The organism is Enterobacter cloacae complex sp. P16RS2, from assembly GCF_014982155.1.
Lineage (GTDB): Bacteria > Pseudomonadota > Gammaproteobacteria > Enterobacterales > Enterobacteriaceae > Enterobacter > Enterobacter cloacae_M.
In genome coordinates, this window is sequence record NZ_JADCKW010000029.1 from 56,363 (window position 1) to 114,033 (window position 57,671).

Here is a 57,671-nt window from a genome sequence, read left to right on the forward strand (position 1 = left end):
CGCTCCACGTTCAGGCGCGCAAGCTCATCGGCGTTAGCCAGTTGTTCATGTAATAGTGGATTATTTTCCAGAACCGCCAGGTTTACGTCCGCAACCAGTTCAAGCAAGGTGCCGTACTGCGGAACTTCCTGCTGGTACATCGCCGACATAGCCTGCGAAAAGTGTTCCCGAATGTCATCAGCCGTGATGGTGTTCGCCATGATGTCATGCCTCCAGTGAATATTACCTGGAGTGTAGAGAAACCCGTTCCTTCCGGGGGGAAGAATTTCTGAATTGTGATCTTAAGACGACAGTGGTCAAACCGTGTGCTACTGGTCCCTGAAGAGCGCCGAACGGAACCGCCCTTTTAACCTGAACGCTTTTATCCAGGATTTTCCTTATAATTATTTAGAGTTCCGCTTTCTAGCTATAAAGGAGTATTTTTGGGGTCTCTCCTGAATGCCAATTAACCAATTCGAGTAAGCCATTATTTTTATCCTCACCTTTCAAATTTTTAGCTCGAAGTTAGGATTAATCTGAATGGTTGTTTACAAGTCCTTCCTGTCTATCCATATTTCCTTTTTAAGCGAAGCGTAAATTTACAAATATTTAAAAATAACGCAGCCGCAAATAGCAAAACGCATTTGACGGGTGCCGCGCAGCGACTAGAGTTATTACTCGAACGACGAGTGATACGGAATATTTTCGTATCGTACTGACATAACCAATATATGACTATGAGGTTTAATATGGCAGAGCATCGTGGTGGTTCCGGTAATTTCGCTGAAGACCGTGAAAAAGCATCAGAAGCAGGACGTAAAGGTGGCCAGCATAGCGGTGGGAACTTTAAAAACGATCCGCAACGCGCTTCTGAAGCGGGTAAGAAAGGAGGACAGAACAGTCACGGCGGAGGCCGTAAATCTGATAACTCCTGATCTTATTTAATACTCTTTTAATAAAACCAGAGAGCATGCTGCGGGCTGAAAAGCTCGCAGTACCCTTTCTTTATTTTACCGGAGCGTAATTATTATGAATATGAAAAGCGTCGAGGATGTCTTTATTCATCTTCTGTCGGATACCTACAGCGCAGAAAAGCAGCTTACCCGAGCGTTAAGCAAGCTTGCCCGCGCCGCCTCCAGCGAGAAGCTGAGCGCAGCTTTTACTGCACACCTGGAAGAGACGCAGGGTCAGATTGAACGTATTGACCAAATCGTTGAGCAGGAAGACGGTATTAAGATCAAACGCATGAAGTGCGTGGCGATGGAAGGCTTAATTGAAGAAGCCAACGAAGTCATCGAAAGTACGGAAAAAAATGAAGTACGTGATGCCGCACTTATTGCCGCCGCGCAAAAAGTCGAGCATTACGAGATTGCCAGCTACGGTACCCTTGCCACATTAGCAGAACAACTGGGTTATAAAAAAGCCGTTAAGCTTCTTGCCGAAACGCTGGAAGAAGAAAAAGAGACCGACCTTAAACTCACCGACCTGGCCGTAGGAAATATTAACCAAAAAGCGCAGAGATGACGCAATAATACAGGTTAAATAAAATGAGCATCAGTCCCAGGACAATTAAATGGTGCCATTTAGCGGCAGCCATAATATAGTTCATTCTCGCCATCCCCTCCGTAATATGGTGGAAGAATAGCGTGCTATGGGTCATTATCATCAGTATTTACGCCAATATTGTCGGCCATTTATCTGGCTACAGTGCCGCGCGTGCCGATCAGGCTGCTGAAAGTGAGACCAAATAAGCGAACCCCTAATGAGGATACAATGATGAATCACGTAGAACACTACCATGACTGGCTACGCGATGCCCATGCGATGGAAAAGCAAGCCGAATCTATGCTGGAATCCATGGCCAGCCGTATCGATAATTATCCTGATGTTCGCGCCAGAATTGAGCAGCACATTAATGAGACAAAACGGCAAATTACATTGCTGGAAGAAATCCTCGACCGTAATGATATTTCTCGTTCGGTTTTAAAAGATTCGATGAGCAAAATGGCGGCGCTCGGGCAGTCCATTGGCGGCATGTTCCCGTCGGATGAGATCGTAAAGGGCTCGATCAGCGGCTATGTTTTCGAACAGTTTGAAATAGCCTGTTATACCTCCCTGCTCGCGGCGGCTAAGAAAGCAGGCGACGTCGCCTCGGTACCGGCCATCGAGACGATTCTGGCTGAAGAACGCGAAATGGCCGACTGGCTGATCCGCCATATTCCTCAGACCACGGAACAGTTCCTGCTGCGTTCAGACGCATCGGGCGTCGAAGCAAAAAAATAATCAGGGAGAACAAACATGTTCCGACACGTCAAACAGCTGCAATACACGGTTCGCGTTGCCGAACCGAACCCTGGCCTTGCCAACCTTTTACTGGAACAGTTCGGTGGGCCACAGGGCGAACTGGCTGCCGCCTGCCGGTACTTTACGCAAGGATTGAGCGATGACGATCCGGGCCGTAAAGATATGCTGATGGATATCGCCACCGAGGAGCTAAGCCACCTCGAAATCATCGGTACCCTGGTCGGCATGCTTAATAAAGGTGCCAAAGGCGCGCTGGCGGAAGGGGTGGAAAACGAGGCCGAGCTGTATCGCTCCATGACCGAAAACGGCAATGACAGCCACATCACCTCCCTGCTGTACGGTGGCGGCACCCCGCTCACTAACTCGGCGGGCGTGCCCTGGACGGCGGCCTACGTCGATACCATCGGCGAGCCAACGGCGGACCTGCGCTCAAACGTGGCAGCAGAGGCCAGAGCGAAAATCATCTATGAACGGCTGATCAACGTAACCGACGATCCCGGCGTAAAGGATGCTCTGGCTTTCCTGATGACGCGCGAGGCGGCGCATCAGCTCTCCTTTGAGAAGGCGCTGCAGTCCATCCGTAATAATTTCCCACCGGGAAAATTGCCGCCAATCGAGGAATTCACCAACAAGTACTACAATATGTCTGAAGGTGGAGAGGTTCGCGGAAGCTGGAACAGCGATAAACATTTCGATTACGTTGAGTCCCCCCAGCCTGCGGTTGACGGCGGCGATGGCAGCGCAAGCGTCACGCTCACGACCGAACAGGCAACCCTGGTCAAGGCGATGTCTGCCCGCACGAAGTCCGATCCACATTCCGACCCGCTGACCGGTGCCGAGCTGGGTGCCGGTAAGACTAAACCGTAATCGGTTTTGCCGGGCAGCCATAAACTGCCCGGCAATTCTCGTGCCCCATCGTTTCAGAGGTACGGACCATGTTCGAACTCGACGCGTTCCATCTGGCCAGAATTCAGTTCGCTTTTACCGTCTCGTTTCATATCCTTTTTCCTGCTATTACCATCGGCCTCGCCAGCTATCTGGTGGTGCTGGAGGGCATGTGGCTGCGCACCAAAAACGACGTCTGGCGATCGTTGTACCATTTCTGGCTCAAGATATTTGCCGTTAACTTCGGGATGGGTGTCGTTTCCGGGCTGGTCATGGCGTACCAGTTTGGCACCAACTGGAGCGGGTTCTCACAGTTCGCGGGCAGTATTACTGGCCCCCTTCTGACCTATGAGGTGTTAACCGCCTTCTTCCTCGAGGCCGGTTTCCTTGGCGTCATGATGTTCGGCTGGAATAAGGTCGGCCCGGGTCTGCACTTCTTTTCCACCTGCATGGTGGCGCTCGGCACGCTGATGTCGACCTTCTGGATCCTCGCCTCCAACAGCTGGATGCATACGCCGCAGGGCTTCACTATTGAGAACGGACAGGTTATCCCCCAGGACTGGCTGGCGATTGTCTTTAACCCCTCCTTCCCTTACCGCCTGATTCATATGGCTATCGCCGCGTTTCTGAGTAGCGCGCTGTTTGTCGGCGCGTCGGGCGCATGGCACTTGCTGCGCGGTAACGATACTCCCGCCGTCCGCACCATGTTTTCCATGGCGATGTGGATGGCGCTGCTGGTCGCCCCTATCCAGGCGGTCGTGGGCGATATGCACGGCCTGAACACGCTTGAGCATCAGCCGGCCAAAATTGCCGCCATTGAGGGACACTGGGAAAATCCGCCGGGCGAGGCCACCCCGCTGCTGCTGTTTGGTCTGCCGGATATGGACGAAGAGCGCACCAAATACGGCCTGGAGATCCCCGCGCTCGGGAGCCTTATCCTGACTCACAGCCTGGATAAGCAGGTCCCGGCGCTGAAGGATTTCCCGAAAGAAGATCGGCCAAACTCAACCATCGTTTTCTGGTCGTTCCGCGTCATGGTCGGGATGGGGCTGCTGATGATTACCCTCGGGCTTATCAGCGTCTGGCTGCGCTATCGCCATCGGCTATACCACTCTCGCCCGTTCCACTGGTTTGCCCTCTGTATGGGGCCTGCCGGGCTGCTGGCGCTGCTCGCCGGCTGGGTCACCACCGAGGTGGGCCGCCAGCCGTGGGTGGTTTACGGCTATCTGCGCACCATCGACGCGGTATCGCTGCACAGCACCCTGCAGATGAGCATCAGCCTGCTGGCGTTCTTCGTCGTCTACTCGTCGGTGTTTGGGGTGGGCTATGTTTACCTCATCCGGCTGATTAAGAAAGGACCACAGCCTGTCGAGACGCTGACGTCAAACACCTCGGGCACCCCCGCCCGTCCGCTGTCTGCCGCGGAGTCTGTTCCTGAAGAGGAGAGAACCTGATGGGCGTCGATATCTCAGTTATCTGGTTTGCCATCATCGTCTTTGCCACGCTGATGTACATCATCATGGATGGCTTTGATCTGGGCATCGGCCTGCTGTTTAACTTCGTGGGCGATGCGAAGGAGCGCGATGTGATGGTCAACAGCGTGGCGCCGGTCTGGGACGGCAATGAGACCTGGCTGGTGCTCGGCGGCGCGGGGCTGTTCGGCGCGTTTCCGCTGGCCTATGCGGTGATTATTGATGCGCTCACCATCCCCCTCACCGCGATGCTGATCGGCCTCATCTTTCGCGGCGTCGCCTTTGAGTTCCGCTTCAAAGCCACGCCGTCGCACCGCAAATTCTGGGATTACTCCTTTGCCGGCGGCTCTCTGCTCGCGACCTTCAGCCAGGGCTTGGTGGTGGGCGCCGTGATTAACGGCTTCGACGTTGAGGGGCGGCGTTTCGTTGGCTCCGCCCTTGACTGGCTCACCCCCTTCAATCTCTTCTGCGGTATCGGTCTGGTTGTGGCCTACACGCTGCTGGGCACCACCTGGCTCATTATGAAAAGTGAAGGCGCGCTGCAGGCCCGCATGCGCGAGCTGACCCGCCACGTGCTGCTGGCGCTGATGGTCGTCATCGCTGTGGTGAGCATCTGGACACCGCTCGGCTGGCAGTACGTTGCCGACCGCTGGTTTACCCTGCCCAACTTCTTCTGGTTCCTTCCGGTGCCTCTGCTGGTCGGGCTTTTCAGCGTGCTGATCTGGCGCCTGACCCGCAACCCGGCCAGTCACGCGCGCCCCTTCCTGCTGACGCTGGGGCTTATTTTCCTCGGGTTTAGCGGGCTCGGCATCAGCCTCTGGCCGAACATTATTCCGCCGCGCATCACCCTGTGGGAAGCTGCGGCCCCGCCTGCCAGCCAGCTGTTTATGCTGGTAGGCACGTTGCTGATTATTCCGGTGATCCTGGTTTACACCGCCTGGAGCTACTACGTCTTCCGGGGCAAAGTGTCGGATACTGAAGGCTATCACTGAGGAACTCTATGACCGACTGGCATACACGAGCCATTATTTATCAGATTGATACCGCGCTATTTTATGATTTGAACGGCGATGGCTGCGGGGACATCGCCGGGATCGCGGCCAAGCTGCGCTATATTCGCCGCATGGGGGCGACGGTCATCTGGATCACCCCGTTTTACCTCACGCCCTTTCTCGATGAAGGCTACGACGTCAGCGACCACCTCCAGGTGGATCCCCGCTTCGGAAAGCTGGCCGATATCATCGCTTTTATCGAACAGGCCCGCGAGCTGGGCATGCAGGTCATTATCGAGCTGCTGATCCAGCACACGTCGGACGCGCATCCCTGGTTCCAGCAGGCCCGCCGTAACCCGGCGTCACCCTATCGTGATTACTACCTCTGGTCGGATAACGACGAAGACGATACGCCCTCCATGTTTCCCGGCGTGGAGAAGAGCATCTGGACCTGGGACGACGAGGCGGGACAATACTACCGGCACATGTTTTATCGCCACGAGCCGGATCTAAACCTCACCTCGCCCGCGGTGCTTAAAGAGATTGAAAACATCATCCTCTTCTGGCTCAAGCTTGGCGTGTCGGGATTTCGCCTCGATGCCGCATCCCACCTCACCACCCAGGCAGGGAACGGTGATGAAAAAAAGGGTCTGTGGATCCTCGAGCATATGCGGCGTCTTATCGAAGAGCGCAATCCGGACGCGATCCTGCTTGGCGAAGTTGACGTAGACGTTGAGGCCTATAAAGACTACTTCGGCAATAACGACCGCCTGAATCTGGTGCTCAATTTCTGGCTCAACAAGTATTTCTACGTCAGCCTGGCCCGCAAAAGCGCCCGCCCGCTGCGCAATGCGGTGAAGAAGATGATCGTCCCGCCTGACTCCTGCTGTTTTGCCAACTGGCTGCGCAACCACGACGAGCTGGATCTGGAGGGCATCAGCCAGAAAGACAAACAGTTTGTCCTCGACACGTTCGCCCCTGATGAGGAGATGAACGTCTATCAGCGCGGGATCCGCCGCCGCCTGGCCCCGATGCTCAACGGCGATCGGAAGCGGCTGGCGTTCTGCCACGCGGTGCTGTTTTCCCTGCCGGGTGTCCCGGTGATGCGCTACGGCGACGAGATCGGCATGGGGGACGACCTGGAGCTGGAGGAGCGCTACGCCGTCCGCACCCCCATGCAGTGGGCGGGGTCACAGGGGGGCGGTTTCTCTGCAGCCGACCCTGAAAAATTTATCGCGCCGATTATCAATCATGGCCCTTACCGCTATCAGAAAGTCAACGTCGCCGATTCGCTGCTTCACCACAACTCGCTTCTGCACCGGATCATCGATATTGCCAATACCCGCTTGGAGTTCCCCGAAATTGCCGTTGCGCCCTTTCGCCTTATCACAATAGATGATGACGCGGTGCTGGGGCTCTATTACGAGACCGACGAGCGCAGCATCCTGACCTTCGTCAACTTCAGCAACCAGCCGGTGCAGTTCACCGCCAAAGGGATCCGCAACGCCACCTGGACCGCCTGTCTCGAGGACAAGCGCTACGATGACGCGCTGATTTGCGGTAAAACCGTTCAGCTCAGTCTTGGCGGCTACGGCTATCGCTGGTTCTGGACGCACCGTAGCGCGCTGCGCTGATTACGGTTTCCGGCGGGTTATCAGACGCGTCAGCACTATTCCCGCCACCGCGAGGGCGCCCAGCGCAACCTTACCCGGCATGCCGGAGGTGAAGGACGGTGCGCGGGTTTTCGCCTCGTTAGTAAAGCGGCCATGGATTTTATGCAGATCGTTAACCGGCTGGTCGAGATAGTCCCGACGATCCGGCGCGTTGAGATCGTCGGTCATCTGGCCTTCCCACGCCTTTTTCACCATCAGCCGGTCGAGAAAACCGGGGAAGAAAAATTGCCCGACAATTGACTGGATGGTGCTGCTGCCGACCCACAGCTCGCGAACCGGTTTTTGCGCCACCCTGAAGATGGCGCTGGCGGCCACCTCAGGCTCAAAGACAGGCGGCACCGGGCGCATCGCCCAGGCAAACTTGTTCCTCGCCCATTCGAACTGCGGGGTATTGAGCCCGGGCATCTGCACCATCGAAAGCTGAACCCGGCTGTTCTCATGCATCAGCTCGGTACGCACCGCGTCGGTGAACCCGCGGATCGCCGCTTTTGCCCCGCAGTAGGCTGACTGCAGCGGAATGGAACGGTAGGCCAGCGCGGACCCCACCTGGATTATTACGCCCCTGTCGCGCGGAACCATAAGTTCGAGCGCGGCGCGAGTGCCGTTCACGTGGCCGAGGTACGTCACCTCAGTCACGCGGCGAAACTCGTCCGGCGTGAGGGTTCGGAACGGTGCCAGAACGGCCCCCATGGCGTTGTTCACCCAGACATCAATCGCGCCGAGGCGATACTCAATTTCGTTAGCGGCATCCACCACCGCCTGGCTGTCAGCGACGTCCGCCTGCACGGCGTGGGCATTAACGCCAAAGCGCCGTAATTCCTCCTGGGTAGAGTGCAGGCTGGCTTCATCGCGGGCAATGAGCCCCACGTCGTAACCCGCCTTTGCAAAGTGCAGCGCCGTGGCTTTTCCCACGCCCGCCGTCCCGCCGGTAATGACTATGACAGCCATAGAACCTCCAACTGAGTTTTATCCGTTAATCCCGTCCGACAACGTTGTCACAAGTTCAGCCAGCGAGTAATGCACCGCTTTTTCGACCACGTCCTGACAGTCACCGGAGAAAAGCACGGTGCGGGTCTTCGTCTCGCCGCGTATGTTCCACGCAAAGCAGACCGTCCCCGCCGCCGTGCCGTCGTCGCCCCCTTCCGGGCCCGCGTAGCCGCTGATGGCGATGCTGATATCCGCCTGGGCGATGTCGCGGATACTGGCGGCCATCTCGGTTACCGTCTGCTCGCTCACGGCCGTAAACCGCTCAAGCGTCTCAGGGCGCACGCCGAGGATCCGCGCTTTGGCTTCATCGCTGAACACGACCAGGCCGACATCATAAAATTCGGCGGTGTTTTCCTCTGCGCAAAGCGCCACCGAGAGCTTTCCGCCCGTGCAGGATTCCGCGGTGGTTAAGCGAAGCCCGAGATCGGTTAATTTGCTCGCCAGCTTTTTCGTCAGTTCACCCACGGTATTATTGCTGTCGTGAAAAAGATTGCTCATCTTGCCGCCTCTTATTTCTCGAAAGGAATGATTGAAATATGGCCATTGCGCTCAAGTATGGCATATTTAATGTCGCTTATTTCCGTAATACCATTATTTTGACGCGCGGACACCAGAATATCATCACAGGACACGTCAACTTTTTTCAGTTTATCGGCTAACGGCACGCCGTTCTCAACAAGAATAACAGGAGTGCCATCCAGAATATTCTCAACCGGCGAGAAATATTTCTTCATCAGCCCGAAAATAATATCCACTACCACCAGCGTGGTAATAGTAATCATCGCGCCGGCCACGGAAAAATCTTGTCCGAGAAGCGCCTGCTGCGTGGCTTCACTAATTATAAGGAGCAGAATGAGATCGAAGCTGGTCATCTGCAGCAGCGCGCGACGCCCGGCCACTTTAAATACCACCACCAGAAACAGATAAATAGCCAGCGCGCGAAAGACCATATCCATATCAGCCTCCTAGGGGTAAATAAATTGCCAGATGTTAATTTCCGGCTCGCTGTTGACGCGGAAGACGGTGTTCCATTTACCGGCTCTGGAAGGTGTCGTGAAGAGTAACACGGAGAAGCTGTCGGTTTTTTTCAGGTTGTTATAGACAAAAAAGAGGGTCTTTCCGCGGCTGAACATAGCATCCGGCTACGGCCAGACGCTGCCGGGCTCATACGCATCGCTGCTCTCGCTGGCCATGCTGAGGACATACTTCCCCTCCGTTTGCACCGGAAACGCGAGCGCCATCCGCGTCTCTGTCTCCCGTCGCCCAAAGCGTTCATAGTTTATAGTCAATGATTTAGCAGAATTCGTTTTGACAGTATCACTGACCATTCCGCTGGAAAAAAAACCGGCAATCGCCGCGACGATAATACCCAGCAGAACAATAAAACCCACCTGACGAAACGCGTATTCAAATGTCAGCAAACGGTAACTCTCATCTATCCCGGGTAACTTTTCATTTTCACGCTTCATGGCCATCGTCACCGTTTCGCTTATTATCCGATAATTTTGATTTCTAACGCGAATGTTTTTAGGACTTATCACATTTGCCACATAAAGGAATAGCAACAATACTTAATAAGTCAAGACACGCAAAATGAAGGATATCGGATGAAATTATCACTTATTTCCGCTTTATTGATATTTTTGGTTCCGGCCGCATGGGCAGATAATAACGGGGGTTTACAAAAAGGCGAAGCGCCACCGCCTCCCCACGCGCTTGATAGCGGATATCGCGGAACCGACGACGCGCGTATTATGACCATCAGGCAGGCAAAAGAATTGCATGATGGTGCGACAATTTCATTACGCGGTAATCTTATTGACGGGAGCGGCGATAAGTTTGTATTTCAGGATAAAACCGGAAAAATCGACGTTATTATTCCCCAGGCAGTCTTCGACGGCAGAACGGTAAAACCCGACCAGATGATCGGTATCAACGGTTCGCTTGATAAAAAATCATCTCCTGCCGTCGTCCGTGTCGATCGTTTGCAGAAATAATTCAGCGAAGCGTTAACGCTGCAGTTATCCATCAAATCTCACCCCTTGGCTTAAGGAGTCAGCTATGAGTGATACTAAACAACGTACGAACGCTTACCCGCAGCCCCCGTTCCCGGAACAGCCGCAAACGCCGCCGGGACTGGCATCCGAAATGCAGCCTGTACCCGACCACGGGGAAACAAGCTACAAAGGACATGGCCGCCTGGCCGGCAAAAAAGCGCTGATTACCGGTGGTGACTCCGGTATTGGTCGCGCGGTCGCTATCGCCTATGCTCGTGAAGGCGCTGACGTTGCCATTAACTACCTGCCTGAAGAGGAAAAAGACGCCGCTGAGGTCATCGACCTGATTGAAGCCGAAGGTCGCAAGGCTATCGCGCTGCCGGGAGACGTCCGGGACGAAACCTTCTGTCAGAATCTGGTCGAAGAAGCCGTGTCGAAACTGGGCGGGCTGGACATTCTGGTCAACAATGCCGGTCGTCAACAGTACCGTGAATCGCTTGAGGAACTGACCACGGAAGATTTTGACGCAACGTTTAAAACCAACGTTTACGCCCCTTTCTGGATCACCAAGGCGGCGCTGCGCCACCTGAAAGCGTCGTCCGTTATCATTAATACCTCGTCCGTTCAGGCGGTGAAGCCTAGTCCCGTGCTGCTGGACTACGCCCAGACGAAAGCCTGTCTGGCGGTGTTTACCAAATCCTTAGCCAAACAGCTGGGTCCGAAAGGCATCCGCGTCAACGCGGTTGCCCCTGGCCCTTACTGGACGGTACTGCAATCCAGCGGCGGACAGCCGATGGAAAAAGTGAAGGAGTTCGGTGGCGACACCCCGCTGGGACGTCCGGGCCAGCCCGTCGAGATAGCCCCGCTGTACGTCACGCTGGCCTCGGATGAATGTTCATTCACGTCCGGCCAGGTGTGGTGTTCCGATGGCGGTGACGGCGTGATCTAAACCGGTAAACGATCCCCCTCCGCAATGAGCAATAAATGAACAAGGATGTTCGCTTTTATTCCCCCGCCAAAAAACATGTTGTAACTCAAACAGATCAAATGTTAAAAATATTTTGCTATCAGGTTATCAAAATTAAACAACTTAACTTGTCACCCGCATCGCTCTGTTTTTAACATCGCCTATGGAAAAAAATGGTCTGTTCAGTCAGCGCATACGCTTGCGCCATTTGCATACATTTGTGGCCGTCGCTCAACAGGGAACGCTGGGGCGTGCGGCTGAAACTCTCAACCTGAGCCAGCCTGCGCTTTCAAAAACCCTCAACGAGCTGGAACAGCTGACCGGTGCCCGCCTTTTTGACCGCGGCCGGCTGGGGGCGCAGCTTACCATCGTGGGCGAACAGTTCCTCACGCACGCCGTGAAAGTGCTGGATGCGCTCAATACCGCAGGCCAGTCCCTGCACCGAAAAGAAGAGCAAACCAGTGAGGTGGTGCGCGTGGGTGCTTTGCCTACCGCGGCGCTGGGCATCCTTCCGCCCGTTATCGGCCAGTTCCACAAGCAGCAGCGACATACTACGATTCAGGTTGCCACCATGAATAACACCATGCTGCTCGCGGGGCTGAAATCGGGCGAACTGGATCTCGGAATCGGTCGCATGTCCGACCCTGAGCTGATGGGCGGCCTCAACTATGAACTGCTGTTCCTGGAATCCCTGAAGCTGGTGGTTCGTCCCGATCACCCCCTGCTGCAGGACACGGTCACGTTAAGCCGCGTTATGGAATGGCCGGTAGTGGTCTGCCCAAAAGGGACCGTTCCCCGCCAGACCGCCGAAACCTTGCTGCAAATGCAGGGGTGTACGCTACCCTCAGGATGTATCGAAACGCTGTCGGCCTCGCTTTCGCGCCAGCTTACGCTGGATTATGACTACGTCTGGTTCGTCCCCTCCGGCGCGGTGAAAGATGATTTACGTCAGGGAACGCTGATCGCCCTGCCGATTACCTCCCCTGGCCCCGGTGAACCTATCGGCATTTTGACCCGCGTAGACACCCCGCTTTCTACGGGCGCGCAGACGCTTCTGAGCGCCATCCGCAAATCGATGCCGGTTTAAAACCTTTCGCCCCTCCCCTAACCCTCTCCCCTCAGGGGCGAGGGGTCTGTCCTGTGCGTTAATCAAATAATGCGGAATAAATCATTAACAATTGCGCAAAACAATTTAACAGTTTTATCATAGCGGCGAATTCACCAAATGGTTCGCAAAGCATTTTGTAACTCCGAATTCACCCGTATTAATCATTCTTCCCTCCGCATTTATTACCCAACTGGTACATACCCAGCACGACGGGGGGATCTTAAGGAGACAGAAATGGCATTTGGCAGCGCGCCACGTGGGATACCGCGTATCCTGCAGTGGCTTCTTGCCGGACTGATGTTGCTCATCGGTCTGGCAGTCGGCGGGCTGGGCTTTAAGCTCGTCACCGTAGGCGGAAGTGGATACTTCCTGATTATGGGCGTGGTGATGGTGATTGCCGCGATCCTGATTTTCCTCAATCGCAGCAGCGGGATCGTGCTTTACGGCATCGCCTTTATTGCCTCGCTGTTCTGGGCGGTAAGCGATGCGGGCTGGGACTTCTGGCCGCTCTTCTCCCGCCTGTTTACCTTTGCCGTACTGGCCTTCCTCTGCGCCATCGTCTGGCCTTTCCTGCGCGCGGCAAACCACAGCGCCGCGAACAAGGCTCCCGCTTTTGGCGTCGCGGCCGTGCTCGCGGTGGCGATGCTGGTCAGCCTGGGCTGGATGTTTAAGCCGCAGACCCTCGTGGCAGCGAACGAGCCCGTTCCGGTGAAACCCGTCGCCCCCGGCGAGCAGCAAAAGAACTGGGAGCACTGGGGCAATACCACCCACGGCGACCGTTTCGCCGCGCTGGACCAGATTAACAAGCAAAATGTCCGCGATCTGAAAGTCGCCTGGGTTGCGCACACCGGCGATATTCCGCAGAGCAACGGCTCCGGCGCGGAAGATCAGAACACGCCATTGCAGATTGGCGACACGCTATACGTCTGTACCCCATACAGTAAAGTTCTGGCGCTGGACGTGGATTCCGGCAAAGAAAAATGGCGCTACGATTCCAAAGCCACGGCGCCTAACTGGCAGCGCTGCCGCGGTCTGGGCTATTTTGAAGACCATTCCAGCGTGACAACGTCACAGGCAGAAATACAGCCTGCGGCATGCCCTCGCCGCCTGTTCCTGCCGACCACCGACGCCCGCCTGATTGCCATCAACGCGGATACCGGCAAGGTCTGCGAAGACTTCGGCGACCATGGCACCGTGGATCTGAGCATCGGCATGGGCGAGATCAAGCCCGGATATTATCAGCAGACCTCCACGCCGCTGGTCGCCGGCAATGTTGTCGTCGTCGGCGGTCGCGTCGCGGATAACTACTCAACCGGCGAACCGCCGGGCGTGGTGCGCGCCTACGACGTGCACACCGGTAAGCTGGCGTGGGCGTGGGACCCGGGTAATCCGAACCTGACCGGCCTGCCGCCGGAAGGCCAGACCTACACCCGCGGCACGCCGAACGTCTGGTCAGCGATGTCCTACGACGCTAAGCTGAACCTGATCTACCTGCCAACCGGCAACGCCACCCCGGATTTCTGGGCGGGCGAACGTACCGCGCTGGATGATAAGTACAGTTCCTCCATCGTCGCCGTCGACGCGACCACCGGTCAGGTGCGCTGGCATTTCCAGACAACCCATCACGACCTGTGGGACTTTGACCTGCCTTCCCAGCCGCTGCTGTACGATCTGCCTGACGGTAAAGGTGGCACCACGCCTGTGCTGGTGCAGACCAGCAAGTAGGGCATGATCTTCATGCTTAACCGCGAAACCGGCAAGCCGGTGGCGAAGGTAGAAGAACGTCCCGTTCCGGCGGGTAACGTTGAAGGTGAACGCTACTCTCCGACCCAGCCGTATTCCGTTGGCATGCCGATGATTGGCAACCAGACGCTGACCGAATCCGACATGTGGGGCGCGACGCCTGTCGACCTGCTGCTGTGCCGCATTCAGTTTAAAGAGATGCGCCATCAGGGCGTCTTCACGCCGCCGGGTCTCGACCGTTCCCTGCAGTTCCCTGGCTCACTCGGCGGGATGAACTGGGGCAGCGTCTCCGTTGACCCGAACAACAGCCTGATGTTCGTCAACGATATGCGCCTGGGCCTGGCAAACTACATGGTGCCGCGCGCTAACGTGGCGAAAAACGCCAGCGGCATCGAGATGGGCATCGTACCGATGGACGGGACGCCGTTCGGCGCGATGCGCGAACGCTTCCTGTCGCCGCTGGGCATTCCGTGCCAGAAGCCGCCGTTTGGCACCATGTCGGCCGTTGACCTGAAAACCGGCAAGCTGGTGTGGCAGGTGCCTGTCGGCACGGTGGAAGATACCGGCCCGCTGGGCATTCGTATGCACATGCCAATCCCAATCGGTATGCCGACGCTGGGCGCTTCGCTCTCTACCCAGTCCGGTCTGCTGTTCTTCGCCGGCACGCAGGATTTCTACCTGCGCGCGTTTGATACCGCCACCGGGAAAGAGATCTGGAAAGACCGCCTGCCGGTCGGCAGCCAGTCCGGCCCGATGACCTACGTGTCGCCGAAAACCGGTAAGCAGTACATCATCATTAACGCCGGGGGCGCCCGCCAGTCTCCGGATCGCGGGGATTACGTTATCGCGTACGCGTTACCCGATAAGCAATAAGATGTGAAAAAGGGACCGAAAGGTCCCTTTTTTGTAGGTCAGATTTTGTAGGTCGGGTAAGCGAAGCGCCACCCGACACTGCCGAAACTCAGAACGTCTCCCAGTTATCCCCGGAAACCGTCGCCGCCGGGCGCAACGGTGCGTTCTTCGCCACTGGCGCAGACGTCACCGCGCGGCCCGACTTTGCACCGCTCAGACGAAACGCCCCGACCGCCTCGGTCAGACGCGCGCCCTGTTCTTCCAGAGACGCCGCCGCCGCGGAGGCTTCTTCCACCAGCGAGGCGTTCTGCTGGGTCACTTTATCCATCTCAGAAATCGCCTGGCTCACCTGAACAATACCGCGGCTCTGCTCGTCGGACGCGGCGGCAATCTCCAGCATGATGTCGGTCACGCGTTTAACCGCTTCGACGATTTCATTCATGGTGTTACCGGCAGCCACCACTTCACCGGAGCCCTGGTCGATCAGCGAGACCGATTCGTTAATCAGGCTTTCGATCTCTTTTGCAGCATTCGCACTGCGGCTTGCAAGGGTTCGGACTTCGCTAGCCACCACGGCAAACCCGCGCCCCTGCTCGCCCGCCCGCGCCGCTTCTACCGCCGCGTTAAGCGCCAGGATATTGGTCTGGAACGCAATGCTGTTGATGACGGCGGTGATCTCGGAGATTTTTTTCGAACTGGTGGAGATATTGCCCATGGTTTTGACCACGCCGGAGACCATCTGGCCGCCGCGGCTGGCTTTCCCGGAGGCATCTTCCGCCAGCTTGCTGGCATGATGGGCGTTATCGGCATTCTGTTTCACCGTCGCGGTGAGCTGTTCCATGCTTGCGGCGGTTTGCTCAATGGCCGCAGCCTGCTGTTCGGTACGCGAAGAGAGATCGGTGTTACCGGCAGAAATCTCGCTCGTGCCGCGGTAGATCTCCTCCGCCCCCTGACGTACGGTGCCCACGGTATTTTCCAGCGAGTGCTGCATGGTTTGCAGATCGCGCGTCAGGCGGCCAATTTCGCTGCGCCCGGCCACGTCGTCCGGCATCGTCAGGTCGCCTTTGGCGATATTCTCGATACGTTTCGCTGCACGCTGCAAAGGATTGATTACCGTACGGCGCAGCACGACAAAGGTCATCGCCGTCAGCACCAGCGCCAGCGCAAACGCGCCCACCATAAACATCAGGCCCAGCTGCGTGCGGCTGTGCGCCTGCGCCGTCAGCGCATTGGCACGCTCGGTACGGATCTTAATCGCCTTTAGCAGCACGGCGTTGTAAGCGTCATCCAGCGGACGCGCCGTTTCGTTTTCGTGGTTGATAATCGCTTCGAACATGCCGTTTTTGGCAAATTTCACCATCGGCTGCATGCCCGAGATATAGGCGTCGTAGCGTGCTTTCAGATCAGCGTCCAGCGCTTCGTCTGAAGAGGTGCGCACCGTACGGTTCATATAGGCGGTAAAGCTATCCTGGGACTGCTTAATGCGCTTTTCCGCCTCGCTGATGTTCTGCTTCATCGCATCCATCTCCGCGATACGGCTTGCCGCACCGGCGTGGATCAGATTGATACGTGCGGTTCGCAGATGGTTTGAGCTGTTCGACAGCCCCATACGCACCTGAATTTCGGATGTGACATCCTGCTGATCGTTATCGGCCTGCAGCAGGAAATACCCCGCCAGACCCGAGCTCAAGGCGAACAGAAGAATAATGCCACCGAGAATGGAGGAAAACAGCGGAACCAGCCTGATGTGATGCAAGAAGCTCAGCTTGTGCTGCGCCTGCATCGAAGTAGTGTTGTCCATGACCGTCGACTCTCTTGTAGGTAAGATGCGTAAAAACACGCCTGTTAAATAGTCATCGGCACGGCAGAGATTTAGATTACGGCTAAAAACGCCGCACTGGTCACACTTTAGAGAAGATTATTAAAGAAACGCCAGCGGTGAAAAACCGCTGGCAGAAGAGTTACTTGTCGCCGAAATGAATGACGGTACGGATGGATTTTCCTTCGTGCATCAGATCAAACGCGTCGTTGATCTGCTCCAGCGGCAAACGGTGGGTAATGAACGGATCGAGCTGAATCTTGCCGACCATAGCATCTTCAACCATACCCGGAAGCTGAGTACGGCCCTTCACGCCGCCAAACGCGGAACCGCGCCACACGCGACCGGTGACCAGCTGGAATGGACGGGTTTTAATCTCCTGGCCCGCGCCGGCCACGCCAATGATGATGCTCTCGCCCCAGCCTTTGTGGCAGCATTCGAGCGCGGAACGCATCACGTTCACGTTGCCGATACATTCGAAGCTGAAGTCAACGCCGCCATCGGTCATGTCAACAATGACATCCTGAATCGGTTTTTCGTGATCCTTCGGGTTAACGAAATCGGTCGCGCCCATTTCACCCGCGAGCTTGAATTTCTCCGGGTTGGTGTCGACCGCGATGATACGACCGCCTTTCGCCTGCACCGCGCCCTGAATCACCGCCAGACCAATGCCGCCGAGACCGAACACCGCAACGGTGTCGCCCTCTTTGACTTTTGCCGTGTTATGCACCGCGCCGATACCGGTGGTCACGCCGCAGCCCAGCAGGCAGACTTTATCCAGCGGCGCCTGCGGATTTACCTTCGCCAGCGAGATCTCCGCACAAACGGTGTATTCGCTGAAGGTGCTGGTGCCCATGTAGTGATAAACAGGCTCGCCGTTATAGGAGAAACGGGTGGTACCGTCCGGCATCAGCCCTTTCCCCTGGGTAGCGCGAACCGCCTGGCAGAGGTTGGTTTTACCGGATTTACAGAACTTACACTCGCCGCACTCCGCCGTGTACAGCGGGATAACGTGATCGCCAGGCTTCAGGCTGGTCACGCCCTCGCCCACTTCCACCACAATCCCGCCGCCTTCATGACCCAGCACTGCCGGGAAGACGCCTTCCGGATCGTCACCGGAGAGCGTAAACGCATCGGTATGGCACACGCCGGTATGGGTGATTTTGATCAGCACTTCGCCTTTCTTCGGCGGTGCCACGTCGATTTCAACGATTTTCAGCGGCTGGCCGGGACCAAATGCAACTGCAGCGCGAGATTTCATATTGTCTTCCCTTATTGTCAGGTCTGTGGGTTTATTTTAGATAAGAGCGCAGCAAATGGCCGACTTCTGCCATGCGTACGGCTCGCTGATCCGGCGTGGTTTCCCCCGTCACCAACTCATCTTTGAGGTGAATTTCAACCATTTCGCCCATCAGGCCATTGGCAGCCCCGCGCACGGCGGCGATTTGCTGCAGGATGGCCAGACAGGGATCGCCCGACTCCAGCGCGCGTTCAAGGGCCTCAACCTGGCCCCGAATGCGGCGGACGCGAGTAAGAATACGTTTTTTATCTTCGGGTGAATGCGGCATACGCCCTCCTGATACTATAGGGGGGTATGGTACCTATTTTATCCTTGATATGTAAACACTCTGTTTTTTATGGTTAATGCGCATTTCGTTAACGTTACGTATTACTCCGGCAGCGCTATCCCTGAAATCTCAGTACAAATATTAATGAGACGATCCTGCAATGCGACGTCGTGCGCCTGCGGATTAGCCGTCATGCGCTTCATGTGATAGAAATATTTCCCCGTTACGTCAGTCTCAGAATCACGGCTGGCGGCAAGCCAGGCCTGGGTCAGGTGCGCCTGGTCCATATCGTCCGGGGCATGCGGCCCCCCCATCTTTGTCGGCACCCAGCCAGGCTCGAGGCTGTTACTACGCACATCACGCCAGCGACGCGCCAGAGCAAAAGCCAGCATAGCGTCGTGCAATTTACTCTCCGCATAGGCGTCGGCCCCATTCCAGCGACGTTTGCGCCAGAGAATATCATCCAGGTTTGCCCGGGCATGATGATGCATACCCGAACTCAGGTAGACGAGGCGATGCGGACGTTCAATCACCGCGGTGAGGATGTAAGCCGAGAGCGTGTTGATCGCGAAAACGTGCGGCAGCCCGTCTCGGGTCACGCGATACGCTTCATTGTAGCCAACGGCAGCATTGTGGATGACGGCATCGAAGCGTCCCAGGGCGTTGACATGTAATGCCGTTTGCCTGGCACCTTCCATTGTCTCCAGGTCACCGACAACGACGGCTTCAGCCTGGGGTAAGGCACGGAGGGCCTCTTCTGCACGGTTCGCATTACGCGCGTGCAATACAACCTGGTGTCCTTGCTGAACCAGCAGTTCAGCTGCCATCAGACCCAGGCCTGTGGACGAACCGGAAATAAAAATGCGTGACATATAATTTCTCCAGATTATTAAACCGACAGCAAGCGCTGCCGGCTCGGATATTAATTCAGGATTGCTGCATGCGAGACGCGCTCGCAATCAGCGCCCCCAGCAGCGCACAGGCCGCACCAGACAGATATACAGCGGCATAACTAAACTGACCGGCGATCAGGCCAGCTACTGGCCCGGCGATCCCATAAGCGACATCCAGAAATGCAACGAATGCGCCCATTGCGCTGCCGCGGTTGGCTTGTGGAACACGTCTCAAGGCTTCGACGCCCAGTGCGGGGAAAACCAGTGCACAGCCCAGACCGGTAACCAGAGCACCTGCAAGAGCCATCCATTCGTTTGAACCCAACCACAATATTGCCTGGCCAAGCGCTTCAACCACCAGTGACCAAACCGCAACGCGATAGCCGCCTGTTTGGTCTGGTAGATGCCCCAGGGCGAGGCGAATGAAAATAAAACCCAGACCAAACGCAGTCATCACCAGGCCGGCGTTCTGCCAGTGATGTGCCGCAAAGTACAGCGAGGCAAAAGTGGTTAGTCCTGACAACCCAACGCCCTGCAGCATTAATCCCAGCCCTTCGCGCCAGATGCGCCCTACTACGCGATGGAATGGCAGTCGCGGACCTCCAGGCGATATATATAATGTGGTACAAAATGCAACCAGAGCGGCTAACATCGGTGCAGCAATACAGGCAATCATCGCCATAGCGAGGCTGTAATGCTGATATAACGCCATGCCAACAGGAGCACCAATCGACAGCGCCGCGAACATCGCGATGCCGGTCCAGGACATGGACATACCGGCGCGCTGAGGGCCAACTGAGGCAATGGCCCAGGACACGCATCCCGTCACGAACTGACTTTCGCCAAAACCGGCCATCAGACGACCTGCGATAACAATGCAAAGGGTTGCAGCAGGCGATAAATCCGTTACCGAAGCCACCAGATACAGCGCCCCTGCTATCGCTGAAAGGATTGCTCCCTGCAGAGCAGAACGTTTACCGCCCTGCTGGTCCGTAACCCGTCCGGCATAGCCGCGGGTCAGGACGGTGGCCAGAAACTGGATGCCGACCACCAGTCCCACAACCAGGTTGCTGAAGCCGAGATGACCATGGATGAACAATGGAATCACCGGCAGTGGCAGTCCGACTGCCAGATAGCCAAAGAAAAGTGCGGCAATAACGCCCGTTGCCGGGCGGGGAAGCAGGACGCGCGGGGTGTTATCCTCCGCGAGCCGCTTAATGGCGACGGCTCCCATGTCATTATCCTTTATGAAATATGATTAAGTGGGTTGAACGGCCCGGTGTATCAGGCCGCTCTGTCATCAGGATGCTTTAAAAAGATCGATGTGAAAGCCGCTGGCGTTGAGCAGGTAATCACGAGAAGCGGTTATCTCTGTACTGAGCGCCGCCAGATCAATATCCATCAATTTGCCCGCACGTTTACGAAGCTGGCCGGCCACCATCACGGTATCTACATCAGACCGCTCTATCGCCTGCACGACGGTACCAATGACGTTGGAAACCGGGAAAACAGCGGCTCCGCTGGTGCGAACCATGATAATGTCGGCCTGCTTGCCTGGCGTAAGGGTGCCAATCTGATCCTCCAAACCGGCCGCACGCGCGCCATTAACCGTTGCTGCTTTCAGGACCTCCTCGGCCGTGATGGGTGACGGCACATTGTCCTCACCACGGAAGCGACGGTAGCGCATAGCCGATCGCTGTTGCCCGAACAGAGCGTGCATTTCCCCGAACATATCGCTGCCAAAGGCAGTATCAAGGTCAATGCCCAGTGCCGGGGTCAAGCCGCGATCGACAGCCTGCTGGTAGGCAAAACTTTCATCGTCGAAGCCAAATAGCGCATCCGACCGTGGATTGACCGTGATGTTTACTCCTGAATCGGCCAGGAGCTTCCAGGTATCCTGAGGAACCCTTGAACAGTGGTTGAAGATGTTATGTGTGCCCAGTACGCCCGGCCTGGCAAACTCAGGGCCGAGATTGGCGAGATCGCCGATGAATTCGGTCAGAATACGCATGTCGAGTTTGCGAGCGACCTTCCACCAGTCAAGATTGAGCTGACCAAACAGACCAACGTGTACAAGGCTGTCACTTGTATTCCAGCTTCGCGAGAGTCGCTCCAAATCGGCAGGCAAATGCGCCGATGAAGCTTCTTTATCCATTGCTGCACCGACCATATGTAACGCACGGATGCCGCTTTCCTTTAGAGCATCTAATGCTGCATCAGTATGCTCGGGGCTGCGCGAGTTGTGGCAGGCATCAATGATGGTAGTAATACCGGCATCCAGTGAGGCAAGTGCCGTGAGCCTGGTACTCAGGTACATGTCCAGAGGACGATAATGTTTGCCCAGTTTCTCTGCGACCACATCAATGTAATCAAACAGATCGTCGACATTTGGCATCATGCGGCGCATTACGCCAAGCCACATATGGTGATGAGCATCCACCAGGCCGGGCATAACGATATTGCCAGCTGCATCAATCACCAGGGCATCATCCGCCTGCAGTTCCGGACCCACAGCTGCGATACGGTCGCCATGGACGAGAACATCGCCCACGGAGAGGTTGGGTATATCGGCATCCAAAGTAAGGATGATGCCACCTTTAAAAAGAGTGCGCGTCGTTGTCATTTCGTATTCCTCAGGGTTAAGTGATGCCGTTCGTTGCGAGGTTTGCCCAGCAGGGGACAGGGAAAATAGCGCCTGGCAACGAATTGGCTGACACAATAAGTTGCGCACCATTTTTGATAAAGGTAGTTTTATGAAAATTATATTTGAATAAATTCAAAGGTGAGTCTCTATGAGTTTTGACGGAAGGCTACTGTCAGGATTGAGCGTGTTGGCCGCAGTTGTCGAGGCGGGTAGTTTCAGTCGCGCTGGCGAGGTGCTGGGACTGTCCGCTTCTGGCGTGAGCAGATCGATAGATCGCCTTGAAGAGAGGCTCGGTGTGCGTTTGCTAAACCGTACGACGCGTACGATGAACCTGACGAACGAAGGCCGGGCTTTGTATGAGCGCGCCTCGCCACACCTTGAAGGTATTGAAGTTGCGGCAAGCTACGTATCCGGTGCCGCCATTGCTGTACGAGGATCATTACGGGTCAGCGTTAATCCAATCTTCGCTCGTTATATTTTGGCCCCGAAACTGCCTCTTTTGCGCGAACGTCACCCGGAACTGGAACTAACAGTAGTGCAGCAGCCTGACGTAGGGGATCTTGTGACAGAGGGTATAGATGTTGCGGTGCGTTTCGGTCCGCAGCTCCCCTCAACTATTTCTTCGAAATTGCTCTTTCAGACGCGCGTACTCACTGTGGCATCACCGGCATATCTGAAACGGCATGGTCGACCTGAGCATCCTGAAGAACTAGTTACGCATGAGTGCATCCAGTATATCGATCCTCGCCGCGGGAAACCGTTTGAGTGGGAATTCCGTCGTGATCGCGAAGTACTGGCTATTGATACTCATGGTCATTTGACGACAACCGATGTAGACCTGATGGTGCAATCCTGCGTAAGTGGTGTTGGCATTGCTCAGGTACTTTCACTCAGCGTTACGCAATTGATCGCTGACGGAATGCTGGTCGAACTTTTCCCGGAATGGCCAGGCGAAACCTATCCGCTGTATATCACGCGGCCATCTCGTCGACTGCCCCCCGCTGCTGTCGAAGCCTTTATGGAATTTTGCGCTGAAATTTGCGCAAATCATGAAGCGAACTGAAAAAAACTATCAGCTGTTGGCCGCACTTTAGCGGCGAGCAGCTGATAGCCTCAGCGATACTCACGAAATTTGTCTGTTCACAAACATGACCCCATTCATTTATTCCTTATTCAATAGTATTTGTTCTGGCTTTAAATCCTTTTCCATCATTACCTCTCATAAAATTTTGTAGCTTAGAAAATTTTGATTATGACAAACCTAATATAAGTATAGGAAGTGAGTCTTCATTCATCATTCATCATTCATCATTCATCATTCATCATTCATCATTCAGCAGTATCATAGGTACGACGGAACGATTAATGCCGTACAACGATATACCGCCAGTATACCCTCTCCATAATCAGCAAGATCGGTCAGGATTTTGGCCGTTCGGGAAGGCAAAGTAGGTCATCAGGAGGATGCAATGAACGATGAAATCAAAACGGCTTACCGCGAGCGCTTCACGACGGTGTGCGACTATATCGCCCAACATCTCGATGAACCGCTTACGCTGGAGTTGCTCAGCGCGTTAGCCTGCTGTTCGCCTTATCATTTTCACCGGCAGTTCCTGGCGTTTAGCGGCCAGCCTTTGTATCGCTATATTCAGTGGTTGCGCCTGCGTCGTGCGTCCTGGCGACTGGCGTTTAATCCTCAGGATAAGGTGATTGATATTGCGCTCGATGCCGGGTTCCAGAGCCCTGAATCGTTCAGTCGCGCCTTCAGAAACGCGTTTGGAAAAAGCCCGCGTCAGTTTCGGCAGCAGCCGGACTGGCTGAACTGGCACCAGCGCGTACCGAAAATGACCTTCCAGGAGCAAAAAACAATGGAAATTAAAATTGTTGATTTCCCACAGACCCAAGTGGCAATGCTGCAGCACCGTGGTAGCCCGGTTCGGGTTAATGACAGCGCGGCGAAATTTATTGCATGGCGTAAAACTACGGGCTTATCGCCAGTACACGAAAGCAGTACGTTTGGCATTGCCTGGGATGACCCGGCAACCACACCCGCAGACGCCTTTCGTTTCGATATCTGCGGTAGTATCTCTGAAGCGATACCAGAAAATGAATTCGGGGTTTGCAGTGGCGAAATCGACGGTGGACGTTACGCTGTTGGCCGTCACACGGGGTCTCTGGATACCATTTCCGCCACGGTGTGGGCGATGTTTCGCGACTGGCTACCGGCCAGCGGCGAAACGCTGCGCGATGCCCCGGTATTTTTCCACTACCTCAACTTCATTCACGAGGTGCCAGAACATGCGCTGCAAACGGATATCTACCTGCCGTTAAATTGACTCTCCCTTATTGACCGCCATGTATGCCGGGTGGCATTGCGCTTGCCCGGCCTACAGTCTCCTGCCAGCCTGCGCGATCGGTGAAAAAATCAAACACACCTTTAGATAAAGGCTACTTATTCTGGCATACGTTACAAGGTAGTATTCAGACACATGACGAGTAAAGTTGTAACTTAATAGTCGCAGTACCTCTAATGCAGATAAACCAACCCTCGGAGATAAAATGCTGGTATTTTTAACAATGTTTATATTTTCACTGACGCTTTCATTTTCTCCTGGCCCCGTTAATATGGTGATTATATCGTCTGGTGCCGTTCACGGCTTTAGAAAGACCTTCTCATTTGTCTCCGGTGCAACGATAGGGTTTACGTTATTACTTATCTTTATATGTTTCGGCTTTTACGCTGCAATCGAAAAATATCCACAATTTTTCCGGTATCTTAATATTGCCGGTTCTTTATTTATCATGTATCTGGGCTATAAGATAGCGTCGTCACGGTCCGATATGTCATTAACAAAAACGGATTCACCCGGTTTTATTCAGGGTTTTGTCATGCAGTGGATCAACCCCAAAGCATGGACCGCGTGCGCATCAGGGGCTGCGATGTTTTCTGAACCCTCAACCCCTGTGACAGCATCCGTCTTTATCGCGGTCTATTTTTTTGTCTGTTACCTGTCGCTTTCTGCATGGGCATTGATGGGAGAAAAAGTATCGGTGCTGCTCAGGAGCACGCGGCAGCTCCGGACGTTTAACGTGTTGATGGGCGGACTGCTGCTTATTACGGCGTGTTACATGCTCTTTTTAGCGTTTTAAACCCGTTATAACGCGTGAAACTCAATTGCGTTATAAATATCATTAATCAATTTGTAGGCAATACTGCTGGTCGACATATTAGAAGGCCATACGGCATAGACTTTCAGCGGATCTAATGACCAGTCAGGCAGTATTTCCTGCATTTCTCCGCGCTTAACATCCTCCTCGCTTAAATAGCGAGGAGGTGCTGCGAGACCAATTTGTTGTCTGGCAAGGGCATAGGCGGCTTCGACATTATCTACATACACCGTGGGCGTATACGTTACGACAGCCACTTCTCCATTTTTATGCCGGAATTCCCGGTTATTCTGCCTCATATTGAGTCCAATCCATGGCAGTTTCGCCAGGTCATCAGGATGCGTAATCGTCGGGTAATGGCTGAGCAATTCCCGGGACGCAACTACCTGGCGCGGCAGCACAAAAAGATGGCGCGCTTTAAGAGAACTGTCCGGAAGCTCGCCGATTCGAAATGCCACATCGATACCGTCGGCAATAATATCTCTTCGCGTATCGCTATAAGAGATATTCAGTAAAATGCCCGGATGACGTTTTATAAAATCGGCCAGATGGCGGGTAAACGCACTCTTCAGAAAAACGGCAGGAAGAGAAAGAGTCAGCTTATTCGCCGTTGATATCGAACGCTGCTTAAATTCAATGACCCCCTGCTCATACAGCGCCAGCATCGATTTGGCCGTTTCCAGCAAGTTGGCGCCATCGTGAGTCAGAGAGAGTTTACGGGTATTTCTGTACAGTAACGCGCAGCCAAGATTTTTTTCCAGCTTTGATAAATGCGCGCTTGCCGTTGCGGTTGTAAGCCCTAACGCTTCCGCCCCACCTGAAATGGATCCTGCCTCAGCAATCTTTGCAAACACTATCAGATAACGGATGTCATCAATCATTTATCGTCCTGTTGCGACGGTGTTCCTGCGAACTAGGCGTTTAATCATAGAGTTACGATATCGTACTTTCTTCTCCGGTCGCATCTCTTTTTATCGTTTGGACTTTAGCGCTCTACTCATTTTACGAGGCGCTGCAGTGTCAACCCGGCGACATCCTCTCCTGGGAGCCGGACAGCCCGGAATGACGCGCCTGCGTCAGCGTTTGCAGCTCCTCCTTAAGCCAGCGGGTCGCCCCCCGCTGGCCGCTGCGTTTATGCGAGTAAATTTTCACCTCAAACGTGCGTATCGAAAACGGTAAAGGAAAAATCCTCAGTTCCGCTGCCGCAGCCAGCTTCTCAGCGGCAAAACGGGGGATCGCCATCAGCAGGTCGCTTTCCGCAACGATAAACGGCGCGCTCAGCATCGACGGCGTTTTGATCGCGATTTGTCGGGTATAGCCCAGTTGTTCCAGCCGCACGTCCAGAACGCCCTGCTTCTCATTCCATGGCGTCACCACCAGGTGTCGGGCCGCGAGATAATCCTCCAGCGTCAGACGCGTCCGCCGCGCGTTGCTGATGACCACATACTCATCTTCAAACCAGTCGATCTCTTCCAGCTCCGGGTGCCGGATATCATCCTGAGTGCTGAACCCCAGCGCGAGATCCACTTCGCCCGCCAGCAGTTCCGTCAGCGCCGGGCTGTGCGGCAGATAGCGCAATTCGAAACGCAAACCCGGGGCAGCAAGCTGCAGTTTGTGCATCAGCGCCGGGAAAATGCACAGCGCGGTAAAGTCCGTAATCCCAATTTGTAAGCTTTCGGTACTGCTGGCCGGGTCAAACTCCGGCTGCGGGGTCAGCTCATGATTGAGGAACGACAATGCGGAAGCAATGGAAGGCGCAAGCTGAGTGGCATACACGCTGGGGGACATGCGATGCCCTTCGCGAAAAAAGAGCGGGTCATTAAGTGTGATGCGCAAACGCGACAGCGCATGGCTCAGTGCCGATGTGCTCATCGCCAGCTCGTCAGCGGCCAGCCGAACGGAACGGTGGCGGTAAATCGCGTCGAAAACGGGCAGCAGGTTTAAATCAAGACGCCTCAGTACCGGATGCATAATATTCATCATTTGTTGATTTCATTGCACTTAATTCTTCGGACAATACTCCGTATGCTTAACGCCATCAATCGAAACACAGGAAAAACAATGAGCATCACCATTCGTCAGGCCCGCCCCGAAGATGCAGCGGCAATATACGCCATGATCTACGAGCTGGCGGTGTATGAAAAAGCGCCGGAAGAAGTGGTTACCACGCCGGAGGAGATCCGCGAAACGCTCTTTGGCGCAGGCACAAAAACCGAAGCGTTGATCGCGGAGTTTGACGGAAAGATAGCCGGCTATGCCGTGTTCTTCACCAGCTACTCCACCTGGCTTGGACGCAACGGGATTTATATGGAAGACCTGTACGTTTCTCCGGATTATCGCGGTAAGGGCGCGGGAAGAGCGCTGCTGAAACATATCGCGCAGCTCGCGGTAAAACGGCAGTGCGGCCGCCTTGAATGGAGCGTTCTGGACTGGAACCAGCCCGCCATTGATTTTTACCTGAGCATAGGCGCGCTGCCGCAGTCCGAATGGGTTCGCTATCGTCTTGATAGCGACGCGCTGCTGAAATTTGCCGAATAGCGACACGTGGTACCGGAGAAGATCCCGCCCTGCGGGATCGCTCTGTCCTGCCTTTGTCCCGCCTCAACAGATTCTGAATTTATGCTACCCTTCCATAAATTTCATAAACATATTGCAGAACGCCATGACGACACCCCCTTTTATCCGCCCACAACTTTCCCTGCCAGACGGTGCCGACAGGTTGCTGTTGCATTCCTGCTGCGCCCCCTGCTCGGGTGAAGTGATGGAGGCTATCCAGGCGTCGGGGATTGACTACACGATTTTCTTCTACAACCCCAATATCCATCCGCAGAAGGAATACCTCATTCGGAAGGAGGAAAATATTCGGTTTGCGGAAAAACACGGCGTGCCGTTTGTTGATGCCGATTACGACACCGATAACTGGTTTGAGCGCGCGAAAGGCATGGAATGGGAACCCGAGCGTGGCGTCCGCTGCACCATGTGCTTCGATATGCGTTTCGAGCGTACGGCGCTCTATGCGGCAGAAAATGGATTCAGCGTCATCAGCAGCTCGCTGGGGATCTCCCGCTGGAAAAACATGCAGCAGATAAATGACTGCGGCCAGCGTGCTGCCGCGCGCTATCCGGGTATGGTTTACTGGGACTATAACTGGCGTAAACAGGGCGGCTCCTCTCGCATGATTGAGATCAGCAAGCGGGAGCAGTTTTACCAGCAGGAGTACTGCGGGTGCGTTTATTCACTCAGGGACAGTAACCTGCATCGTAAGTCTCAGGGACGCCCGCTGATTCGTATCGGGAAACTGTATTACGGTCAGGATGACAATGAGAAATAACGGGTTCCCGGTATAGAGATATATCCGAAAACAGCCCTGACGTGTACCGAATTTAGCCTTATGTCTCCCACATCCAGAAAGAGCGGCTATCCTTTAATTATCAACAAAAGGAGGTAAAAATGTCTGATTTCGGTACTGATAAAAACACCCAGTTTGCTGAAGATAAAGCAAAAAATAAATTTGACGAGCTTGCAGGTTCAGCGCAGCAGCAGTTTGGTGAATTCGTCGATTCACCAAAGCATCAGGTAAAAGGTGCGGCTAAAAAATATGCCGCACAGGCCAGCGATGCCGTTTCCGACGTTACTGAAGCTGTCAGAAATAATCCCCTCACCGGCCTCGTCGCAGCGGGTGCGGTCGGTATTGTTCTCGGCCTGCTGCTGGGTCGAAAATAATAAAAGGCCCTTCGGGGCTTTATTTTTTCTTAGCTAAAAATCCTGACCATGCGGTCTAACTCTTCCTCTTTTACGGCCCGCGATAAATAATATCCCTGAAAGTTTTTGACGCCCAGCGCGACTAATTTTTCAAACTTTTCTTCACTATCAACCCCCTCCGCAATACAGTCCGTTCCGGTCATGTCGCTATAAATCTGTATCGCTTTAATCAGGTTATAGTCATTGTCGTTTGCCACAAAATGCTCAACGATGTCCCGATCCAGCTTAAGACCATCAAAATGCACCTGCCGCACCGGGAACATAGTTTGATGATTAGAGAAGCAGTCATCCAGGAACAATCGACACCCCGTATTACGCAAATGCCGCATGGTTTCAGGGATCCTTTTGTCCTTCGTCACGTCAATATCTTCGGCGAATTCAAAGACCAGCTTCTCGGCCCACTGCGGTTTGAGCAGCATGTCGATAGCTTTCTTTGCCATATCAGGCAATGCATTCCCGGAAGCCAGACGAGGCGGAATATTCACAGAAAAATAGTATTTACCATTATACTTATTAATCCCGGACACGGCGGCATGAATAACTAGCGCGGTAATTTTCAACCATATCTCATGATTTGAAATATCCGTGAGAAAACTAGCCGGCTTCACAATTTTACCGTTTTTATTCCAGCGGATCAGTATCTCAAAGCCTACGCCTTTTTTGTCACGATCGGTAATGATCTGATAAGCAGGGAAGATCTCTTTTTTATATAATGCATTAAAAATCTCTGCTTCCTTATCCGTAAACTCCGTATTTTGACTCCGCCGCTTGATACTTCTTTCGGCATTAAAATTGTGCGAATCATGTAACCACCGCTTAATTAAGCGTAATTTCAGCACGCCTTCCTTACGGTGCGTATAAACCGTTTTATTAGAAAGCCCCATTTCATCGCACATTTCTTTTACGGACATGCCGCGGTAGAAATTTAATAAAACGTCAATCTCTCTTTTTGTTAGCCATTTTACGTTGTCTTGCGAAGAATTATCCTTGTAGCGATCGCGTAATAAGTACGAACGATCTTTAAAAACATGATGGTGCGTTTGAGAACCAGTGACGACATCCGAAACGCGGGCTATGCGAATCAATGATAATTGATAACTATTATTTAAAAGAGTGCCCAGGGTGCGATATAGCCAGCCATCCGGTATGTCGCCATACAGGGTGACGCGTCGAATAACGGGAAGTGCATTGAGCACGGATGCCAGTCGCTTCAGGCTCTCCAGGAGACTGACGATACCTTTTCCGAGAAACACCACAATATGAGCGCTCTGATTTATAAGGATATTTTCCAGATCCTGTTGGGATGCCTCATCCCCGTCAAAGTGAATATGCGAAGCCTGTATTCCGTACTGGTTAAGGATCAGACGATATCCCTGGAACGTAAAACCGCAGGCGGAGATGACAAATTTATGTTCATCGCACGCCTCATTTCTGAGAGAAATTTTGTGGGTCATAAACTGCTCCTGGGCACTAAGGCGCCATTTCCATTTGTGAATACGTAAAATTTAACGCACCTGTTATAAACATTAATTTTACAGTACCGACTCAGGGTAAGAAACAGATATCAGCTCAACTCACAGGAACATCTTTGCGTTAATCACCGTCGTTTAAATGTACTTTTCTTTGCAAATAACAACGGCAAATATCTTATTCTCAGGGTATAATGAAAATTCCGAAAAGAAGAGTGGACACTTCATCTATCGGCTCATTCAAATACGAGAAAAATGCTATGGATAATCACATCTCATCCAGGGCCTTGCTACATCGAAGGGATGTTATAAAGAACAATCCGCGATTCGGTGAGGCAATATTAGAGCACTACACAATTAATGACACCATCTACAAAAAACAACCTTTGTTCTACAAGACAATGCTGCAGGAATCACGATTTAACATTATTCTCTCCATGTGTTGTTTTATTTTTGGAAATCAGGCCGAGTCAGTTTCAGAGATTAAAGAGCTATGCTCTCGCTATAAAATAGCCAGCCCCAACAGCGTGATTGCGATCATTACGATACTGAGAACCACCGGGCGCATCAGGACCTGGCGCTGCACGGATGATCGACGCAAAACGAGAATCGCGCCAACTGAAAAAGGACTCAATGAACTTAAGCGTTATATGTCCGGCGCTTTTTTGCCCGTCAGCATTCTTTATCCGGCATTTAATATTAATGTAAATCTGCTGGATAATGATATTTTGAGAAACAACTTCTTCCGCCGCGCGGCTGAATATCTTTTTCGGGGATTAACGTTCAGAAAGGTGTTGCCTGAGGTGGGATTATTTATTGATAAAGATGGCGGCCGTATGATTATGCTTTATATCTATCTGCAGGCCATGAAAAATAAATCCGCTCACGGTGCGGTCATTGACTATTCAGCCAGCACGCTCGCAAAAGAATTTTTTGTTTCACGCATCCACGTCAACCGAATTATCAAATCGGCACAAGAGGCGGGATATCTTAAAGATCGTGGTGATGGTCGGATGTCGATATACCCGGCGTTTATCGACCTTGTCGAAAATTATGCCGGTTTATATTTTGCGTATGTTACGCATTACATCAACGTGGTGCCTAAAGAGCGACGCCACGCTCACAACGTGACGTCAACCGTATAATCCAGCAGGCGTTCGGAGTTCCGAACGCCATTCCCCTATCGTTCCCGCAGCGCCTCTTTTGCCTTGTTCAGCGGTTTCAACAGATAATCCAGAATGGTTTTGCTGCCGGTTTTAATATCAACGGTGGCAATCATGCCCGGAAAGACCGGAAATTCCTGACCCTGCTTATTGGTCAGATGGTTACTGTCGGTACGAATATAAACGCGATAGTAGTAGACATCCCTTTTCACCTCATCCTGCAGGGTGTCCGGCGAAATCATGGTCACTTCCCCTTCCAGCCCGCCGTAAATGGAGTAGTCATAGGCCGTAATTTTCACCAGCGCTTTCTGGCCAGGATGAATAAACGCCACATCGCGCGGCGAGATTTTCGCTTCGACTACCATCTGATCGTCAAGCGGGACAAGGCTCATCAGCTTGCCGTTCGGCGGGATAACGCCTCCCACGGTCGTAACGTCAATATCCTTCACGATCCCGCGAACCGGGGCATTAAAGGTCAGCCGGGTCAGGGAGTCCTCACGCCCTTTCATCACCGAACGCTGGGCCTCAATCTCCGCATTGGCTTTTGCCAGCTCTTCACGGGCGCGAACGTAATACTGGTTTTTCATCTCGGTGATTTTATTCTCAAGCTCATTTTTTTGACGCTCAAGACGTAACACCTCAACCTTGCTGGCCGCTCCCTGGGTCACTAGCGGTCGGGTTAACGATAGCTCGCGCTGCACCAGCTCGGCGCCCTGACGCAAGCCGGCCAGCCCTTTTTCGAGGCTTTCACGACGGGACTGATAGAGCGCCGTTTCCTGTTTGACCAGCTCAACGTCGTCATCCAGCTCGTCCGGAAACGCGAGCGCCGTGTCGTTCACCTCGGCCTTCAGGCGCGCAGCGGTTGCCAGCGCCGCATTCAGGCGAGACTCGCTCTCCAGCACGCTCGACTCGGTTTTTGTCCGGTCAAGCTGCGCTAGCTGCTGGCCGCGTTCCACGATGTCGCCTTCGCGCACCATCAGGCTGTGGATGATGCCGCCTTCCAGAGACTGGATGACCTGCTCATGCGAAGACGGTATGACCTTGCCGCTGCCGGTCGTCACTTCATCCAGATGGAACAGGCTTGCCCAGGCGATAAACACCGCCAGCAGCGCGAACAGCGACCATGCCACCAGCGACGAGCGCGGCAGGCGCGGCTCCTTCAGTCGGCTATTGAAACGAGAGAAATCATTCATGCCGCGCCCTCCTCTGCAACCGCCGCTGGCTTCATGGTCACCGTACGCTGCGCGGCTTTCTGCGGCGCCATACCGTGCTGATGCAGGATCGCATCGCGCGGGCCGTCCATCACCACCTTGCCGTTTTCCAGCACGATGATGCGGTCGACCAGGTCCAGTATCGGCAGGCGGTGCGTCGCAACGACCAGCGTCCGGCGTTTACCCAGCCATTTGTGAAGATGCTGAATAAACTGCTTCTCGCTCATTTCGTCCAGCCAGGCGGTAGGCTCGTCCAGCAGCAGGATAGTCGGCGAGGTAATCATGGCACGCGCCAGCAGCAGCGCCTGACGCTGACCGCCGGAGAGGCCCGTTCCGCCCTCGTTGATGATGGTGTTCAGCCCCATTTTCTGTTTACGCACAAACTCCAGCGCGCCGCTGTTCACCAGCGCCTGATGAATCTCATCGTCGGTGGCTAACGGGTTCCCCATCAGGATGTTGTCCCGCACGGAGCCAAAGAACAGCCGGGCCTGCTGGCTGAGCAGCTGCATGTCGCGGCGCACGTCGGCCGGGTCCAGATGATTGAGGGCGATATCGTCGAGCAGGATGCTGCCCTGCTGCGGCTCCTGCATGCCCGCCAGCAGCTGTAGCAGCGTGCTTTTACCGGAGCCGTTGCGCCCGAGCACCGCCACGCGCTCTCCGGCGCGGATCTGCAGCTTGCTGATGTTGAGCACGGTGAGTTTCTCTTCCTCGTCGTAATAAAACCCGACGTCCTCAAGCGCATAGTCGCCGCGCAGGTGGGCTTTATGCACCTTCTTGCCGTGCTGCGGATCGTCAATCGGGCGCTGCATCAGGTCGTCCAGCCCCTTGCGCGCCACCTTTGCCGACTGCCAGCGCGAAAGCACGCCTGAGATCTGCGACAGCGGCGCGATGGTGCGCGACGCCAGAATCGAGGTTCCCACCAGCGCACCGGTAGTCATGTCGCCGCTGATGACCAGGTAACAGCCCACCAGCAGTACCACCGCGTAGACGATGGACTGCACCTCCTGCGTCCATGTCAGCAGTAATCCCGTCAGCCAGCGCTGCTTCATGCCGACGCTGGCGGCAACGTCGTTGGTGTTATTCCACTGGTTCTGGAAACGCTGCTCGGCGCGCATCAGCTTGATGTCCTCAATGCCCTGCACCGCTTCCACCAGCGTGGCGTTGCGGATGGCGGATTCACGCATCCCTTCGCTGGAGAGTTTCCCCAGCGGGCGCTGCACCAGCAGGCCGGGGATGAGCAGCAGCGGCACGGCGAGCAGGACCACCAGCACCAGCGGCCCGCCAATCATCCACAGAATAAAGACGAACAGCAGGAAGAACGGCAGATCGGAGATCGCCGCGATGGTGGTCGAGGTGATCAGCTCGCGCACCGACTCCAGCTCGCGGATCTGCGCGATAAAGGATCCGGTTGATTTGGATCGCGCGCCGTTTTTAATCCGCAGCGCGTGGGCAAAAACGCGTTCGGAGATGCGCAGGTCGGCGCGCTTCCCCACCACGTCAGAAATATGCACGCGCAGCATGCGCATGATGAATTCGAACACGATGGCAATCATCACGCCGCCAAACAGCACCCACAGCGTGGCTTCCGACTGCGACGGCACCACCCTGTCGTACACCTGCATGGAGAAAACCATGCCGGAGAGCGCCAGCACGTTGGCAACCAGCGCCACCAGCATAATGTCGCTGTAGCGTCGCCAGTCCTTCAGCGCCAGCTGCCAGAACCAGTTTTTCTCATAGGGTTTGATGTAGTCGTCCACGCGGGCATCCGGCGTGGATTCGAGCGGGCGCAGCACCATCAGCCCTTTTAACCGCGCCCCGAGTTCGTCACGCGTCAGCGTGGTCTCCAGCCCCGCGTCGCCGCTAAACTGCAGGCTGACGTTGCCTTCGCTGTCCATGCGGTTAATGACCGCGATTTGTCCGCCGGTGAATTCCGCCAGCAGCGGCAGGCGCCACGGATCGAGGGATACCGCTTCAGCCGCCACCATACGCATCCCCAGCCCAAGCTGGCGCGCCATCTCCTCCAGCACCAGCTGGCGCGGAGACTGGCTTTCATGGTTAATCGTGACCCGAACATGCTCCGCTGAGAAATCCAGCCGGTAGTGCTTCGCGATGATGAGCATGCCCTGCAGCCAGGGTTCGTACTGTGGATGTGTCTTCATAATGCTACGTCCTGTCCAGAGCGGTAATTTCGCACTGAAATGATACCTTTACGGAATGATTAAAAATCGAACACTCTCTAAACGAGCCCGCAAAATAATCTTGTGAAATATAGGGTTATCGCTATTCATGTAAAGAAACGCAAAAGGCCGCGGGGATCGCTCCCCGCGGCGTTGTTTTACGCAATTAACAGCTGATGGTTCGCTAGCAGCGTTGCCAGATCCGTCTGCACGCCGTTCAGCGTCACCAGCGTGGTTGGCGAGAACTGACCGCCGGTACCGTCCAGGTCAACCTGGATCTCGGTATTGCTGCCGTTTTGCACCACGCGGATGTAATCGCTGATATTGCCCGCGCTGCTGTCCAGCGTGGCGACGCCGTTCACGTAGCTCGCCGAGCCCGTGCCCGTATAGCCGCTGCCGGAGAGTAGATCGCGCAGGTCAATACGATCCGTGTCCGCGGTCCCTTCCCAGGTGCCGACCGTAAAGCCGTTCACCACGTCGTGACCGTTACCGCCCGTCGCATCCGAGGCGTTAATCAGCTTGTAGAGCAACGTATCGTGACCACCGCTGCCGATGTTGAAGGTGTCGTTTCCGCCGCGCCCTTCGAACTGGTTATCACCGCTGTTGCCGGTAATAACGTCGTCGTAATCCGAGCCGTTGATGCCTTCAATGTTCAACAGTCGCGTGGTACCGAACCCGGTGTTCTGCGCGGTTGAGAGGCGCAAATCAACGTTAACGCCGGAGGTCGCGTTGCGGTAATCCACCACGTCCATCCCGCCGGTGTTGCTCCAGGTGTCGTAGTCGGAGTGGGTATTCCAGCCGCCGGAGCCGTTGTAGGTATAGGTGCCGTCCTCTGCGATAAAGGTGTCGTTATACCCGGTCCCGGTGATGGTCCCGCTGTGGCCGCCGGTGGCGGCTTCGGCCGTCAGGACGTAGCCCTCTTTGCCGTTGCCCGCCTCCAGACCGCTCCAGGTGACGTTATCCGACACGCCGTTGGTGATCTTCAGGATCTCGGCCGAATAGGTTTCATTCGGATCCAGACCGTAGAAGCTCACCAGCGCAGAGGTATCGTTCGACCCGATACCGGACTGGGCGTTGATGATCTGCGAGGCCACCAGCACGCCCGCGGCGTTGTACAGATTGACCGTGTTGCCGTAGTAGGCGTTGATGCCCTCGCTGTCGACAATGTGCAGGTGCATCGCGGTGCCGTCAGCAATGGTTTTGCTGTTTTGCACCAGCACCACCTTGCCGTTCTGCTGAGAGACCAGCAGATCCTGCGCGCCGTCCCAGTTGTAGTCCACAGCCGCCACGCCGGTCGCGTAGGCAATACCGGACGCCAGCTGGCTGGAGGTCCAGGTGGAACCGTAGCCGCTGTTGGTGAACAGGGTCGCCGTCTGCGAGCCGCCGTAGGTGCTGAGCTTGATGATGTCCATCTGCCCGTCGCCGTTCCAGTCCACCGCCACCGACAGATAGCCTGCCGTGGCGTTAGAGGCTTCCACCGCGCTCTTGGTGGCAGAGAGCTTCCCGGTACCGTCGTTGTAGTAAATCACCCCGCCGTTGTTGTTGTAGCTGCTGCCCAGGTACAGATCCATGTAGCCATCGCCGTTGAAGTCCGCCCACGTCATGGACGCCGCCGTGGTGGTATTTGAGGCGTTGACCACAAACACGTTGGTCAGGTTCTGACCGATAGAGAGCGTGCCGTTACCGTTGTTGTTGATCACGGTTAACGAGTACGCGCCGCTGCGGTTGGTGTGCTGAACGATATCCACCGTGCCGTCGTTGTTCAGGTCGACGCCGGAGATTTCACGCCCGGAATCGAACTGACCGTAGAACCCGCCTTCCCCGCCGGTGCCGTCCGGCGACAGAACGCCGTTGTTGTTCACCAGGTAGGTCAGTGAGTCCATACCGGCATCGCCGTACGCCAGATCCAGATAGCCATCCCCGGTTTTATCGTACGCGATCACGCCGCCGTACCAGATGGTGGTGCCCATCGCCAGCTGGCTGGCGTTATAGGTACTGCCGTCGTAGGTCCACATCACCTGCGTTGACCCGGCGTAGGTATTTTCCGTCGCGAAGATATCCTGCGTGCCGTTACGGTCAAAGTCGGCTGCGGTCTGGCTCACCACGTAGTAGCCGCGGGTGTTGGTCAGCGCATTTCCGGCATAGGTCGAGCTATCGCTGCTGGAGTAAGACTGGCCGTTAGCAATGATATTCCACAGACCGCTGCTGTTCATGCCGAGGGTCATGGTCGAGTTGTTGCTGTTCCCCGCCGTGGTTGCCCAGTCGGTATTCACCGAGGTGGTATCAATCACCAGGCTGCCGGTCGCCGTACCGGTGGTATTGCCGTTACCCGCGCTGCTCTTCACCTGCGCCGTCACGCTGTAGCTCGACACGCTCAGCGCATCGCCGTCCGGGATCTGCAGATACCAGGTGTTGTGATCCGGATCGACCACCACCGCGCCGCCGGTCTGGGAGGTGTAGGTTTTTCCGTTCACCGTAACCACCAGGTATTCACCGTTCACCAGATCAGCGGAGACGGTACCGCTGACAATCGGCGTGGTGTCCGACGTGGTCTGCGCGGTAATCGCCGCCGTGGTGGTCGGGATGCTGGTATCGACGTTCAGCACAAAACCATCGGATTCCGTGTAGTTACCGGCCCTGTCGGTGACGCGCACAATGTAGGTGTGGTTGCCGTCGCTGAGGCCGTTGTCCTGGAAGGACCAGCTTGCGCTGCCGTTCATGGTCACCTGGCCGAGCAGGACCCCGTCACGATAGAGCTGCACAATTTCACCGTCGTCCGGAGCGCGGTTAAGCGTACCGTTGATCAGCGGCGAGTTATCGTCCGTTGCCACCGCACTGCCAAAGGTGCCCTGACGCTCGCCTTCGCCGTCGGTATAGCTCACGACCGTGCCTACGGTGGTTGGCGGCGTGGTGTCTACCGTCACCACCTGAGAGGCGGTGGAGCCGACGTTGCCCGCCTGGTCGATAATCCGTACCTGGTAGGTGTAGTCCCCGTCAGGCAGATCGCGGGTATCGGTGTAGCTCCAGCGCTGGTTGGTGACCGTGGTATCGAGCCAGGTGTTCCCGCCGTCCAGGCTGATCTGCACGCGCTCGTCGTTTGCCAGCGCGCTGCCCAGCGAACCGTTGATGGTCAGCGTGGTGTCCATGGTGATGAAATCACTCCCGGACTGGCCGGTATCTTCGCTGATGCTGTCGATGGTGACGCCGTACTGCGGCGCCTGCGTATCCACCGTCACCGCCTGCGAGGTGGTGGCTCCGACGTTCCCCGCCTGGTCAACGACCCGCACCTGATAGTTATGGCTACCGTCGGTCAGGGTACGGGTGTCGCTGTAGCTCCACTGCGTCCCGCTGACGGTGGCGTACACCCAGGTGCTGCCGCCGTCCATGCTCACCTGCACGAATTCACCCGCGCCGAGTTCTGCGCCGAGCGTTCCGTGCAGCGTGTACGAGGTCGAACTGGTCAGGAAGTCGTTATTGTCGAAGCCGGTATCCACGGTGATGTTATCCACGGTCACCGTAATCGCCGCGTCCGGGGCGACCGTATCGACGGTCACCTGCTGATGGGCGCTAGCCCCCACGTTGCCCGCCGCGTCCACCACGCGAACGTAGTAGTCATAGGTCTGGTTACCCAGCGTGCGGCTATCGACGTAGTACCAGCTGTTGCCGGTGACGATCACGTTCTGCCAGGTGACGCCGCCGTCGATGCTGATCTGGGCATACTCGCCGTCGGCCAGCGTTGCGCCGAGCGAGCCGTGCAGCGTCAGGGACGTATCGTTAGTGACAAAGTCGCTGCTGCTCAGGCCGGTATCGTCGCTGATGCTGTCGATGGCGATGGTTTTGCTCGCGTCCGGCGCAACCGTATCAATGGTCACCACCTGGCTGGCGGTGGCGCTGATATTGCCCGCGTCGTCAATCACGCGCAGCTGGTAGTTATAATCCCCGTCGGCCAGCGTGCGGCCATCGACATAGGTCCAGCTCAGGCCGCTGACGCTCACATCGGTCCAGGTAACGCCGCCGTCGAGGCTGATCTGAGCGTGGTCGCCGCTGCCCAGCGCCGCGCCGAGCGTCCCTTTCAGGCTGATCTGGCTGTCGCTGGTGATAAAATCGCTGCCGGACAGGCCCGTATCCTGGGTGATGGAATCCACGGTAATGGTCGTCGCCGCAGGCTTCGTCAGGTCAATCACCACGTCCTGGCTGTCCGTCGCCCCCACGTTGCCCGCGTTATCGATAACGCGCACCTGATACTGATACGTACCGTCCGTCAGGGTGCGGCCATCGGCGTAGCGCCAGGTGGTACCGGTTACGGTCAGGTCAATCCAGGTGGTGCCGCCGTCGAGGCTGATCTGCGCTTTCTCGTTATTGCCGAGCTGCGCGGTCAGCGAGCCGTTGACCACCACCTGAGCATCGTTGGTGATGAAATCACTCGCGCTCAGGCCGGTGTCGTTTTGCAGCGAGTCAATGCTGATGCCCATCGACGGCGCGGTGAGATCCACGGTGACGCTGTGGTTATCGCTGGCGCTGTTGCCGATGGCGTTGCTCACCTGCGCGTTAATGACGTACGAACCGCCGTCCGCCAGCGCGGTTACGTCTGCGCTGCCCACCGTATAGCTCCAGCTGCCGTCAGCCTGGACGGTCGCCGTGTAGGTTTTACCGTTCAGCGTGATGGTCACCGTCTGGCCCGCCGGGGCGTCGGTGGTACCGCTGACAATCAGCGGCGTACCGTGCTCGGCGGCGTTGACGATATCATCCTGCGCAAAGGTGTTGATGGTGATGGTTGGGACATCGCCGTTCAGCGTCACGTCGTGCGTTGCGCTGCCCGGGTTGCCCGCCTTATCGCTCACCGAAGCGGTGATGGTGTAATCCCCGTCGCTCAGGCCGAGGAAATCACGGCCCGGCACGAAGACCGACCAGGATCCGTCCGCCCCGACGGTCGCCTGATAGCTGTGCCCGTTGAAGGAGACGGTCACCGTCTGGCCCTGTTCCGCCGTGGTGGTGCCGCTGATGGTCTGGCCCGCCAGCTGCTCCGCGTTGTTGACGATATCGTCATCGGCCACGGTGCTGATGGTCACGGTTGGCGCGACGGTGTCTACCGTTAAGGTGTGCGTGGTCTGGCCGTTATTACCCGCTTTATCGTTGACCGAGGCGGTCACCGTCAGCGCGCCCTGGCTCAGCGCAGCCAGATCTGCCGCCGGCACGTCGAGCGTCCAGGTGCCGTCGTTTGCCACGGTTGCAGTGTAGGATTTGCCGCCCAGCGTCACGGTGACGGTCTGACCCGCCTCCGCGCTGGAAGAGCCGCGCACAGTCAGGGGCTGCTGTGCTTCAAGCGCGTTCAGCATGTCGTCACCCGACAGCGTCGCAATGCTCACGACCGGCGCGGTGATATCCACGCTGATGCCGTGCGTCGCCGACGCGCTGTTGCCCGCGCTGTCCTGCGCCGACACGGATACCTGATAGCTCGCGCCATCGGCCAGCGCGCCTACGTCGGCGGCCGGAACGGTGGTCGTCCAGCTGCCGTCGCTCTGGATGGTGGCCGTATAGCTCTTGCCGTTCAGCGTCACGGTGACCTGCGTACCGCTGGCGAACTGGGCGCTGGAGCCGTTAATCACCAGTGGCGAACCGGCTTCAGCCGCGTTAATGACGTCATCTCCGCTAACGGTGTTGATGGTCAGCGCCACGGAGGCGGTGTTCACTACCACATCGTGGGTCTGGGTGCTGCTGTTGCCCGCGCTGTCGGTAATGGTCGCGCTGAGGGTCACGGTGCCGTCGTTCAGCGCGGAAATCACGCTGGCCGGCACGCCCACGCTCCAGTTACCGCTGGCGTCAACGGTGGTGGTGTACTGGTTCGAACCGATGGTGATGACCAGCTTATCGCCGACGCTCGCGCCGGTTGCGGTGCCGCTGACGATCTGCGCCTGCCCGTGCTCCACGCTGTTAATGACGTTATCGCCCGCAACGTCGTTAAAGCTGACGGTCGGCGGCGTGGTATCAAGCGTAATCGCTTTGCCCGCGCTGCCCGGGTTACCCGCGGCGTCGCTCACGCTGACCTGCACGGTGTAGCCGTTATCCGCCAGTGCGGACAGGTCTGTGCCCGGCACGTTCACGCTCCAGACGCCGCCCTGCTGCACCTGCGCGGTATAGCTCTTACCGCCCAGCGTCACGGTGACCGTCTGACCGACTTCCGCCGTGGTGGTGCCGGAAATGGCCACGCCCGCAGCCGCTTCGCTGGCGTTAATCACGTTATCGCCTGCGACCGTATCGATGGTCACGGTTGGCGCGGTGGCGTCCACGCTGTACTCCCGGCCCGCCGAGGCGCTGTTGCCGTGCGCGTTGGTGACGCTCACCTGCACGCTGGCATCGCCGTCTTTAAGGCCCGCGAGATCCGCAGACGGCACGGTGGCCGTCCAGTTACCGTCAGCATCCACCTTCGCGGTGTACGTCTTGCCGCCGAAGGTGATGGTAACGGTCTGGTTTTCCTCCACGTTCGAGGTGCTGCCGGACAGCACCAGATCCGCGCCTTTCTCCGCCGCGTTAATCACGTCGTCGGTGGCAATCGCATCGATGCTGATAGCCACTGCTGACAGATCGACGGTCACGTCATGGCTGATGGTCACCGGGTTGCCCGCCGCGCTCTGGCCTGCAGCGGTCACGGTGACCGTGCCTGCTGCCAGGGCCCCGACGTCCGCCGCCGGGATTGCCGCGCTCCAGGTGCCGTCTGCCAGCACGGAGGCCGCATAGGTTTTGCCGTTGACGGTCACGGTGAGCGTGGTGCCTGCCGCCAGCCCGTCGCTGGAGCCGGTAACGATCAGGTTCTGCCCGTGCTCGATGCTGTTGATCACATCGTCGCCCGCCACGGTATCAATGCGCAGACCCGGCAGGCTGGCGTCTATCACGATTTCGCGCTCGCCCGCGCCGGTGTTGCCGTGACCGTTGGTGACGGATGCTGACACGGTCAAATCACCGTTGCCCAGCGCCGTCAGGACGGATTCCGGCACGTTCACGGACCAGGTGAGATCGCTCTGAACCGTTGCGGTGTAGCTGTTGCCGCCGATAGTCACGGTTACCGTGTTGCCCGCTTCCGCGTTCGCTACCTTACCGCTGATGGTCTGGCCTGCGGCCACTTCCGCCGCGTTGATGACGTTATCGCCCGCCACGGTGTTGATGGTGACGGTCGGCAGCGCGGTGTCGACCAGCAGGTTCGCCGTATTGCTGACGCTGTTGCCCACGCCGTTGGTCGCAGTCGCGCTCAGTGTGTAGTTGGCTTCGCCCAGACCCGCCAGGTCCGCCGCCGGAACGGTCAGGCTCCAGGTGCCGTCTGCCGCCGTCGTGGCCGCGTAGTTTTTGCCGTTCAGGTTTACGGTCACCACGGTGCCTTCCGCGAGGTTGGCGCTGGTGCCGCTGACGCTCAGATCCTGACCTTTTTCCACCGCGTTCAGCACGTTGTCGCCGCTGATGGCGTTGAACGCCACGGACGGCAGGCCGGTATCAACGGTCACGTTATGCGTGCCGGTGCCGGTGTTGCCCGCCGCGTCGGTGACTGACGCAGTGACGGTTACAGTGCCGTCGCTGAGGCCGGAAATCACGCTGGCCGGTACGCCCACGCTCCAGTTCCCCGCCGCGTCCAGCACGGTGGTGTAGGTCTGGCCGCCGATGGTCACGGTGACCTTATCGCCCGCTGCCGCGCCGGTGGCGGTGCCGCTGACGATATGCGCCTGAGCGTGCTCAGCGATGTTAATCACGTCATCGCCCGCCACGGTGTTGATCGTCACCGCAGGAACGGTCACGTCCACCGTCAGAGTGTGATCGACCGACGCCGGGTTGCCCGCCTTGTCGCTGACGCTTGCCGTCACGGTGACGCTGCCGTCGCCGAGCGATGCCAGATCCGCCGCCGGAACGCTCAGCGTCCATCTGCCGTCCGCGCCTGCGGTTGTGGTGTAGTCTTTGCCGTTCAGCGTCACGGTCACGGTCTGGCCCGCTTCGGCGGTGGTGGTGCCGGATACGGTCAGATCGGACTGCGCTTCTGCGGCGTTCAGAATATCGTCAGCCGCAAGGGTGTTGATGGTCACGGACGGCGCGGTCGCATCCACGCTGTACTCGCGGCCCGCCGAGGCGCTGTTGCCGTTGACGTTGGTGACGCTCACCTGCACGCTGGCGTCGCCGTCCTTGAGGTGTACCAGATCCGCAGACGGTACGGTGTAGGTCCAGTTGCCGTTGTCGTCTACTGTCGCGCTATAAATTTTGCCGTTCAGGCTGATGGTCACGGTCTGCCCGGCTTCCACGTTGGTGGTCGCACCGGACAGCACCAGATCCGCGCCCTTCTCCGCCGCGTTAATCACGTCGTCGGTGGCAATCGCATCGATGCTGATGGCAACGGTCGCCAGATCTACCGTCACGTCGTGGCTGATGGTAATCGGGTTGCCCGCAGAGCTGTCGCCGGTAACGCTGATTTTGACGGTGCCTTCCGGCCACGCGCTCACGTCGGTGGACGGGATCGCCGCGCTCCAGGTGCCGTCCGCCAGTACGGTGGCCGCATAGGTTTTGCCGTTGACGGTGACGGTCAGCGCCGTGCCCGCCGCCAGCCCGTCGCTGGAACCGGTGACGATCAGATTCTGCGCGTGCTCGATGGTGTTGATCACGTCATCACCCGCGACGGTGTCGACGCGCAGGCCCGGCAGGTTAGCGTCGATAGCGATCTCGCGCTCGCCGGTGCCGGTGTTGCCGTGGCCGTTGGTGACGGTCGCCGTTACGCTCAGGCTGCCGTTGCCCAGCGCGGTCAGCACGTCGGACGGCACGTTCACGGACCAGGTCAGATCGTTCTGCACCGTTGCGGTGTAGCTGTTGCCGCCAAGGGTGACGGTGACGGTATTGCCCGCTTCGGCGTTCGCCACGGTGCCGCTCAGGGTCTGGCCTGCCGCCACTTCCGCCGCGTTGATGACGTTATCGCCCGCCACGGTGTTGATGATGACGGTTGGCAGCGCGGTGTCCACCAGCAGGTTCGCGGTGTTGCTCACGCTGTTGCCCACGCCGTTGGTGGCGGTCGCGTTCAGGGTATAGTTGGCCTGGCCGAGACCGGCCAGATCCGCTGCCGGAACCGTCAGGCTCCAGGTCCCGTCTGCCGCGGTCGTCGCCACGTAGTTTTTACCGTTGAGGGTCAAGGTCACCACGGTGCCTTCCGCCAGGTTGGCGCTGGTGCCGCTGACGCTCAGATCCTGACCTTTTTCTACCGCGTTCAGGACGTTGTCATCGCTGATGGCGTTGAAGGCCACCGATGGCAGACCGGTATCAACGGTCACGTTATGCGTGCCGGTACCGGTGTTGCCCGCCGCGTCGGTGACGGACGCAGTGACGGTTACGGTGCCGTCGCTGAGGCCGGAAATCACGCTGGCCGGTACGCCCACGCTCCAGTTCCCCGCCGCGTCCAGCACGGTGGTGTAGGTCTGGCCGCCGATGGTAACGGTCACCTTATCGCCCGCTGCCGCGCCGGTGGCGGTTCCGCTGATGATTTGCGCCTGGCCGTGTTCTGCGATGTTAATGACATCGTCGCCCGCCACGGTATTGATGGTCACCGCAGGCGCGGTGATATCTACCGCCAGATTGTGATCCACCGACGCCGGGTTACCCGCTTTATCGTTTACCGATGCGGTGACGGTCACGCTGCCGTCGGTTAATCCAGCCAGATCGGCCGCCGGGACGTTCAGCGTCCAGCTGCCGTCTGCGCTGACGGTTGTGGTGTAGTCTTTGCCGTTCAGCGATACGGTGACCGTCTGGCCCGCTTCGGCGGTGGTGGTGCCGGATACGGTCAGATCGCTCTTCGCTTCGGCGGCGTTCAGAATATCGTCGGTCGCCAGGGTATTGATGGTCACGGACGGCGCGGTTGCATCCACGCTGTACTCGCGGCCCGCCGAGGCGCTGTTGCCGTTAACGTTGGTGACGCTCACCTGCACGCTGGCGTCGCCGTCTTTCAGACCCGCCAGATCGGCCGCTGGCACCGTGGCGGTCCATTTGCCGTCGGCGTCTACCGTCGCGGTGTAGCTCTTGCCGCCGAAGGTGATGGTGACGGTCTGGTTTTCCTCAACGTTCGAGGTCGCCCCCGAGAGCACCAGATCCGCGCCCTTCTCAGCCGCGTTAATCACGTCATCGGTGGCGATGGCGTCAATGCTGATGGCAACGCTCGCCAGATCCACCGTCACATCGTGACTGATTGAAACCGGGTTACCGGCGCTGCTCTGGCCCGCAACGGTCACGGTAACCGTGCCTGCTGCCAGGGCTCCGACGTCCGCCGCCGGGATGGCCGCGCTCCAGGTGCCGTCCGTCAGCACGGTCGCCGGATAGGTTTTGCCGTTGACGGTCACGGTCAGCGCCGCGCCCGCCGCCAGCCCGTTGCTGGAGCCGGTGATAATCAGGTTCTGCCCGTGTTCGATGCTGTTGATCACGTCGTCACCCGCCACGGTATCCACGCGCAGGCCCGGCAGGTTAGCGTCTATCACGATTTCGCGCTCGCCCGTTCCGCTATTGCCCACCCCGTTCGTGACGCTGGCTGACACGGTCAAATCACCGTTACCCAGCGCGGTCAGCACCTCGGACGGCACGTTCACGGACCAGGTGAGATCGCTCTGCACCGTTGCGGTGTAGCTGTTACCGCCAATGGTCACGGTCACGGTGTTGCCCGCTTCGGCATTCACCACCTTACCGCTGATGGTCTGGCCGGCTGCCAGCTCCGCCGCGTTAATGACGTCGTCACCCGCAATGGTGTTGACGATCACGCCCGGCAGAACGGATTCCACGTTCACGGTGTGCGACGTGCTGGTATTGTTGCCGACGCTGTCCGTCGCTGAGGCGGTGACGGTATAAAGCGCCTCGCCCAGCTGACCGACCTCGTTCGCCGGAACGGTAGTCGCCCATTTTCCGTTATCGTCCACCTGCGCGCTGTACGCTTTGCCGTTCAGCATCACGGTCACCACCGCGCCTGCCGCCAGGCCGGAAGCCGTACCGGAGATCGTCAGATCCTGGGTTTTCTCGGCGTTGTTGATCACATCGTCACCGGAAAGGGTGTCAATGGTCAGCACCGGCGCGGTCAGATTCACCTCCACGCCGTGCGTGGCGCTGTTGCTGTTGCCCGCTTTATCGGTCAGCGCCGCTGTAATGGTGTAATCTCCGGCGGCCAGGGCGGTTACGTCCGCCGCAGGCACGCCCACGCTCCAGTTGCCTGAGGCATCCAGAGTGGCGGTGTACGATTTGCCGTTGAGGGTGACGGTGACCACGTCGCCCGCCGCCGCGCCGGTCACGGAACCCGTGACAATCAGTGCCTGCGCATGCTCGGCGCTGTTGATCACGTCGTCGTCGGAAACGGTGTGGATGGTCAGCTGCGGGACGGTGGTATCGACCAGCACGTCGCGATCCGCAGAGGCCGGGTTGCCCGCCTTATCAGACACGGCGGCGCTGATGGTGTAGTTGCCGTCGGTAATGCCGCTCAGATCCGCGGACGGCACGGTCACGCTCCAGCTGCCGTTTGCCTGCACGGTGGTGGTGTAGTCCACGCCGTTCAGCGTCACGGTGACGGTCTGGCCCGCTTCGGCGTTGGTCACGCCGTCAATAACCAGATCCTGCTGCGCTTCGGCCGCATTGATGATGTTGTTATCGCTGACAATTTCAATAGACACCGTCGGCGCGGTGGCGTCCACGCTGTACTCGCGGCCTGCCGACGCGCTGTTGCCGTTCACGTTGGTGACGCTCACCTGCACGCTGGCATCGCCGTCCTTCAGGCTGCCCAAATCGGCAGACGGTACGGTCGCCGTCCAGTTGCCGCTGGCATCAACCGTCGCGGTGTACGACTTGCCGCCGAAGGTGATGGTGACGGTCTGGTTTTCTTCCACGTTGGAGGTCGAGCCGGACAGCACCAGGTCCGCGCCTTTCTCAGCCGCGTTGATCACGTCGTCCGAGGCAATCGGGTCAATGCTGATGGCGACTGCCGCCAGATCCACCTTCACGTCATGGCTGATGGAAACAGGATTGCCCGCCGCGCTCTGGCCTTCCACGGTCACGGTGACCGTGCCCGCATTCAGCGCGCTGACGTCTGCCGCCGGAATGGCAGCCGTCCAGGTGCCGTCCGCCAGCACGGTTGCGGCGTAGGTTTTGCCGTTGACGGTCACCGTTAACGCAGCGCCCGTTGCCAGGCCTTCGCTGGAGCCGGTGATAATCAGGTTCTGAGCGTGCTCAATGCTGTTGATCACATCATCGCCCGCCACGGTATCGACGCGCAGGCCCGGCAGGTTGGCATCTATAACAATTTCGCGCTCGCCGGTTCCGGTGTTGCCGTGGCCGTTGGTGACGCTGGCTGACACGGTCAGATCGCCGTTCCCGATGGCGGTTAAGACCGTGGACGGCACGTTGACCGACCAGCTCAGATCGTCCTGAACCGTCGCGGTCCAGGTATTGCCGCCGATTGAAATAGTGACAGTGTCACCGCTCACCGCGCCGCTCACTTTCCCGCTCAGGGTCTGCCCGGCAGCCACTTCCGCTGCGTTAATGACATCGTCCGTGGCGACAGGGTTGATGGAGATCTGCGGCAGCGCGCTGTCGACCAGCACGCTGTGGCCGGTGCTCGCGCTGTTGCCCGCCGCGTCGGTTACGCTCGCCGTCACCACGTAGCTCGCTTCGCCCAACGCGGAGACGTTTGCCGCCGGAACGGTGAAGCTCCAGCTGCCGCTGGCGTCGGCGGTGGCCGTATAGCTGATGCCGTTCAGCGTCACCGTAATGGCGGTTCCTTCCGGCTGGTTGCTGGTGCCGGACACCTGCAGATCCTGGCCTTTCTCGGTCGCGTTGATCACGTCGTCAGCCGCCAGGGTATTGATGGCAATGACCGGCGCGGTCAGGGAGACGTCAAACTCGTGCGTCGCGGTGGTGCTGTTACCGGCTTTGTCGGTGAGGGTCGCAGAAATCGTCTGCTCACCGTTGACCAGCGCGCCCACGTCCGCCGCCGGAACGCCCACGCTCCAGCTGCCGGACGCATCCAGCATGGCGGTGTAATCTTTACCATTCAGGGTCACGGTAATCACGTCGCCCGCCTGCGCGCCCGTGACCTTGCCGGAGACGATCAGCGCCTGGCCGTGCTCGGCAATATTCACGACGTCGTCGCCCGCGACGATGTTGAACGAAATCTGCGGTACGGTGGTGTCGACCAGCACCGCAGAGCCCGCGCTGGCCGGGTTGCCTGCCTTATCGGACACCGTCGCCGTGACCGCCGCGCTGCCGTCGGCGATGCCTGCCATATCCGCCGCCGGAACGTCGAGCGTCCAGCTGCCGTCCGCCTGCACCTGCGCGATGTACTGATTGCCGTTGAAGGTCACGGTGACCGTCTGGCCCGCTTCGGCAGTAGAGGTGCCGCTCAGGGTCAGATCCTGCGCCGCCTCTGCCGCGTTCAGCATATTGTCATGGCTGATGGTGTTGATGGTCACCGTCGGCGCGGTGGTATCGACGCTGAATTCCTGCGCCGAAGACGCCGCGTTGCCGTTCACGTTGGTGACGGTTACCTGCACGCTGGCGTCGCCGTCCTTCAGGCCGCTCAAATCGGCTGCCGGTACGGTCCAGGTCCAGTCGCCGCTGGCATCCACCGTCGTGGTATAGGTTTTACCCGCAAAGGTAATAGTCACGGTCTGGCCCGCTTCCACATTGGAGGTGGTGCCGGAAAGCAGAAGATCCTGGCCTTTTTCCGCCGCGTTGAGGACGTTATCGTCGGTCACGCTGCTGATAGTGATGGAGACCGGCGCGAGATCGACGTCCACAACGGTGCCGATGGTTACCGGGTTGCCGGAAGCATCCTGCGCGATGGCGCTGATGGTGAGCGAACCGTCCGCCCACTGGGAGACATCGGCCGCCGGTACCGCCGCCTGCCAGGTGCCGTCCGCCAGTACCGTTGCCGAATAGGTTTTGCCGTTGATGGTCACGGTCACGGTGCTACCCGCCGCCAGATCGGTGCTGGTACCGGACACAATCAGGTTCTGAGCGTGTTCAATCACGTTGATCACGTCGTCACCCGCTACGGTATCAATACGCAGTCCCGGGAGCTGGGCGTCGATGGTGAAGTCGTGAGAAGAAGAGCCGGTATTGCCGTGCGCGTTGGTCACGCTGGCGGATACGGTGAGGTCGCCGTTGCCGAGCGCGGTTAACTGGCTCTCGCTTAACGGCAGGCTCCAGGTCAGATCGTCCTGCACGGTAGCCGTGTACGTCTGGCCGCCAAGGATAATAGTGACAGTGTCACCTGCCGCCGCGTTCGTCACCTTACCGGTCAGGGTTTGCCCTGCCGCTACTTCCGCTGCGTTAACGATATTGTCGCCCGCCAGGGTGTCGATCGTTACCACCGGCAGCGAGCTGTCCACCAGCACATCGTGCGAGGTTGAGGCGCTGTTGCCTACGCTATCCGTGACGCTCGCCGTCACGGTGTAATGGGCTTCTCCCAGCGCGCTTACGGCCGAGGCCGGTACGGTCACGCTCCAGTTTCCGCTGGCGTCAGCGGTGGCGGTGTAGTGAATGCCGTTCAGGGTCACCGTAATGGTCGTGCCTTCCGGCTGGTTGCTGGTGCCAGAGAGAAGCAGATCTTCGCCCTTCTCGGTTGCGTTGATCACGTCGTCCGCCGCCAGCGTGTTGATAGCGAGGACAGGCGTCACGGTATTCACCACCACATCCAGCGAACTGCTTCCGGTATTACCGGATCGGTCGGTCACGGAGACGTCGATTGTCCAGGTGCCGTCAGTCAGCCCCTGCACGACGGACGCCGGCAGGCCAAGGCTCCAGTTCCCCGCCGCATCCACCACGGTGGTGTAATCAACGCTGTTAATGGTGACAGTGACCAGGTCGCCCGCTGCCGCACCGGTGACGGAGCCGCTCAGGATCTGCGCCTGTGAATGGGCGAGCTGGTTAACGGTGTTGGTGTTGGTGACAAAGTCGTTAATGGTCACCTGCGGTACGGTTGCGTCCACCAGACCCACGCGGTCCGCGCTGCTGGCGTTGCCCGCCACGTCGCTCACGGTGGCCGTCACGGTCACAATGCCGTCCGTCAGGGCACCCACGTCAGCCGCAGGCACGCTCAGCTGCCACGTACCGTCCGCCTGAATCGTGGTCTGATACGTTTTGCCGTTCAGCGTCACGGTGACCGTCTGGCCCGCTTCCGCAGTGCTGGTACCGCTTAAGGCTAAATCCTGCTGCGCTTCAGCCGCGTTGATGATGTTGTCGGCGGTCAGGTTATCGAGCGTAATCGCCGGAGGCTGCGTATCCACCGTGACCACGCGCGCGGCGTCGGCGCTGTTGCCGCTGACGTTAGTGACGCTGACGCTCACCTGCGCGCGCCCGTCGATCAGGCTTTCCATGGCGCTGGCGGGTACGGTCAGGCTCCAGGAGCCATCCTGCTGCACCTGCGCGGTGAAGGTCTGGTCGGCGAATTTCACCACCACGGTCTGCCCCGCCTCCACGCCCTGCGTCTGGCCGGAAAGGGTTAAATCACTGCCTTTTTCTGCCGCATTCAGCAGGTCGTCGCCGGAGACGGTATCAATAGTGACCGCCACGGCGTTCAGATCGAGTTCAATCGGGTGTTCAGCCGCAACGGGATTGCCCCAGGCATCTACCGCACTGACGCTAACCGTCATGCCGCCCGCCGTCCAGGCCTGCAGGTCCGCCGCCGGAACGCCGATCTGCCAGCTGCCGCTGGCGTTAACCGCGGTGACGTACTCCACGCTGTTGATGGTGACAATAATCTGCGTGCCCGCGGCCAGATGGGTGCTGGAGCCGGTGACGCTCAGATCCTGCTGCTGTTCAATGGCGTTGATCACGTCATCGCCCGAAATGGTGTTCACGCGCAGTCCCGGCAGCTCCGCGTTGATATTGATATCCCGCTCGCCGGTGCCGGTATTGCCGTGCCCGTTGGTGACGGACGCGGCGAAGGTTAAATCCCCGTCGCCGAACGCCTGAAGATCCGCTGACGGGATTTTCACGCTCCAGGTCAGATCGCTGCCAACCGTTGCGGTGTAGCTCTTGCCGCCTGCGGTGATGGAGACGGTATCGCCCGCCGCCGCGCCGGTAACGCGACCGCTGAGGGTTTGATCGACGCCCGCTTCGGCGTTATTGACCAGGTTGTCGCCCGCAAACGTATTGATAATGACCTGCGGAAGAACGGTATCCACCAGCAGATTCGCCTCGGCAGAACCGCTGTTCCCCACGCTGTCGGTCCCGCTGACGCTGACGGTGTAAAGCGTGTTCGCCAGATTCAGAACGTCGGAAACCGGCACCTGGACCGCCCAGATACCGTTTTCGACGGTGGCCTGATAGCTGACGTTGTTCAGCGTCACGGTGACGGCAGTGCCGTCCGGCAGGTTGCTGGTGCCGGTCAGGCTCAGCGGCTGCATCGCCTCCTGGGCATTCAGGACGTTATCCTGGCTGATGGCGTCAATCGTAAATTCCGGCGGGTGTCCACTCAGCGTAATGCCGTGCGTGGCGCTGCCGGTGTTGCCTGCCGCGTCAGTGACGGAAACCGAAAGCGTGTGGTTGCCTTCACCCAGCGCGCCCAGCACGGACGCCGGAACGCCCACGCTCCATCTGCCGTCCGCCAGCACCACGCCGGTGAAGGTCTGGCCGCCAAGGGTCACGGTGACCACATCACCCGCGGCGGCACCGCTCGCCTGGCCGGAAATAATGTGCGCCTGGCCCTGCTCGCTGATATTGAGGATATCGTCGCCCGCCACGGTATGGATGGTGACGACCGGCGCGGCGGTATCCACCGTGAAATCTGCCGTCACGGACGAGCCGTTGCCCGCTTTGTCGCTCACGTTAACCGTCAGGGTGTGATTACCCTCATTGAGCGCCTGCACGTCGTTCACATCAAGCGTGACGGACCAGGTGCCGTCGCTGCCCACCGTGGCGTTATAGTTTTTACCGTTCAGGGTGACCGTGACGATCTGACCGGCTTCCGCATTCGTTTTACCGGTCAGGGTCAGCGGCTGGTTGTGCTCAGCCGCATTAATGATGTTGTCCTGCGCGAGGGTATCGACAGAGAGGGTTGGCGCGGTGGTATCCACCCCAATCGTCTGGCTTCCGCTGACGGTGTTACCCGCCGCGTCTTTACCGCTCACGTTAACCGTCCAGGTACCGTCGCCCAGCGCCTGCGCGTCCGCCGCAGGCACGTTAACACTCCACGCGCCGTCTGCCCCGACTTCAGCCGCGTAGGTTTTGCCGTTCAGCGTCACGGTGAGTTCGGTACCCTGCGCCAGGTTTTTGCTGGCACCGGAAAGCGTAAAGCCCGCAGATTGCTCGCTGGCGTTCAGCACGTTATCGCCCGCCGTGGTGGCCAGCGTAATGGCGGCATCGGCGGTAGAGACCGTCACGGTGATACTGCCCGCAGAGGTGGTTTTACTGCCGTCGATCTGCACGACCGTCCAGGTGTGCTCCCCGTCCGTCTGGGTCGGTAATATTACCGTCCACGTGCCGTCTGTACCGACCATGGTGCTGGCAATGGTGCTGCCGCTGCTGTCTTTGATCTGGATGGTCGCGCCCGGCTGGCCGGTACCGCTAAAGGTTGGGGTGCTGTCGTCCGTGATCTCGTTTGCGCTCAGCACGCCCTGCTTGTCACCCGCTTTATCCGACAGCAAGAAGGTCGGCGTGGCGCTTTCAACTTCTTTCGTATTATCAATGACTTTTGTTTTAGTTTCGCCGTCACCGCCGTTTGCCAGCAGAGCCCCGATGGCACCGCCGCCTAACGCCGCTCCCGCAATCCAGCCCCACGGCGCGTCGCTTAAAACGCTTTCCTGCTCGAGGAAAGGTTGAATGCTGCTAATCGGTGTGGCCTGCGCGGTTAACTCGGTCACCGCAGCGCCCGATGCTTCCCCGGTATCGGCAAAAGAAATATGCGTCAGTTCCTGACGGTCGTTGAACACCAGCTCTGACTGATTATGCGTTTCTGGATCTTCTGCGAAATAGTTATTGCAGCGAATAACGCTGCCATCTTTCATATAAATGAGGAGGTCTTTACCCTGGCGGACATAGCGCGCCACATCCTGAGCAGAGCCCTGGATTTCAATCACGCTCGGCGATGAAATAGAGACCGACAAATTTCCTTCGCCGGTTAATTTAGTTTTCTCCGCCGTTTTGCGAATGATGACATCAACAACTTTCATGTTACTCATATTCTTCTCCTTGCAGGTGTACGGATTCCTGTGGATATGTCCACCAGACGGATGTAGCTATCCCTGGGAAAAAACACCCATTATTTTCAGTCTTACTTTGCGCAACACTGCGCGTCTTTTATTAACTCAAATCGGGTAATTTTGCGGCAGCGTTTTTCTCTATTCCAATAAGCGGCATTAAATTATCAACCGCGGAAGCATAATTAATTGCCGAACTCCAGCCGTCATACTCAGCGATTATTTTCGCTGAGGTGGCCTGCCAGACATCCTGCTCAACGCTGAGCAGATCGTTAATGCTCCGCTTGCTCAGGGTGTATTCATTTTTATAAACATCGCGGGCCCGCAGCGCATTTTCCAGCTGTTGCTTCCCCGCCTCCATTCGTCCCCGTGCGCCGGTCCAGTCAGCCTGCGCGACGGAGGCTTTTTGCAGGACATCGAAACGCGCCTGATCGACCCGAGAGGAGGCCATGGCCCGCGCGCCTTCCGCCTGCCGAACGCGAGCAGAAACCGCGCCCCCCTGATACAGCGGCGCGTCGATATTGAGCTGTATCTGGTCGTCCCAGTAGGAACGGTTGTCCGATTCATAACGGGTGCGCCCCCCCTTCAGGCTTAGCGTAGGCCAGTGCTGGGACTTCGCCGTTTCCACGCCATACTGAGCCGAGCGTTCCATGTTTTGCGCGGCCATCACCGCCGGTATCAGGGAATAATCGATGCGGTTGAGCGAGTCCGGCTCCACGGCAAGATTCGCGGGCACCGGCGAATAGGCCTCTGCCTGCATCCCGGTTAATACCGCAAGCCTGGCGCGCGCGCTGTTTAAGGCGGCGTGATACTGCGCGACCGTCGCCTGCATGCCGGCAATGCGCGTGCGGGTCTGGAGCTCATCGGAGGTGGAACTCACGCCCGCGTCTGCGCGCAGCTTTGCCAGCTGTTCGACGTTCTTGAGCGCCTGCACGTTATCTATTGCCGCCTGCAGCAGATCGGAATAGCGTTTGACCTCGACATAGCTCAGCGCCGTTTTTTCCGCCACGTCCGAAAGCGTGCCCATCAGCTGATAGCGGTAGCTATCGCGCTGGGCGGAGGACTGGCTGATGCTGTTATTGGTCTTGCCAAAATCGTACAGCAACTGCGTCAGGCTCAGCCCCCAGGCGGCTGAATTCTTCAGCGACCCGCTGGAATCGGTGGTCTGGCTGTGCCCTGTACTCCCGTTCAACGATATTTGCGGCATCCAGCCGCTGCGCGCTTCATCTATTTGTGCCTGGCCAATACCTAATTGCGCGGCCTGCTGGCTAATTGACGGATCGCGATCGATCGCAAAAAGAATACTTTCTTTTAAGGTTGTGGTTGCCACCGGGGCAATACCCACCTGATTACTATTGGCGAAAGCCGTATTTATGGCTAATGAAATGAATGCCAGTGCTGCTGTAAATCTGTGTAACATAGGCTTTCGTAATATCGTCATGTTATCTCCCTGACTCTGAGTGATACTCAAGCAAATACCCAAAAAGAGGTACAGATAATTAGACAAATATCTTATTTAGCTACCGTGCTGAATTTTAGGTAATAATCCCCATACCCATTTCCATTGGAGATGAGATCTGCCTGCGCTTTATTTCAATTAAGAATTTACTTATTTCTTAAACTGGTTAGCAGCATAACAAAATGCGGTATACCCCACTACACCCACAATGTTAACGTGGTGTTACAGATAAGAAAAAACATGGGGTTTCTGGACAAAACCCTGAAAATGGAGTTTCAAATGAAACATATAAAACCACTGTTATTTAAGGAAAATTCTTAATTCGTAATATGCACATTTTTGCGTTAATTTCAGAGCGGGTCAGACACAAAGATTTTCAAAGAAGTGTCAATTTACGTAGCCTAAGGGATATATCCAAAATTAAAAACGCTTAAATAACTAATTAAAGCAATTAAACCCTGCATAATTTTTATTAGACAGCATTTAACACTACCCAATGCCGATACGCTGGTTACATAACCCAAATCGTTTAATAAAACATAACAATAACATCGTGATTAACATTCAATACGGCTTCCTTATACCTGCTTAATAAAATTTTAATAATCACCCATCTAAATCATCACGCCGTTGCACATCGTCCTGAGGACATTCCCCTTCTCTCTGCGTCAAAATGCTGTATTATGCAAACTATTGCGACATTTTGCAGGAATGTACCCCGATGCACAAAACCGCTCGTCAACGCTACGTTCTGGATATCCTCAGCGAGCAAGGCCAGGCAAGCATCACTGAACTGGCCGAAAAGCTGCAGGTTTCAGCGGATACCATCCGTCGGGATCTGACCGATCTGGAAAACCAGGGCCTTGCGCAGAAGAACCACGGCGGAGCCATCGCGCTCAACCTCTCCGCCATGAACCGTCAGGGCCGCAACACGCTGCTGCCGGAGACCAAACAGCGACTGGGTAAACAGGTCGCACAGCAGGTTCCACCGGGCTCCACCCTGTTTCTGGATGCCGGAAGTACGGTGATGGCCGTCGCCACCTTTCTTCAGGGGCCGCTCACCGTCATTACTCCCTCGCTGGATATCGCCCAGCATTTTAGCGACCGGGAAGACGTTGAGCTGATCCTGCTCGGCGGGAAATGGGACCACAAGCAGCGACTGTTTGCCGGCAGCGCCACGCTGTCTTTGCTGTCCCGGTATCGGGCAGATATCGCCATTCTTGGGGCATGCGCCATTCATGCCGAGCTCGGGTTGAGCGCCGGTAAAGAAGCGGATGCCGAGGTTAAACGCGCAATGCTGGACGCAAGCCACGCGCACTGGATTGTCGCCGACCACCTGAAAATTAACCGCTGCGAGCCGTATCTGGTTTCCGGGTTATCCAGCATTCAACAACTCTTTTTAGATCGTCCCTGGCCTGAGCTTGGGGACCATAGCGCACTGCAGGTTACGGTGTGTGCGAATTAACGTGGAGAAGGTCATGAGTAAAGTTCAAACAATCAACATTGCGCTGATCGGGTATGGATTTGTCGGTAAAACCTTCCATGCCCCGCTGATCCAGTCTGTGGACGGGATTAAGCTGGCCGTGGTCTCTTCTCGTGATGAAGAGAAAGTTAAACGCGATCTGCCGGACGTACAGGTGGTGGCGACACCGGAAGAGGCTATTCAGCATCCTGATATCGATCTGGTGGTGATTGCCTCCCCCAACGCCACGCACGCCCCGCTGGCGACGCTGGCCCTGAACTCGGGGAAACACGTGGTCGTGGATAAGCCTTTTACCCTCGACATGCAGGAAGCCCGCGACCTGATTGCGCTGGCGGATGAAAAGCAGCTGCTGCTATCCGTCTTCCACAACCGCCGCTGGGACAGCGATTTCCTCGGCATTAAGCAGATTATTGAACAAGGCACGATCGGCAAGGTTAAACACCTGGAATCGCACATCGACCGCTTTCGCCCGGAAGTGCGCGTGCGCTGGCGCGAGCAGAACGTCCCCGGGAGCGGTCTGTGGTTTGATCTGGGCCCTCACCTGATTGACCAGACGCTGCAGCTCTTCGGCCTGCCGGAGTCGGTGCAGGGGAATATCGCGACGCTGCGCGACGGCGCAGAAATTAACGACTGGGCGCACGTGGTCTTAAACTACCCGGAGCATAAGGTCATTCTGCACGCCAGCATGCTGGTTGCTGGCGGTACGGCACGCTTTACCGTCCACGGTGACAAGGGCAGCGTGGTGAAAGCCAGAATCGACCAGCAGGAAGCGCAGCTGCTCGCAGGGGTGATCCCCGGCAGTGAAACCTGGGGCGAAGACGGCGACAGCATGGTGTTCTTTGGGGCCGACGGCGCACCGCAGACGATCCCTACCCCGAAAGGCGATCAGCGCCAGTATTACGTCAACGTACGTGATGCGCTGCTCGGGAAAATCACCAACCCTGTCCACCCTGTAGAGGCACTGGCGGTCATGGCCGTGCTGGAAGCGGCGGTGAAGTCGTCGGAGACGGGGTCAACGCAGGCGCTGGCGTTAACTGCCGAAGAGCGTGCGCTGCTGGGTTAAAAAATAAGCCGGGTGGCGCTGCGCCACCCGGCAAGCGTTAAAGACTACGAACGCTTTTTCGGCATCATGCGCAGAAGGGTATTATCTTTCCAGAAATAGTGATGCATCAGCGCCGCCGCCGCGTGCAGGCCAATCACAAAATAGCCCAGGTTCGCCAGCGTCTCGTGCCACTCTTTCAACATATCAACCAGGTCGAAATTGGACTCCGCCGCATGCGGCATCGCCAGGCCGAAAGCAAACCAGTCGCTGCCCCGGTTATACATCATCACAATGCCAATCAGCGGCAGCGCAATAAACAGCAGATACACCACCAGGTGGCCAAGATGGGACATCCCCGTCACCATCGCTTTTGGCTTCGGCTGAATCGGCGGCGCGCGGAATTTCAGGCGAACCAGCAGACGCGTCACCATCAGCACCAGGATACTGATACCGCACGAGACGTGGATCATATTGATCAATGGACGCGCGGTGCGCGGGAAGAAACCTTTGAACTCCATGGCGCAGTAGGCGACGATGATTAACAGAAACACCAGCCAGTGGATGCCGATTTGCAGGCTTGTATATTTAGTGCGCATGTGATTTCCCGATTAAAAACAGTTATCGCGCCACCATAATCTCCTTTCCTTAAAAATTCATTAACTTTTCTGTATG

Annotated in this window: 38 protein-coding genes and 2 pseudogenes (1 of these 40 cut by a window edge); 21 read left to right on the forward strand and 19 right to left on the reverse strand. The window is 57.1% G+C overall.

Features of this window, described 5'->3' with window-relative positions; all coding sequences use genetic code 11:
• Nucleotides 1–200, reverse strand: partial view of a VOC family protein gene (locus INF68_RS18175; RefSeq protein WP_193525385.1) — the 5' end (the start) only. Its footprint begins 1,144 nt before the window's first position; 200 of the gene's 1,344 nt are visible here — the first part of the coding sequence; it begins with the start codon at nt 198–200; its stop codon lies off the left edge, out of view.
• 528 nt (nt 201–728) lie between these two features.
• Here INF68_RS18175 and INF68_RS18180 point away from each other — a divergent pair.
• The 8 genes from INF68_RS18180 to INF68_RS18215 all read left to right on the forward strand — a co-directional run bounded on the left by INF68_RS18180 (nt 729) and on the right by INF68_RS18215 (nt 7,266).
• Complete coding sequence (locus INF68_RS18180; RefSeq protein ID WP_004150795.1) at nt 729–914, forward strand: general stress protein; 186 nt, start codon at nt 729–731, stop codon at nt 912–914.
• A gap of 94 nt (nt 915–1,008) precedes the next feature.
• A complete protein-coding gene (locus tag INF68_RS18185; RefSeq protein WP_109844202.1) occupies nt 1,009–1,503 on the forward strand; it encodes a ferritin-like domain-containing protein in 495 nt (164 codons plus the stop codon).
• A gap of 83 nt (nt 1,504–1,586) precedes the next feature.
• Nucleotides 1,587–1,730, forward strand: coding sequence for a hypothetical protein (locus tag INF68_RS18190; protein WP_370552478.1), 144 nt, complete (start codon nt 1,587–1,589; stop codon nt 1,728–1,730).
• Nucleotides 1,731–1,755: 25 nt separating this feature from the next.
• Nucleotides 1,756–2,262 carry a ferritin-like domain-containing protein gene (locus INF68_RS18195; protein WP_024908416.1) on the forward strand — a complete coding sequence of 169 codons (507 nt, stop codon included), beginning with the start codon at nt 1,756–1,758 and terminating at the stop codon, nt 2,260–2,262.
• Between the two features lie 15 nt (nt 2,263–2,277).
• Nucleotides 2,278–3,150 carry a manganese catalase family protein gene (locus INF68_RS18200; RefSeq protein ID WP_008502274.1) on the forward strand — a complete coding sequence of 291 codons (873 nt, stop codon included), beginning with the start codon at nt 2,278–2,280 and terminating at the stop codon, nt 3,148–3,150.
• Between the two features lie 68 nt (nt 3,151–3,218).
• Nucleotides 3,219–4,622, forward strand: a complete 1,404-nt coding sequence (locus INF68_RS18205) for a cytochrome ubiquinol oxidase subunit I (RefSeq protein ID WP_193525386.1) — start codon at nt 3,219–3,221, stop codon at nt 4,620–4,622.
• The gene (gene cydB, locus INF68_RS18210; RefSeq protein ID WP_126787320.1) at nt 4,622–5,632 is read left to right on the forward strand and encodes a cytochrome d ubiquinol oxidase subunit II; all 1,011 of its coding nucleotides are present in this window, start codon (nt 4,622–4,624) and stop codon (nt 5,630–5,632) included. The genes INF68_RS18205 and cydB overlap by 1 nt, the downstream gene beginning before the upstream one ends.
• Before the next feature lie 8 nt (nt 5,633–5,640).
• Entirely contained in the window at nt 5,641–7,266 is a 1,626-nt protein-coding gene (locus INF68_RS18215) for an alpha-amylase family protein (protein WP_126787319.1), read from the forward strand.
• Here INF68_RS18215 and INF68_RS18220 read toward each other — a convergent pair whose 3' ends face one another.
• From INF68_RS18220 to INF68_RS18235, 4 genes and pseudogenes are all read right to left on the reverse strand, one after another.
• Nucleotides 7,267–8,253 (reverse strand): SDR family oxidoreductase, encoded by a 987-nt coding sequence (locus INF68_RS18220; RefSeq protein ID WP_126787318.1) that lies wholly within the window; start codon nt 8,251–8,253, stop codon nt 7,267–7,269.
• 18 nt (nt 8,254–8,271) lie between these two features.
• Complete coding sequence (locus tag INF68_RS18225; RefSeq protein ID WP_126787317.1) at nt 8,272–8,790, reverse strand: 2-oxo-tetronate isomerase; 519 nt, start codon at nt 8,788–8,790, stop codon at nt 8,272–8,274.
• A gap of 11 nt (nt 8,791–8,801) precedes the next feature.
• The gene (locus tag INF68_RS18230) at nt 8,802–9,248 is read right to left on the reverse strand and encodes a DUF421 domain-containing protein (protein ID WP_126787316.1); all 447 of its coding nucleotides are present in this window, start codon (nt 9,246–9,248) and stop codon (nt 8,802–8,804) included.
• A 9-nt stretch (nt 9,249–9,257) separates the two neighbouring features.
• Nucleotides 9,258–9,761 (reverse strand): annotated as a pseudogene (locus tag INF68_RS18235) (hypothetical protein).
• Between the two features lie 138 nt (nt 9,762–9,899).
• Here INF68_RS18235 and INF68_RS18240 point away from each other — a divergent pair.
• The 4 genes and pseudogenes from INF68_RS18240 (at nt 9,900) to INF68_RS18255 (ending at nt 14,980) form a co-directional block, all read left to right on the forward strand.
• Nucleotides 9,900–10,289, forward strand: coding sequence for a YdeI family stress tolerance OB fold protein (locus INF68_RS18240; RefSeq protein ID WP_126787315.1), 390 nt, complete (start codon nt 9,900–9,902; stop codon nt 10,287–10,289).
• 64 nt (nt 10,290–10,353) lie between these two features.
• A complete protein-coding gene (locus INF68_RS18245; protein ID WP_126787314.1) occupies nt 10,354–11,238 on the forward strand; it encodes an SDR family oxidoreductase in 885 nt (294 codons plus the stop codon).
• A 181-nt stretch (nt 11,239–11,419) separates the two neighbouring features.
• Entirely contained in the window at nt 11,420–12,343 is a 924-nt protein-coding gene (locus INF68_RS18250) for a LysR substrate-binding domain-containing protein (RefSeq protein WP_023311667.1), read from the forward strand.
• 255 nt (nt 12,344–12,598) lie between these two features.
• Nucleotides 12,599–14,980 (forward strand): annotated as a pseudogene (locus INF68_RS18255) (glucose/quinate/shikimate family membrane-bound PQQ-dependent dehydrogenase).
• Between the two features lie 88 nt (nt 14,981–15,068).
• On the opposite strand, the gene INF68_RS18260 reads toward INF68_RS18255, so the two are convergent.
• The 6 genes from INF68_RS18260 to INF68_RS18285 form a co-directional block, all read right to left on the reverse strand.
• Nucleotides 15,069–16,760 (reverse strand): methyl-accepting chemotaxis protein, encoded by a 1,692-nt coding sequence (locus tag INF68_RS18260; RefSeq protein WP_126787311.1) that lies wholly within the window; start codon nt 16,758–16,760, stop codon nt 15,069–15,071.
• A 160-nt stretch (nt 16,761–16,920) separates the two neighbouring features.
• On the reverse strand, nt 16,921–18,039 hold the full coding sequence (locus tag INF68_RS18265) for an S-(hydroxymethyl)glutathione dehydrogenase/class III alcohol dehydrogenase (RefSeq protein WP_126787310.1): 1,119 nt from the start codon (nt 18,037–18,039) through the stop codon (nt 16,921–16,923).
• 31 nt (nt 18,040–18,070) lie between these two features.
• Nucleotides 18,071–18,346 carry a metal/formaldehyde-sensitive transcriptional repressor gene (locus tag INF68_RS18270; RefSeq protein ID WP_023311663.1) on the reverse strand — a complete coding sequence of 92 codons (276 nt, stop codon included), beginning with the start codon at nt 18,344–18,346 and terminating at the stop codon, nt 18,071–18,073.
• 101 nt (nt 18,347–18,447) lie between these two features.
• Nucleotides 18,448–19,218 carry an SDR family NAD(P)-dependent oxidoreductase gene (locus INF68_RS18275; protein ID WP_126787309.1) on the reverse strand — a complete coding sequence of 257 codons (771 nt, stop codon included), beginning with the start codon at nt 19,216–19,218 and terminating at the stop codon, nt 18,448–18,450.
• A 55-nt stretch (nt 19,219–19,273) separates the two neighbouring features.
• Nucleotides 19,274–20,473, reverse strand: a complete 1,200-nt coding sequence (locus INF68_RS18280) for an arabinose transporter (RefSeq protein WP_126787308.1) — start codon at nt 20,471–20,473, stop codon at nt 19,274–19,276.
• Nucleotides 20,474–20,539: 66 nt separating this feature from the next.
• A complete protein-coding gene (locus INF68_RS18285) occupies nt 20,540–21,862 on the reverse strand; it encodes an amidohydrolase family protein (protein ID WP_126787307.1) in 1,323 nt (440 codons plus the stop codon).
• Nucleotides 21,863–22,031: 169 nt separating this feature from the next.
• On the opposite strand from INF68_RS18285, the gene INF68_RS18290 reads away from it, so the two are divergent.
• The 3 genes from INF68_RS18290 (at nt 22,032) to INF68_RS18300 (ending at nt 25,033) form a co-directional block, all read left to right on the forward strand.
• Nucleotides 22,032–22,946 (forward strand): LysR family transcriptional regulator, encoded by a 915-nt coding sequence (locus INF68_RS18290; protein ID WP_126787306.1) that lies wholly within the window; start codon nt 22,032–22,034, stop codon nt 22,944–22,946.
• A gap of 406 nt (nt 22,947–23,352) precedes the next feature.
• Nucleotides 23,353–24,219 (forward strand): GyrI-like domain-containing protein, encoded by an 867-nt coding sequence (locus INF68_RS18295; RefSeq protein WP_193525387.1) that lies wholly within the window; start codon nt 23,353–23,355, stop codon nt 24,217–24,219.
• 223 nt (nt 24,220–24,442) lie between these two features.
• Entirely contained in the window at nt 24,443–25,033 is a 591-nt protein-coding gene (locus INF68_RS18300; RefSeq protein WP_126787305.1) for a LysE family translocator, read from the forward strand.
• Between the two features lie 5 nt (nt 25,034–25,038).
• Here the strand turns inward: INF68_RS18300 and INF68_RS18305 are convergent, their stop codons facing one another.
• On the reverse strand, nt 25,039–25,932 hold the full coding sequence (locus INF68_RS18305) for a LysR family transcriptional regulator (RefSeq protein WP_126787304.1): 894 nt from the start codon (nt 25,930–25,932) through the stop codon (nt 25,039–25,041).
• Between the two features lie 139 nt (nt 25,933–26,071).
• Nucleotides 26,072–27,034: a LysR family transcriptional regulator gene (locus INF68_RS18310; RefSeq protein ID WP_126787303.1), complete on the reverse strand. Its 963-nt coding sequence runs from the start codon at nt 27,032–27,034 to the stop codon at nt 26,072–26,074.
• Nucleotides 27,035–27,112: 78 nt separating this feature from the next.
• Here INF68_RS18310 and INF68_RS18315 point away from each other — a divergent pair, with 78 nt between their 5' ends.
• The 3 genes from INF68_RS18315 (at nt 27,113) to INF68_RS18325 (ending at nt 28,774) form a co-directional block, all read left to right on the forward strand.
• Nucleotides 27,113–27,589: a GNAT family N-acetyltransferase gene (locus INF68_RS18315; protein ID WP_023311653.1), complete on the forward strand. Its 477-nt coding sequence runs from the start codon at nt 27,113–27,115 to the stop codon at nt 27,587–27,589.
• A gap of 124 nt (nt 27,590–27,713) precedes the next feature.
• A complete protein-coding gene (locus INF68_RS18320) occupies nt 27,714–28,382 on the forward strand; it encodes an epoxyqueuosine reductase QueH (protein WP_045354901.1) in 669 nt (222 codons plus the stop codon).
• 119 nt (nt 28,383–28,501) lie between these two features.
• The gene (locus tag INF68_RS18325; RefSeq protein WP_023311651.1) at nt 28,502–28,774 is read left to right on the forward strand and encodes a YqjD family protein; all 273 of its coding nucleotides are present in this window, start codon (nt 28,502–28,504) and stop codon (nt 28,772–28,774) included.
• A gap of 29 nt (nt 28,775–28,803) precedes the next feature.
• Here INF68_RS18325 and INF68_RS18330 read toward each other — a convergent pair whose 3' ends face one another.
• A complete protein-coding gene (locus INF68_RS18330) occupies nt 28,804–30,267 on the reverse strand; it encodes an EAL domain-containing protein (protein WP_063408396.1) in 1,464 nt (487 codons plus the stop codon).
• A gap of 275 nt (nt 30,268–30,542) precedes the next feature.
• Between INF68_RS18330 and INF68_RS18335 the strand changes: the two genes are divergently transcribed.
• Complete coding sequence (locus INF68_RS18335; protein ID WP_032668361.1) at nt 30,543–31,427, forward strand: hypothetical protein; 885 nt, start codon at nt 30,543–30,545, stop codon at nt 31,425–31,427.
• Nucleotides 31,428–31,462: 35 nt separating this feature from the next.
• On the opposite strand, the gene INF68_RS18340 is transcribed toward INF68_RS18335, so the two are convergent.
• The 4 genes from INF68_RS18340 to INF68_RS18355 form a co-directional block, all read right to left on the reverse strand.
• Nucleotides 31,463–32,638 carry an HlyD family type I secretion periplasmic adaptor subunit gene (locus tag INF68_RS18340; protein WP_126787146.1) on the reverse strand — a complete coding sequence of 392 codons (1,176 nt, stop codon included), beginning with the start codon at nt 32,636–32,638 and terminating at the stop codon, nt 31,463–31,465.
• Nucleotides 32,635–34,815 (reverse strand): type I secretion system permease/ATPase, encoded by a 2,181-nt coding sequence (locus INF68_RS18345; protein ID WP_126787147.1) that lies wholly within the window; start codon nt 34,813–34,815, stop codon nt 32,635–32,637. Before INF68_RS18345 ends, INF68_RS18340 begins: the two co-directional genes overlap by 4 nt.
• A 176-nt stretch (nt 34,816–34,991) precedes the next feature.
• Entirely contained in the window at nt 34,992–52,997 is an 18,006-nt protein-coding gene (locus INF68_RS18350) for an Ig-like domain-containing protein (RefSeq protein WP_193525388.1), read from the reverse strand.
• Between the two features lie 121 nt (nt 52,998–53,118).
• Nucleotides 53,119–54,456 carry a TolC family outer membrane protein gene (locus INF68_RS18355; protein WP_109844224.1) on the reverse strand — a complete coding sequence of 446 codons (1,338 nt, stop codon included), beginning with the start codon at nt 54,454–54,456 and terminating at the stop codon, nt 53,119–53,121.
• A 739-nt stretch (nt 54,457–55,195) separates the two neighbouring features.
• On the opposite strand from INF68_RS18355, the gene INF68_RS18360 reads away from it, so the two are divergent.
• A complete protein-coding gene (locus tag INF68_RS18360; protein ID WP_126787149.1) occupies nt 55,196–55,939 on the forward strand; it encodes a DeoR/GlpR family DNA-binding transcription regulator in 744 nt (247 codons plus the stop codon).
• Between the two features lie 13 nt (nt 55,940–55,952).
• A complete protein-coding gene (locus INF68_RS18365) occupies nt 55,953–57,020 on the forward strand; it encodes an oxidoreductase (protein WP_109844226.1) in 1,068 nt (355 codons plus the stop codon).
• A 44-nt stretch (nt 57,021–57,064) separates the two neighbouring features.
• Here the strand turns inward: INF68_RS18365 and cybB are convergent, their stop codons facing one another.
• Nucleotides 57,065–57,595 (reverse strand): cytochrome b561, encoded by a 531-nt coding sequence (gene cybB / locus INF68_RS18370; RefSeq protein WP_126787150.1) that lies wholly within the window; start codon nt 57,593–57,595, stop codon nt 57,065–57,067.
• Nucleotides 57,596–57,671 lie beyond the last annotated feature (76 nt).

What these genes read in the sequence shown, in the direction of transcription:
- INF68_RS18295 (WP_193525387.1), top strand. Translation starts at nt 23,353, where the DNA reads ATGAACGATGAAATCAAAACGGCTTACCGCGAGCGCTTCACGACGGTG.
- INF68_RS18185 (WP_109844202.1), top strand. Translation starts at nt 1,009, where the DNA reads ATGAATATGAAAAGCGTCGAGGATGTCTTTATTCATCTTCTGTCGGAT.
- INF68_RS18300 (WP_126787305.1), top strand. Translation starts at nt 24,443, where the DNA reads ATGCTGGTATTTTTAACAATGTTTATATTTTCACTGACGCTTTCATTT.
- INF68_RS18345 (WP_126787147.1), bottom strand. Translation starts at nt 34,815, where the DNA reads ATGAAGACACATCCACAGTACGAACCCTGGCTGCAGGGCATGCTCATC.
- INF68_RS18225 (WP_126787317.1), bottom strand. Translation starts at nt 8,790, where the DNA reads ATGAGCAATCTTTTTCACGACAGCAATAATACCGTGGGTGAACTGACG.
- cydB (WP_126787320.1), top strand. Translation starts at nt 4,622, where the DNA reads ATGGGCGTCGATATCTCAGTTATCTGGTTTGCCATCATCGTCTTTGCC.
- INF68_RS18365 (WP_109844226.1), top strand. Translation starts at nt 55,953, where the DNA reads ATGAGTAAAGTTCAAACAATCAACATTGCGCTGATCGGGTATGGATTT.
- INF68_RS18305 (WP_126787304.1), bottom strand. Translation starts at nt 25,932, where the DNA reads ATGATTGATGACATCCGTTATCTGATAGTGTTTGCAAAGATTGCTGAG.
- INF68_RS18340 (WP_126787146.1), bottom strand. Translation starts at nt 32,638, where the DNA reads ATGAATGATTTCTCTCGTTTCAATAGCCGACTGAAGGAGCCGCGCCTG.
- INF68_RS18220 (WP_126787318.1), bottom strand. Translation starts at nt 8,253, where the DNA reads ATGGCTGTCATAGTCATTACCGGCGGGACGGCGGGCGTGGGAAAAGCC.
- cybB (WP_126787150.1), bottom strand. Translation starts at nt 57,595, where the DNA reads ATGCGCACTAAATATACAAGCCTGCAAATCGGCATCCACTGGCTGGTG.
- INF68_RS18265 (WP_126787310.1), bottom strand. Translation starts at nt 18,039, where the DNA reads ATGAAATCTCGCGCTGCAGTTGCATTTGGTCCCGGCCAGCCGCTGAAA.
- INF68_RS18290 (WP_126787306.1), top strand. Translation starts at nt 22,032, where the DNA reads ATGAGTTTTGACGGAAGGCTACTGTCAGGATTGAGCGTGTTGGCCGCA.
- INF68_RS18205 (WP_193525386.1), top strand. Translation starts at nt 3,219, where the DNA reads ATGTTCGAACTCGACGCGTTCCATCTGGCCAGAATTCAGTTCGCTTTT.
- INF68_RS18360 (WP_126787149.1), top strand. Translation starts at nt 55,196, where the DNA reads ATGCACAAAACCGCTCGTCAACGCTACGTTCTGGATATCCTCAGCGAG.
- INF68_RS18215 (WP_126787319.1), top strand. Translation starts at nt 5,641, where the DNA reads ATGACCGACTGGCATACACGAGCCATTATTTATCAGATTGATACCGCG.
- INF68_RS18240 (WP_126787315.1), top strand. Translation starts at nt 9,900, where the DNA reads ATGAAATTATCACTTATTTCCGCTTTATTGATATTTTTGGTTCCGGCC.
- INF68_RS18355 (WP_109844224.1), bottom strand. Translation starts at nt 54,456, where the DNA reads ATGACGATATTACGAAAGCCTATGTTACACAGATTTACAGCAGCACTG.
- INF68_RS18200 (WP_008502274.1), top strand. Translation starts at nt 2,278, where the DNA reads ATGTTCCGACACGTCAAACAGCTGCAATACACGGTTCGCGTTGCCGAA.
- INF68_RS18350 (WP_193525388.1), bottom strand. Translation starts at nt 52,997, where the DNA reads ATGAGTAACATGAAAGTTGTTGATGTCATCATTCGCAAAACGGCGGAG.
- INF68_RS18310 (WP_126787303.1), bottom strand. Translation starts at nt 27,034, where the DNA reads ATGATGAATATTATGCATCCGGTACTGAGGCGTCTTGATTTAAACCTG.
- INF68_RS18320 (WP_045354901.1), top strand. Translation starts at nt 27,714, where the DNA reads ATGACGACACCCCCTTTTATCCGCCCACAACTTTCCCTGCCAGACGGT.
- INF68_RS18330 (WP_063408396.1), bottom strand. Translation starts at nt 30,267, where the DNA reads ATGACCCACAAAATTTCTCTCAGAAATGAGGCGTGCGATGAACATAAA.
- INF68_RS18195 (WP_024908416.1), top strand. Translation starts at nt 1,756, where the DNA reads ATGAATCACGTAGAACACTACCATGACTGGCTACGCGATGCCCATGCG.
- INF68_RS18230 (WP_126787316.1), bottom strand. Translation starts at nt 9,248, where the DNA reads ATGGATATGGTCTTTCGCGCGCTGGCTATTTATCTGTTTCTGGTGGTG.
- INF68_RS18245 (WP_126787314.1), top strand. Translation starts at nt 10,354, where the DNA reads ATGAGTGATACTAAACAACGTACGAACGCTTACCCGCAGCCCCCGTTC.
- INF68_RS18180 (WP_004150795.1), top strand. Translation starts at nt 729, where the DNA reads ATGGCAGAGCATCGTGGTGGTTCCGGTAATTTCGCTGAAGACCGTGAA.
- INF68_RS18250 (WP_023311667.1), top strand. Translation starts at nt 11,420, where the DNA reads ATGGAAAAAAATGGTCTGTTCAGTCAGCGCATACGCTTGCGCCATTTG.
- INF68_RS18335 (WP_032668361.1), top strand. Translation starts at nt 30,543, where the DNA reads ATGGATAATCACATCTCATCCAGGGCCTTGCTACATCGAAGGGATGTT.
- INF68_RS18275 (WP_126787309.1), bottom strand. Translation starts at nt 19,218, where the DNA reads ATGTCACGCATTTTTATTTCCGGTTCGTCCACAGGCCTGGGTCTGATG.
- INF68_RS18260 (WP_126787311.1), bottom strand. Translation starts at nt 16,760, where the DNA reads ATGGACAACACTACTTCGATGCAGGCGCAGCACAAGCTGAGCTTCTTG.
- INF68_RS18270 (WP_023311663.1), bottom strand. Translation starts at nt 18,346, where the DNA reads ATGCCGCATTCACCCGAAGATAAAAAACGTATTCTTACTCGCGTCCGC.
- INF68_RS18325 (WP_023311651.1), top strand. Translation starts at nt 28,502, where the DNA reads ATGTCTGATTTCGGTACTGATAAAAACACCCAGTTTGCTGAAGATAAA.
- INF68_RS18315 (WP_023311653.1), top strand. Translation starts at nt 27,113, where the DNA reads ATGAGCATCACCATTCGTCAGGCCCGCCCCGAAGATGCAGCGGCAATA.
- INF68_RS18285 (WP_126787307.1), bottom strand. Translation starts at nt 21,862, where the DNA reads ATGACAACGACGCGCACTCTTTTTAAAGGTGGCATCATCCTTACTTTG.
- INF68_RS18280 (WP_126787308.1), bottom strand. Translation starts at nt 20,473, where the DNA reads ATGGGAGCCGTCGCCATTAAGCGGCTCGCGGAGGATAACACCCCGCGC.